Consider the following 55,922-nt stretch of genomic DNA (forward strand, 5'->3'; position numbering starts at 1 on the left):
CGCGTGGTCGCTGGACGAGCTGATCGCCGCCCGGCGCCGGCCGGCGACGATCACGGCCGAGGAGAAGGTCACGGAACCCGCCTGACGACGAGCGGTCACGGCGTCACCGGACCCGCCGGCGCAGGGAGGCGGCGGACGGTGGCGCCGTGAGCCGCCGGCCACGGACAGGAGCGGCCCACTGTCACCGTGGGGGCGGGCAGGGGCCGTGGGGGTGCCGTTCCGGCGGCACCACCCGCGGGACCCGTGCCGGGCTCAGGCGCGCGTCAGCCAGAAGACCAGGCCGATCGACTCGTCGGTGAACTCGCGCGCGTCCGCCCACTCCGGCTCGCCCGCCGCGAAGTCCGTCGCGAGGACCTCGTCGGCGACGAGCTCCCCGTGCTCGGTGAGGGCCAGCGCCGTGTCCTCACCGGCCCGGAACCGCAGCCGGATCCGGTCGGAGACCTCCAGACCGCTGGCCTTGCGGGCCTCCTGGATCTGGCGGATCGCATCGCGGGCCAGGCCGGCGCGGCGCAGCTCCGGCGTCAGGTGCAGGTCGAGCGCCAGGGTCGCGCCCGAGTCGGAGGCGACGGCCCAGCCCTCGCGCGGGGTCTCGGTGATCACGACCTCGTCCGGCGCGAGGGCGATCTGCTCGTCGCCGACCGTCAGGGTGGCGGCTCCCGTCGTACGCAAATCGTGTTTGAGCTCTGCGGCGTCAGCCGCCTGGATGGCCGCCGCGACCTGCTGGACCGCTTTGCCGAACCGCTTGCCCAGCGCCCGGAAGTTCGCCTTGGCGGTGGTGTCGACGAGCGAGCCGGCCAGGGCCTCGACGGCGTTGACGTTCAGCTCGGCGGAGATCTCGGCGAGCAGGTCGGCGGGCAGGTCGGCGCCACCGGAGACGAGCGCCCGGGCGAGCGGCTGGCGGATCTTGAGACCGGACTCGGCACGCGCGGTGCGGCCCAGCTCGACGAGCCGGCGGGTCGTCGCCATCTGCGCGGAGAGCTCGTGGTCGATCAGCGACTCGTCGGCCTGCGGGAACGCGGCGAGGTGCACCGACACCGGGGCCTGCGGGTCGACCGGGACGATCAGGTCCTGCCAGACCCGCTCGGTGACGAACGGGGTGATCGGCGCCATCAGCAGGGTCACGGTGCGCAGCGCCTCGTGCAGCGTCGCGAGGGCCGCCGGGTCGCCACGCCAGAAACGACGGCGGCTGCGGCGGACGTACCAGTTGGAGAGGTCGTCGATGAACGCGGCGATCAGTTTGCCGGTCTCGTGCGGGTCGAACGCGGCCAGGGCGGCGTCGACCTTCGTGATGAGCTGCTGCAACTCGGAGAGCACCCAGCGGTCCAGAGCGGTCCGCTCGACCGGCTCGTCCGACGGGACCCACCCGGCGGTACGGCCGTAGAGGGCCTGGAACGCGACAGTGTTCCAGTAGGTCAGCAGGACCTTGCGGACGACCTCCTGCAACGCGTTGTGACCGACGCGGCGGGCCGACCACGGGGAGCCGACGGCGGCCATGAACCAGCGGACCGCGTCGGCGCCGTGCTGGTCCATCAGCGGGATCGGCTGCAGGATGTTGCCGAAGTGCTTGGACATCTTGCGGCCGTCCTCGGCGAGGATGTGGCCGAGGCAGACGACGTTCTCGTAGGACGACTTGTCGAAGACCAGCGTGCTGACCGCCATCAGCGTGTAGAACCAGCCGCGGGTCTGGTCGATCGCCTCGGAGATGAACTGGGCCGGGAAGCGGCTCTCGAACAGCTCCTTGTTCTTGTACGGGTAGCCGAACTGGGCGAACGGCATGGAGCCGGAGTCGTACCAGGCGTCGATGACCTCGGGGACCCGGCGCGTCGTTTCCGGACATTGCGGGCAGGTGAACGTGACCTCGTCGATGAACGGCCGGTGCGGATCCAGCTCGGACAGGTCACGGTCCGCCAGGCGGCTGAGCTCCTCACGGCTGCCCACGCACGTCAGGTGGTCGTTCGAGCAGCGCCAGATCGGCAGGGGCGTGCCCCAGTAACGGTTGCGGGACAGCGCCCAGTCCACGTTGTTGTTCAGCCAGTCACCGTACCGCCCGTGCTTGATGCTCTCGGGCTGCCAGTTCGTCTTCTCGTTCTCCCGCAGCAGCGCGTCGCGCACCGCGGTCGTCCGCACATACCACGACGGCTGGGCGTAGTAGATCAGCGCGGTGTGGCAGCGCCAGCAGTGCGGGTACTTGTGCTCGTACGGCTCGTGCTTGAAGAGCAGCCCGCTCTCCTTGAGCTCCTCGACCAGCGGGGAGTTCGCCTCGCGGAAGAACATGCCGCCGACCAGGTCGATCTCCGGCTCGAACGTGCCGTCGCGGCGCACCGGGTTGACCATCGGCAGGCCGTAGGCCCGGCAACTGGCCAGGTCGTCCGCGCCGAACGCCGGCGACTGGTGGACCAGGCCGGTGCCGCTGTCAGTGGTCACGTAGGTCGCCAGGATGACGATGTGCGCGTCCGGCACGTCGACCAGCTCGAACGGGCGCTGGTACGTCCAGCGCTCCAGCTCCTTGCCGAGGAAGGACTCACCGGTCGGCGTGAAGCCCTCCGGGATCAGCGGCTCGGCGACGACCAGGCGCTCCCGGCCGTCGGTGACCACGACGTACGTCACGCCGGGGTGCACCGCGACAGCGGTGTTCGACACCAGGGTCCACGGCGTCGTCGTCCAGACCAGCAGCGACGTGGTGCCCGCGAGGGGGCCGGAGGTCAGCGGGAAGCGCACGTAGACCGACGGGTCGACGTCGATCTCGTAGCCCTGGTCGAGCTCGTGGTCCGACAGCGTCGTCTGGTCGCGAGGGCACCACGGGGCCACCCGGAAGTCCTCGACGAGCAGGCCCTTGTCGAAGATCTGCTGCAGCGACCACCACACCGAGTCGATGTACTCCGGGTCCATCGTCCGGTAGGCGTCGTCCATGTCGACCCAGTAGCCCATGCGCTGGGTGAGCTCGGCGAACGCGTCGGTGTGCCGGGTGACCGAGTCGCGGCACCGGGCGTTGAACTCGGCGATCCCGTACGCCTCGATGTCCTGCCGGCCGGAGAAGCCGAGCTCCTTCTCGACGGCCAGCTCGACCGGCAGGCCGTGGCAGTCCCACCCGGCCTTGCGGGCGACGTGGAAGCCCTTCATCGTCCGGTAGCGCGGGAACACGTCCTTGAAGACGCGCGCCTCGATGTGGTGCGCGCCGGGCATGCCGTTCGCGGTCGGCGGACCCTCGTAGAACACCCATTCGGGGCGGCCCGCGGACTGCCGCAAGCTCTGTCCGAAGACGTCACGATCCTCCCAGAAACGCAGGATGTCGTGGTCAAGGGCGGGAAGGTCGACCTGAGCGGGAACCGGGCGATACATGTTCCGAGACTTTACTCAGCCCCGCTCACCCGGCGACGCCGACCGCCCTGGTGGAGCATGCCGGGACCGGCCACGATGCCGATCGGACACGGTAGATGGAGCGTCGGCGATGCGCTTGTCCGGGGGCGATTTCGCCGTACGCGGGAATCGGGCCGGTTTTTGTCGGTGGGTCCCGCTAGTTTGCCGGGCATGACCGCCGATCTGTCGTTCGAGCAGCTCGCCCAGTGGATCGAGCAGGGCCGCGTGCGGCCGATCGCCGACGCCCTGACCACGATGGGCGAGCCGGCCCGCCGCGCGCTGGGCCGGCGGTTACCCGAGTTGACCGCCGTCCGGATGCCCTGCCCGGAAGGGATGGACCAGCACGCCTGGTGGCGCCTGATGGATCGGCGCAACGCCGCGATGCGGGTGGCCGGTGCCGGGTGCCTGACCGGCGCGTCCAAGGTGGTCAGCTGGCTGCGCAACTTCGGGACCGGCGACGACCCCGCGCTGGCCGCGACGGTGATCCAGGTGCTGGGCGCGCCCGGTCGCCCCTCGCTCGCCGCCGTGGCCCGGGGCATGGCTACCCGCCTGCGACCCAACCAGGTCGACCTGCAATGGCGGCTGATCAGCAGGTTGCTCGACGCGGCCGGCGAGCCGGTTCCACCGACCGAGGCGACGCTGCTGGGCTGGCTGCGTGAGACCGGGTGCAGCGCAGAATCCTTGAGAGCCGATTCGCGTACGGCGTATCTGCTCCCCCACGTCTTCACGATCCCGCGGCTCGGCGGCGAGGTGAGCCCGGGCGGCCTGGCCAACCTCACCGAGCAGCGGGCCGTGGTGCTCGACGGCTGCGTGCACCGGCTCGCCGAGGGTGACCGCCCGGGCGCGATCCGCTCGTTCGTACAGCTGCACCGGCTCCTGGCGCCCACCCCCGACGAGCTCGCCGAGCACCGGCAGACCTACCTGGGGATGCTCGACAGCCCGCACAGCACCGTCGTCGACGTCGCCCAGCGGGCGCTGCACGGCGTGGACGACCCCGGGCTGGTCGCCGACGCGTCGCTGTCGGTCCTGCCCCGTACGGAGAAGAAGCTGGTCCGCGCCCAGCTCGCCTGGGCTGACACGGTGCTCGCCGCCAAGCCGGATCCGGTCTTGTTCGAGGCGTTGCTGACCGGCCTCACCAACGAGTCGGTCGACCTCGCCGAGCGCACCGTCCGAGTGATCGCCAAGCACGTGGCGAACTTCGACACCGCCGCGCTGGCGCAGGTCGCGGAGGGGTTGACCGGTGACCTGCGACGCCAGGTGGCCGCGCTGCTGCCCGCCGACCCGGTCAGGGCTGCCGCCGGCACAACCCGCCGCGCCGTCGCCGGCACACCCGGTGGCCCCGCCGGATTCGCCGGCACGCCCGCCGAGCCGATGCCGGCGGCGCTGCGGTCGGTGCCCGAGGTCGTCGCGGTCGTCGGCACGTTGCTCGATCAGGCCGACCGTGACCCGGTGCTGCTGGAGCAGGCCCTCGACGGGCTGGTCCGGTTCGCGCACCAGGATCGGGCCGGGCTCGCCGTCGCCCTGGCGCCGAAGACCCCGCACTGGCCGGACCCGTTCTCCCGGCTGCTCCGGGCTGTCGTGGAAGGCACCTGGACGCCGTGGCGGCCGGACTCCTGGGAGCAGTGGTCGTCGCCGCCGTTCTGGATGCTTGTCGAACGGCTCGGGGAGATCGGCCGCCTGATGACCGGCTCCCCGCCGCCGGCGTTGCTGGCCACACCGGCCACCGTGGACGGGCACGTCGACCCGGCCCGCGTGCTGGATCTGCTCGTCACCGCCGACCAGGACGGCTGGCAGCCGGGGCCGTTCGACCTGTCCCAGGCGGTGCTGCGGCTGCCCCGCACGATCGGCCCGGAAATCCTGGCCGGCGCCGAGCGGCTGGTCAGCCCGGCCGGCCGGTTCTTCGCGACCTGGCTTCGCGGTGGTGGGCTGCCCGATCCCACGGTCGTCGTCGGCGAGGCGGTCTGGCACCGCTGTTCCCCGCCGGAGGTGTGCACCTGCCGGCGGCCGCGGCGGGTCCGCTGGATCAGCTCGTTCGAGCCGCCCACCCTGCCCGTGCCGGTGTCACCGGCCGCTCTCCCGCCGCCGGCCGACCCGCCGATGCATGTGGCGCTGACGCCGGATGCGCTCCCGGCGCCGCCGGAACCCACCGGCCTCCGCTGGACCACGCCCGGGCCACCCCGCACCCCTGACGACGCCTCGCGGGAGGAGTGGCCGGCGGCGGCGCTTCCGGCACTCGCCGTGCCGGAAGGGCTGCTCGGCATCCCGGTCGACCGCGGCCGCACGCCGAAGCGGCGGCACAACGAATCGGTGGTCGCCTGGCCCATGGTCCTGCCGGGGCACCCGGAGATCATCGCCGCGCACGCGCTGCCGGAGATCCTCGGGGCGATCGACGGCGATGACCGTTTCCACCTCGGTGTCCTGCCGGTCCTCGCGGCGTCGACCGGGCCGTCCGGGCCGGCGACAGCGCTCTGCGTCGCACTCGGACTCAGCGCGGACCAGGCCCCCGGCCGCGTCTTCGCCACCGACGCGTTCGTCGACCTGGCCGTCCGCGGAAAGCTCGACGCCGCTCTGGTCGGTCGCGAGCTGGCAGACCTTCACCGCGGCGGCCGGGTGACCGTCAAGCGGGTCGCGGCCTGCCTCACCGAAGCCGTGCGCGCGGGCCTGGCCGCCGAGGTGTGGGCCACCGCCCGCGAGATGCTCCCGGCCGTGCTCGCCGATCCGGGCCCCGGCACCCCGGATCTGCTCGCCGTCGCCGAAGCCGCGGCGGCCGTCGAGCACGCCACGGACGACCTCCCGGAGCTGTCCGCCGGCGCCACCCGCCCCGGCCGCAACCGCCTGATCACCGAGGCCGCGCGCCTCGCCCGAACCCTCGCCGACAACCGCTCGCCCGCCCCCGCCTGACATCCGGCCATTTCCGCTGCGCTGCCTCCTCCCGGCCGCCGTGCCCTGCGCCGGGCGCGGAGGGGCGAACTCAGCTGGCACTCAGGGCTGCCCGAACACCCGACAACGACGCCAGCACCAGCCGAACGAGCTCAGCTGGCACTCACGGCTGCAGCGCAGACCCGAAACAACCGCCAGCACCAGCCCAACAAGCTCAGCTGGCACCCACGGCTGCAACGCAGACTCGAAACAACCGCCACCACCAGCCGAACAAGCTCAGCTGGCACCCACGGCTGCAACGCAGACCCGAAACAACCGCCAGCACCAGCCGGCCGATCCGGACGGCGCTCGCGGCCGCGCATGCGGTGGGCGGCTGGTGTGGGTGTTCGCCGGGCTGCCCCGCAGTGGCCCCGGCTGCGGCCATCGCGCCGGCCGGCCAAGAGGCACGCACGACCCACGGTGCAGGGTCGTTGCGGGTGAACCCGTCGTCGAGGCCGGAGGTCATCGGCAGCCAGGGCGACGGGCCAGGAGGGTGGCCGGGTCAGGGCGCGCACGATGGTCGCCGCCGAGCTGCGCAGGCATGGTCGGCTGGGGGTGGAGTTGTGCGCCGGCCCGGAAACGGTCGCGTGCAGAATGGTCGGGTGAGCGCGGCGGCGGGGAACGGAACGGTCCCGGTGAGCGCGGCGTTCGTCCTGCTGAAACCCGACTGCTTGCGTACGGGCCGGGCCCCGTCCGTCGAGGCCGCCGTCACCGCCGAGGGGCTTGTGGTGGCGTACCGCCGGCCGGTGAAGTTGAGCGGGGACGACGTGCGCTTGCTGTGGTCGGAGTACACCGATGATCGGCACGTGCTGATGCGCGCCTTCCTCGACCGTTACCTGTGCGACGGCCCCTCGGAGGTGTGGCTGGTGACCGGGCCGGACGCCTTCGGGGCGGCCCGGCGGGTCAAGCGCGTGATCCGCTCCCGCTACGCGAACGGTCCGTTCGCGAACCTGGTCCACACCGCCGAGCGTCCCGGCGAGCTCGCCCGGCAGGGGAACCATCTGTTCGGCGACCGGTTCCCCGCGGGGAGTCCGGCGGCGAGCGCCCCGCGCCCGGCCGGACGGGACTTCCGCCGGGACGTCGACGTCGCCCGCCTGGTCGACGAGGTGTGGCCGTGGATGCAGCTCGCCGATCCGCCGGCGCCTGCCCCGCACCGGCTGGACGACGAGGCCGGCACCGTGCTGGTCATCGGCGCCGATCCCGCGCACTCGCTGGACTCGGCGGTCACCGCGGTCTGGTCCGCGCTGCCGGGGGTGACCGTGGGCCACGCCGTCATGCTGGTGCTCTTCGCGAGCCGGGCCGGTGGGTGTCCGATCGCGATCGGCGGGCGCCGGGCGGTCGAGCGCGCTCACCGCACGCTGCTCGACCACGGGTTCACCGCCTGCGGCGTAGGCCCGGCCCCGCGCTGAGAAGGGCTGAGAAGAAAGCCGCTACCGCGGCGTCAGGACCGGCGGATGCGCGACCGCGTCTTGTGACGCAGGAGCCGATTGCTGCGCGGGCCGCCACGCGACGGGCGGGCCGGGCGCGCGTTGGCGTGCGGGAAGACGAACCGCTTGAACGCCCACAGCCGGAACACCATGGCGAGCAGGGTGCCGAGGATGTTGCCGCTGATGAAGTCGGCGATCTCCTGCACCGGGCGGGTGACGTCCGGCACCTCGATGTGCAGCACGTAGCGGGAGATGGCGAGCGGGACCAGGTTCAGGCCGACACCGATCGCGCTGACCGCGAAGAAGAGCGCGGCCTCGTGATGCTGTTCACGGCCGCCGCGGCTGCGGAACGACCATTCGCGGTTCAGCACGTACGAGAGGATCGTGGCCACGATGGTGGCGAAGGCCAGTGCCGTGACCGGCTTCTGGTGCAGGACCGTGAGCTTCAGCAGGTAGTTGAGGACAACCGTGGCGACGAAGCAGACGCCCCCCACTATCAGGAATTTCGCCGCTTCGTGATGCTTTTTCCACAACTGCCTCAGCCACATCCGCGGGAGTTTATTAGGTCGACCCGGATCATGCGCAAGTGCAAAGGTGCCCGGCATGGACCTGGTACGCGGCACCCTTGACGAACACGGCTACACCGTGCTCACCCCGGACGGCTGGACCCGCGCGGAACGGTTACCCCTGGTCCTGGTGCTGCACGGGGCGAACTCGTCCGCCGACGCCCTCGTGATGATGCAGCCGATCATCGAGAGCAGCGATCTTCCGCGTACGCTCGTCGCCTGTGTCTCGACACCGACGGCGGGCGGGTTCTACCTGGGCCGGTGGGAGCGCCTGGTCGCCGAGGAGTTCCCGGCGCACCTGGTCACGGAGTTCAACGCCGGCCCGATCGCGCTGCTGGGCAGCTCGATGGGCGGTTACGGAGCGTTGAGGATCGCCTTCGCGGACCCGGGCCGGTTCACCGCCGTCGCCGCGATCTCTCCGGCGCTGCTCACCGCGGACCCGCGGCCGCGGAACACGCTGAGCGTGCTCGGCCAGTTCGCCGCGGAGATGCGGCCGCAGGACACGATCTTCAGCAGGCTGCGCGCCAACGCCGGCGCGGTGCGCGACAGTGGCCTGCCGATCCTGCTGCGCTGCGGCGACCGTGACGTCTTCGCCCTGCACGACGGCGCCGAACGGCTGCATCGCGAGCTGTGGGATCTCGACATCGCCCACGACTACCACCTGGTCCGTGACGCTGATCACCTGGGACCGGAGGCGGTCGACTCCCTCGGCGCGGCGTTCGCGTTCGTCGCGGCCGCCCAGCGCGCCGCCTCGCGGGACCGGGGCCTCGACGAGGCGTGGCTGGCCTGGGAGGCGTCCGGCAGGCGGGGGGATCCGCCCCGGTTCGACGCGTTCGGGCCGTCCGCGCCGACCGCCCTGCGGGTGATGATGGCCGGCGAGCTCGCCGAAGCCGCCCGCCTGGATCCGGACGTCTCGCGCCGCTACGGACGGCTGTCGTGACGCCGGAGCTGGCCCGAGCCCTCGTCGACTCGCAGTTCCCGCAGTGGCGCGGCCTGGCGCTGGAGCGGGTCGGCACGCACGGCACGGTCAACGCCGTCTTCCGCCTCGGCGACCACCTGACCGCGCGCTTCCCGATGCAGGAGCAGGACCTGGCGGCCGAGGCGGCAGCCGCCCGGGAACTGCTCGGGGCCAGCCGATTCGCCACGCCCGCGCCGGTCGCGATGGGCTCCCCCGGGCTCGGCTTTCCCCGCCCCTGGGCCGTGCAGACCTGGCTTCCCGGCGCCATGACCAGCGAGGATTCCCACAGCGACAACCACACTTTCGCGTACGACCTGGCCGAGTTCATCCACGGCGTCCGCGCTCTGGACACGCGCGGGCGGCCGTTCCGGGGCCACGGCCGCGGCGGTCACCTCCCCGACCACGACGCGTGGATCGAGACGTGCTTGCGCGAGAGCGAGGGCCTGCTCGACGTCGCGTCGTTGCGCCGGCTCTGGGCGCGGTTCCGTGAGTTGCCGCGCGAGTCCCCGGACGTGATGACCCACGGCGACCTGATCCCGGGCAACCTGCTGGCCTCGGGTGATCACCTCTCCGGCGTGCTGGACGTGGGCGGTCTCGGGCCGGCCGATCCGGCGCTGGATCTGATCTGCGCCTGGCACCTCTTCGACGCCGGGACCCGGGAGGTCTTCCGTCGCCGGGTCGGGGCGGGCGACCTGGACTGGGAGCGCGGGCGGGCCTGGGCTTTCGAGCAGGTCATGGGGCTGATCTGGTATTACCGCGAGACGAACCCGTTGATGGCGCGTCTCGGGCGCAGCACCCTGCACCGCATCACGACCGGCAGCTGAGCGGCACCGGAAGCACCGGCTACCGCATCGAGGCGGGCAGGCGGACCGTGAACGTCGAACCCAGCCCCGGCTCGCTGGTCGCGTTCACGCTGCCGCCGTGGTCCTCGACGATCCGGCGCGTGATCGTCAGGCCCAGGCCGGATCCGCCGGTGGCGCGCTGGCGGGCCGGATCGGCGCGCCAGAACCGGTCGAAGACGCGGGACACCTCCGCGGCGGTCATCCCGACGCCGGTGTCGGTCACGCTGAGGATCGCGGTGAGCGGGTCACGTGACACGCGCACCTCGATGCGCCCGCCCGCGTCGGTGTAGCGGATGGCGTTGCTGAGCAGGTTGCCGAGCACCTGCCGGATCCGGCCCGGGTCGGCGTGCACCTCGATCGGCTCGGGGGCGTCGATGACCAGGTCCAGACCGGCGTTGGCGGCGTTGGCGCGGTGCGCGGTGACGGCGGTGTCGGCCAGCTCGGAGAGGTCCAGCGGCTCCGGGTGGTACGCGAGGTCACCGGCCTCGGCGAGGGCCAGGTACTGCAGGTCGTCGAGGATCCGGCCGGTCAGCAGCGTCTCCTCGTGCAGGGAGGCGAACAACTCCGGGGCCGGCTCGATCACGCCGTCGGCGAGCCCCTCCAGGTAGCCGCGCAGATTGGACAGCGGCGTCCGCAACTCGTGGGCGACGTCGGCCACGAGCCGGCGCTGGCGTTCCTCGCTGCGCTGGATCGCCTCGGCCATCGCGTTGAACGACGACGACAGGAACGCCAGCTCGTCCTTGCCGCGGGTCTGCACCCGCACGTCGAGCTTCCCCGCGGCCAGCTGCAGCGACGCGCCGGTCAGGGCACGGACCGGGCGGCTGATCCGCCGGGCGATCCAGGCCGTGCCGATCGCGGCGGCCAGCAGCAGCCCGGCCGCGCCGATCACGGCCGGCTGGCGCAGGACGCCGCGGTCGAGCTGGCCGGCGCCGAAGAACACCCGCACCGGCACCGCCCCGGTGCTGGACATCGCCTGGGCGACCTCGTACGGCAGGCACTCCTTGAAGAGCACCATCGGCTGGACCCGGCAGCGCGCGATCGATTCCCACCACTGGTTGAGCCAGCCGAGGTCGGCGTAGACCTTCGCGCGGCCGGCCTCGGCGCACTCCTGGGCCGCCGTGAGCTGCGGGGGTGTCAGGTAGGGCGAGGTCACGGAACCCATCGCGGGTTGCGGCAACAGGTGTCGCTGGAACCCGCAGCGCACCGCGACCAGGGCCGCCCGGTACTGCGCGACCTGCAGGAACGCGGCGGCCTCCGGGGTGGTCAGCCCCGCGGTCGCCGCACTGACCGCGAACAGGTTCGCCGGCAGCCTCGGCCGGGGCGGCACGGGTCCCGACGGCAGGGTCCCCTTGGGAGTCTTGCGGTACAGGTCGGCGAGCCGCCGGCCGTCCGGGTCCTGCGCGGCGGTCGACGTCAGGGCGCTCGCCTGGCGGGCGATCTCCGGATCGAGCTCGGGGTACGGGTCGACCGTCGTGTAACTGGTCTGGATCGGCCCGACCGCCTGCTCGCGCAGCCGGTCCGAGTCGGTCAGCACCTCCTCGTCGGTCTCCACCCGGATGTGCAGGCCGGTGCGCTCGGACAGGTCCGCGACGACCCGGTTGATGCCGTTCCACCGGCCGTTGGTGAGGCCGAACTGCCGTATCTCGTCGGTGATCTCCGCTTCGTGCTGCTGCCGGGCGTCGTTGAGCCGGTCCACCTCGCGGGAGGTCAGGCTCAGCGTCAGCCAGGCCGTGGCGCCGATCGCCGTGCCGGCCACGATCAGGACCAGCAGGAAGATCCGCAGCCGGAAGCTCATCGCTCGCCCATCCGGTATCCGCGGCCGTAGACGGTCTGCACGTACCGCGGCTCGGCCGGGTTCTTCTCGATCTTGCGGCGCAGGTTGACGACGTGCGCGTCGACGGTGCGCTCGGAGACGTCGTTCTCGAAGCCGAACGTCTTGTCGATGATCTGCCCGCGGGTGAACACCCGGCCGGGCTCACGGGCGAGCAGCTCCAGGATCGCGAACTCCTTCGCGGTCAGCCGCACCGGATCACCGGCGACGCGCACCTCGAAGCGCGGCGCGTCCACCTCGAGCTCACCGACGCGCAGCACCTCACGGCTCTCCGTGCCGACGACCCGGCGCAGCAGCGCCCGGACGCGGGCGGTCAGCTCCCGCGGGCTGACCGGCTTGCTCAGGTAGTCGTCGGCGCCGATGTCGAGCCCGAGCAGCATGTCGCTCTCCGCCGACCGGGCGGTGACCAGCAGGATCGCCACGCCGGCCAGGCCCGGGTCCGCGTCGGCGCGCAGGATCCGGCACACGTCCAGGCCGTCGACCAGCGGCATCATCACGTCCAGGACCAGCAGGTCGGGGCGTCGCGCGCGGGTCTGCTCCAGCGCGGCACGGCCGTCGCCCACGGTGAGCACCTGGTGCCCCTCACGCTCCAGGTAGAGCCGGATGAGCTGGGCATGCTTCGGGTCGTCGTCGGCGACAAGGATACGCGCGGTCACGGCTCGCATTCTGGCGCAGGCAATCCAGCGGCCCAAGAATTGTGCGAAACCTATGAAGACCCCGACCCCGACTCCGCCGTACGCCGGGTGCGCCCGCCCGCCGTCACGTCACCGCGCTGACGAGGCTCTCCAGCTCGGGGATCTGCGCGGCCTGGGACAGTGACGCCTCCAGGACCCGGTCGTGCGCCGGCCGCGCCTCGGCGAGCAACCGCTGCCCTGCCGCGGTGAGCTCGGTGTAGATGCCGCGGCGGTCGTCGGCGCACAGGATCCGGGTGAGCAAGCCACGGTCCTCGAGGCGGGTGACGAGCCGGGTGGTGGCGCTGCTGGAGAGCGCTGCGGCGCGGGCCAGCTGCTGCATCCGCATGTGCCAGCCGTCCTGCCGGCTGAGCGCGTCGAGCACGGTGAACTCGACCACCGACAGCTGGTGGGCCGCCTGCAGCTCCTTCTCCAGCGCCGTCTCGATCAGGCCGTGCAGCGCGGCGAGGCGGCGCCAGCCCTGTGCGCGGATCTCCACCGCGTCGTTGCCGATCCCCATGTGGCTCACTCTACACTGCCTTGCGCCTATATAGCGCGCCTGCAACTATTGCACTCGCTTGATATTGCAAACGCTGGAGGATTTCCGTGCCCATCGCTCTGTACGCGCTGGCGATCGGCGGTTTCGGCATCGGCCTGACCGAGTTCGTCATCGCCGGCCTGCTGCCCGAGGTCGCCGCCGACTTCCACGTCACCGAGGCCGTCGCCGGCGGGCTGATCTCCGGGTACGCCCTGGCGGTCGCCGTCGGCGCGATCGCCCTCACCGCGGCCCTGACCCGGGTCGACCGGCGCACGGCGCTGCTCGCCCTGATGATCCTGTTCATCGCCGGGAACGTGCTGTCCGCGCTCGCCCCGGACTACGGGCTGATGCTGCTCGGCCGGATCCTCGCCGCGCTGTGCCACGGCGCGTTCTTCGGCATCGGCTCGGTCGTGGCGACCGACCTGGTCCCCGCCGAGAAGAAGGCCGCCGCCATCTCCGTCATGTTCACCGGCCTGACCGTGGCCAACGTCCTGGGCGTCCCGCTCGGCACATTCCTGGGGCAGGCCGCCGGGTGGCGCTCGACGTTCTGGGCCATCGCGGCCGTGGGCGTGCTCGCGTTCGCGGGCATCGCCGCGCTGACCCCGGCGACCCCGGCGGCCGCGGACGCGAGCCCGCTGCGCGAGTTCCGGGTCTTCGCCAGCGTGCAGGTGTGGCTGTCGATCCTGGTCACGATCCTCGGCTTCGGCGGGATGTTCGGGGCGTTCAGCTACCTGGCCTACACCCTCACCGGGGTCAGTGGGTTCCCGGCCGCCGCCGTGCCGTGGCTGCTGATCGTCTTCGGCGCCGGCCTGTTCGCCGGCAACATCCTCGGTGGCCGGGCCGCCGACCGGAACCTGCCGCGCACGCTGACCGTCCTGCTCGCGGCGCTGACCGTGGTCCTCGCACTGTTCGCGCTGACAGCCGGCAACCGATTCGCGGCCGTCGCCGGGCTGCTGCTCATGGGCGGGTTCGGGTTCGGCACGGTCCCCGGTCTGCAGATGCGCATCCTCGGTCACGCCCAGCAGGCGCCGACCCTGGCCTCGGGGGCGAACATCGCCGCGTTCAACGTGGGCAACGCCTTCGGGGCCTACCTGGGCGGGCTGACCATCAGCGCCGGGCTCGGCTACCGGTCGCCGCTGTGGGCCGGCGCCGCCGTGACCCTCGCCGCCCTGCTCGTCTACGTGCTGGCCACGCGCCTGCCGGCCGGCGAACACGCCCGCCCCGACCTCGCCACCACCACCCCCTGACCGCTCATGCTTCCCTGACATCCCAGCCCACTCACCGACCGGTCACGCTCGCCGCGCACACCCACCACCGGCCCACTCGCCCACCGCCGGCCGGTCACGCTCGCCGGCTGGTCCTCATGGGCGTTATGAGGCACGAATAACGCCCATGAGGACCAGCCGGGACCGGGCGCGCGGCACCACCGCAACCAGCAGCGGCCTCGCGCCACGACCTCACAGCACCACCGCAACCGGCAGCGGCCTCGCGCCACGACCTCACAGCACCACTCACCAACCAGCCCCGCCCACCACGACCCGATCCCGGCCCGGTCGGTGGTCGCTGGGCGGTCGCGCTTGGGGGCGTACGCGCGAATCGGGAACAGCGGGTGAAGCGGACCTGGCGCCGGGCGGCGTGGCGGGAGCACGGCAGCGCGGGGAAAGTCGGCCGGTAGGCCGGTGCGGGGCGGCGGGACGGCATGGAACAGTGAGCGCGTGAAGATCGAGCTGGGTCATGCTGTCGTGGCCGCGGACCTGGGGCGCTGACCGCGTGCGGGCCGGACGTGTGGTGAGTGTGGAGGCGCCCGGGCGCCAGGTCTCCGGCGCGTCGATCGCCGGGCGGCTGGTGCTGACCACGGCCGGCGCGGAGCAGGAGCCGGGCGGCGCGGTGACGGTGCGCCCGGCGGTGTCCGGGCGGCCGTTCGCCGGGGTGGTGACCTGGCGCGGGCCGGGCGGCGCGGCGCTGGTCCGGGTGGACGATCCGGCGTGGGTCGAGGTGGACGGGCCGGCCACGAGGTTCGGGCGGATCGTCACCGGGCGGCCGGGGTCGACGGTCGAGGTGTGCGCGTCCGGGGAGCCGGAGATCTGGCAGGCGACCGGCCCGGTGAGCGCCGACGGTGACCGGCTGCGGCTCGACGTCGGGGGTGAGCCGCCCGAGGGCGCCGTCGTTTCCCGCGATGACCTGCTGATCGGGATCGTCGCGCAGGACGGCGCGGTGATCACCGTCGCCGAGCTGTGCCGGGCGCCGGGCTTCCTCGCGGCGGTCGCTGTCCCGGCGTTGTGGCCGGTCGAGCTCGCCGAGGCGCACCTGACCGAACCGGATCAGCCGCGGTCGCCGGTGGCGCTGCTGCGGGCCGGCGCCCGGGTGGTCGGCTTCCGCGGGCGGCACGAGCTGATGGACGAGCTCGGCGCGTGGTGCTCCGGCGCCGGGTTCGCGGCGTTGCTGCTGCACGGGCCGGCCGGCGAGGGCAAGTCCCGGGCCGGTCACGAGCTCGCCGCCCGGCTGACCGCCGGCGGCTGGGCCACGCTGTGGCTGGACGAGACCGCGCCGGACGTGGTGGTCGCCGCGGTCGCCGACGTCGTGGCGCCGCTGCTGATCGTGGCCGACGCCGCGGAGAGCCGGCCGGAGCAGCTGCGCGCGCTGCTGCAGGCGTGTGCCCGGCACGACGGCGCCCGGCCGCTGCGGCTGCTGATGCTGGCCCGGACGGCCGGTGACTGGTGGCGGCTGCTGCGCGGCGACGCGCTCGCGGGGCCGCTGCTCGACGGCGCGTCGGTGGTGGCGTTGCCGCCGCTCGACGACGACGGCCTCTACCCGGCGGCGGTGCACGCGCTGGCCGCGGCGCTGCCGGGCGTGCCGGGTCATGCGGTGCATCACTGGCCGTCGATCGCCGCCCGGCTGACCGCCGAGCCGCGGGAGACCGCCGGCCGTGCGCTGACCGTGCAGACCCTGGCGCTGGCCGACCTGCTCGACGCGATGTGGCCGGGCCCGGCCGTGACCGCCGGCAAGACTCCCGAGGACCGGGTGCTGGCGCACGAGCAGCGCTACTGGTCGTTCACCGCGGCCTGGCACGGCCTGACCCTGGACGACGAGGTGCTGCAGGACGTGCTGGCGGTCGCCGCGCTGTTCGGCCCGACCGGCCCGGATCAGGCGGACCGGCTGCTCAGCGGTGTCCCGGCGCTCGCCGGAGCGCCACGGGAGCTGCGCGACGCGGTCCGGGCGTGGCTGGCCGACCTCTACCCCGGCACGGGCGGCCGGCCGTGGGGCACCCTGCAGCCGGAACGTCTCGCGGAGCGGTTCGCCGGTCGCCGCCTGGCCGGGTCACCGGTGCTGCCGGAGCCGTTGATAGCGGTGGTGACGGAGAGCCAGCGGCGCCGCATGCTGACCGTTTATGCCCGGGCCGCAGGGCACGCCGCGTCGCTGACCGACCTGTCGCTGACCGACCTCTGTGTCCGGCACGCCGACCGCCTCACCCAGGCCTGCGTCGAGACCGCGATCAGCGTCGCCGAGCCGGAGCCGCTGCTCACCGCGCTGCAGCGGATCAGCGCCGACCCGGACGTCCCGGTGGAACGCCTCACGTTGATCGCCGACCGCCTGCCCCGGCTCAGCCCGCTGGCGGTCCAGGTCGCGCAGCGGATCGCCGACCAGCATCGGCGCGCCGGGCGGATGCCGGAGCTGGCCACCGCGCTGCACAACCTGTCGATCCGCCTCGGCGACCTGGGACGCCGCGGCCCAGCGCTGGCCGCGATCGAGGAGGCGGTGCTGATCCACCGGCGGCTCGCCGGGGCGGCGCCGGAGACGTTCGAGGCCGACCTCGCCCGTTCCCTGGGCAGCCTGTCGGTCCGGCTCGGCGAGCTGGAGCAGCCCGAGCCGGCACTGGTGGCCGCCGACGAGTCGACAGCCCTCTACCGCCGGCTGGCCGAGCGGCAGCCCGGCACGTACCTGCCGGAGCTGGGGAAGTCCCTGATGAACCTGTCGCTGGGGCGGGGCGCGCTGGAACAGTTCCCGCTCGCGCTCGCCGCGATCGAGGAGTCGGTGGCGATCTTCGGGCATCTCGCCGGGCAGCGGCCGGAGACGTTCCTGCCCGACCTGGCCGCGTCGCTGAGCGTGCTCGGCATCAGTCTGGGCAGCCTCGACCGGGACGAGCAGAGCCGGGCCGCGGCGCAGGAGGCGACGGCGATCCGCCGGCAGCTCGCGGCGCAGCGCCCGGACGCGCACCTGCCCGGGCTCGCGGCGGCGCTGACCGACCTGGCGGTCCGGCACGCGGTGCTCGGCGAGAAGCCGGCGGCGGTGGAGGCGATCGCGGAGGCGCTCACGATCCGTCATCAACTGGCGGAGAAGTCACCGGCCGCGTTCGCCGCGGATCTGGAGTGGTCGCTGCACGTTCACAAGGTCGTACACGAAATGGGGTCATGACGCTGCGTCATCTCGGGCCCTCGCATCATGCGGAACCTGTGAAGAACTCGCACGCAATGCCGTGGCTGGGCGGAACCCCGCAGGATCCGCACAGGTTCTTCACGAGCTGACCCTACGGTCGCCTCCTCGAACAGGAAACGAGGAGGCCCGCGATGTGTGGTCTGAGTGCGTACTTCAGCAGCCGGTCCGACGCCGGACCGGTGGACGAGCCGACGGCGGCCGCGTTCGCCGCGGCGCTGGAGAGCATGCGGCACCGTGGACCGGACGACACCCGGATCGAGTACGGCGACGGTTACGTGCTCGGCTTCAACCGGCTCGCGATCATCGACCGTGACCACTCGGTCCAGCCGCTGCGCTACGGCGACCGCTGGTCGGTGGTGTTCAACGGCGAGATCTACAACTACCGTGAGCTGCGCGCCGAGCTGATCCGCGAGCACCACGCGAGCTTCGCCACCGAGGGCGACTCCGAGGTCCTCGCGGCCGCGTTCCACTACTGGGGTGAGGCGGCGCTGCCCCGGCTGCGCGGCATGTTCGCGTTCGTGGCCTACGACCACCGCACCGGCACCGTGCACGCCGCGCGCGACGCGTTCGGGATCAAGCCGCTCTACCTGCTGGAGACCGCGGACGGGCTGTGGCTGGCCAGCGAGCGCAAGGCCCTCGATCCGTTCGCCGCGCCGGCCGGCACCGCGCTGGACCGGGACGCGATCGGGCACTACCTGACCTTCCAGTACGTGCCGGACCCGATCACCCTGCACCGGCACATCCGCCGGCTCCCGCCGGGCCACCGGATGACCTGGACGCCGGGCGGCGGGGTCCGCGAGCACCGCTGGTTCCGCCCGTCGCTGCGGCCGCTGCGCCTGCAGCCGGAGGTCGCCCACCGGGCCATTCGGGACGCGTTGCGGGCCAGCGTCCGGACGCACCTGCACGCCGACGTCCCGGTCGGCACGTTCCTGTCCAGCGGCGTCGACTCGTCGGCGGTCGCGGCCCTGGCCGCCGAGGCACGCCCGGGCATCCACGCGTTCACCGCCGGGTTCGCCGCCGACGGCTACTCCGAGATCGACATCGCGCAGGACACCGCGAACCAGCTCGGCATCCCGCTGACCCCGACCGTGGTCAGCGACGAGCAGGTGCTCGCCGAGCTGCCACGGATCGTGCAGCTGCTCGACGACCCGGTGGCCGACCCGTCGCTGATCCCGCTCTACTTCCTGGCCCGCACCGCGTCGCAGTTCGTGACCGTGGTGCTTTCCGGGGAGGGCGCGGACGAGCTGTTCGGCGGGTACACGATCTACCGGGAGCCGCTGTCGCTGGCCGGTGTCGAGCGCCTGCCCGGCGGTGTCAAGCGTGGCCTCCGGCAGCTCGCGCACGTGCTGCCCGAGGGGGTGCGGGGCCGCTCGTTCCTGGAGCGCGGCACCACCCCGATCGAGCAGCGCTACTACGGCAACGCGCGGATCTTCGACCCGGACGAGAAGGCGCGCCTGATGCGGTTCACCTCCGAGCCGCACACGGCGATCACCGCGCACCTGTACGCCGAGACCGCCGACGTGGACGAGGTGGCCTCCATGCAGTACGTGGACCTGCACACGTGGCTGACCGGCGACATCCTGGTCAAGGCGGACCGGATGTCGATGGCGCACAGCCTGGAGCTGCGAGTGCCCTTCCTCGACCAGCAGGTCTACGCGGCCGCCGCGGGCCTGGCCACCGAGCTGAAACTGCCGCACGGCACGAAGTCCACCAAGGTGGCGCTGCGCGAGGCGATGCGCGGGATCGTCCCCGAGTCGGTGCGCGACCGCGCCAAGCTGGGCTTCCCCACCCCGACCCGGCTGTGGCTGCGCGGCGTGATCGGCGACTGGGTGGACCATCTGCTCGCCACCTCGCAGACCGGTCATCTCCTCGACCTGGAGTATGCGCGCGGCCTGCTCGCCGAGCACCGCGCGGGGACGGCCGACCGGTCCCGCAAGGTGTGGACCGTGGCGATGTTCTGCCTGTGGCACGCGATCACCGTGGAGCGCACGATCACGGTGCCGCGCACGGTCACGGTGCCGCCGCCGGCTCCGGCTTCGCCGGCGAACGAGCGCCTGCTGATGCCGTACGCCCGCTGAAGTCGCCCGGGAAGTCGCGGTCCCCGGATCGCGCCTCTGGACCGCGGCGCCGCCCGACCTCTCCCCGTGACGGCGGCGCCGCTCCCCCCGAGGACGTCAGCTCACGTACTCGCGCAGGTGCTGGGCGGTGAGCGTGTCGGACTTCGCGACCAGCTCGTGCGGCGTACCGGTGAAGACGATCCGGCCGCCGTCCTGCCCGGCGCCCGGGCCGAGGTCGACGATCCAGTCGGCGTGGGCCATCACCGCGAGGTGATGCTCGATCACGATCACCGTGTTGCCGGTGTCGACCAGCCTGTCCAGCAGGGCCAGCAGTTGGTCGACGTCGGCCAGGTGCAGGCCGCTGGTCGGCTCGTCGAGCAGGTACGTCGCCGGGGCCCCGCCCATGTGCACGGCCAGTTTGAGGCGCTGCCGCTCCCCGCCGGAGAGGGTGTTGAGCGGCTGGCCCAGCGTCAGGTAGCCGAGGCCGACCGCGGCGAGGCGCTCCAGGATCGTCCGCGCGGTCCTCTCGGTGAAGAACTCGAGCGCCTCACCGACCGGCATCGCCAGGACCTCGCTGATGTCCCGGCCGCGCAGCTTGTATTCCAGGACGCGGGCGGTGAAGCGGCGACCCTCGCACTCCTCGCAGACGCTCGCGACGCCGGCCATCATCGCCAGGTCCGTGTAGACCAGGCCGATGCCTTTGCAGTTCGGGCAGGCGCCCTCGGAGTTCGCGCTGAACAGGGCGGCCTTGACCTTGTTGGCCTTGGCGAACGCGGTGCGGACCGCGTCGAGCAGGCCGGTGTAGGTGGCCGGGTTGCTGCGCCGGGAGCCGCGGATCGCCGACTGGTCGACGACGATGACGCCGTCCTTCCTCGGCAGGGAGCCGTAGATCAGCGAGCTCTTGCCGGAGCCGGCCACCCCCGTGACCACGGTGAGGACACCGAGCGGGAGGTCGACGTCGACGTCTCGCAGGTTGTGGGTGCCGGCGCCACGGATGGCCAGCACACCGGACCTCTCCCGGCATTCGCCTTTGAGCCCGATCCGGTGGCTCAGGTAACGGCCGGTCAGCGTCGCCGCCGCCCGCAACTCCCGCACCGAACCCTGGAACTGGATGACGCCGCCGTGCGGGCCCGCGCCCGGACCGAGATCGACCACGTGGTCGGCGATCGCGATGGTCTCCGGCTTGTGCTCGACGACCAGGACCGTGTTGCCCTTGTCCCGCAGGCGCAGCAGCAGCCGGTTCATCCGCTGGATGTCGTGCGGATGCAGGCCGACGGTGGGTTCGTCGAAGACGTACGTGATGTCGGTCAGCGACGACCCGAGGTGCCGCACCATCTTGACGCGCTGCGCCTCGCCGCCCGACAGGGTGGCCGACTCGCGATCCAGCGACAGGTAGCCGAGTCCGATCTCGACCAGCGAGTCGAGCGTGTGCCGCAGGGTGCGCACGACCGGCGCGACCGACTCCTGCGTGATCGCGCCGAGGAAGCCGGCGAGATCGCTGACCTGCATGGCCGCGCACTCGGCGATGTTCTTCCCGGCGATGCGGGACTTCAGGACCGCGGGTTTCAGGCGGGCGCCACCGCACTCGGGGCAGGTGGTGAACGTGGCGACCCGATCGATGAACGCGCGGATGTGCGGCTGCGCCGACTCCCGCTCCTTCGCCAGGTACATCCTCTGGACCTTGAGGACCAGACCCTCGTACGTCGTGTTGACGCCCGCGATCCGCATCTTGACCGCGGGCTTGTGCAGGAAGTCGTCCCACTCCCGCTCGGTGAAGTCGCGCAGCGGCTTGTCCGGGTCGACGAGCCCGGAGTCGGCGTAGCCGCGCACGTACCAGCCGCCGAGGGTGAAGTTCGGGACCGTGATCGCGCCCTGGTTGATCGACTTCTCCCGGTCCACCAGGCCGTCGACGTCGATGCTGGACACCCGGCCGAGGCCCTCGCACCCCGGGCACATGCCCTCGGCGTTGAACGAGTAGGCCAGCGCGCTGCCGGCGCCCGGCTCGCCGAGCCGCGAGAAGAGAATCCGCAGCATGGTGTACGCGTCGGTGACCGTCCCGAGCGTCGACCGGGCATTGGCGCCCATCCGTTCCTGGTCCACCACGATCGCGGCGCTCAGATGGTGCAGCGCGTCCACGTCCGGCCGGGCCGGACTGCCCATGAACGACTGGACGAACGCCGGGTACGTCTCGTTGATCAGCCGCTGGGACTCGGCCGCGATCGTGCCGAAGACCAGCGACGACTTGCCCGACCCGGAGACCCCGGTGAAGACGGTGAGCTGATGTTTCGGGATGTCGAGCGAGACGTTGCGGAGATTGTTCTCGCGTGCCCCGCGGACCTGGATCAGCCGGTGGCCCTCCGGGTCAGCCAGCACGCCGGCGTGCCCTCCGCGCCGCCAGCTCGTCGCCCGCCGCGGGCTCCTCGGGGTGCTCGGCCGCCGGCTGCGGCGCGGCCGGCTCGGCCGGCAGGTGCGACAGCGAGCCCTGGATCTCCTTGAACGCGCCGCCGATCGCGATGCCGAACACGCCCTGACCACCCTGCAGCAGGTCGACGACCTCCTCCGGGGAGCGGCACTCGTAGACCGTGGTGCCGTCCGAGATCAGGGTGATGCCGGCCAGGTCCTCCACGCCGTGCGAACGCAGCGTGTCGATCGCGCGACGGATGTTCTGCAGGGAGACCCCGGCGTCCAGCAGGCGCTTGACGACCTTGAGGACCACCAGGTCACGGAAGGAGTAGAGACGCGACGTGCCGGAGCCGGAGGCGTCCCGCACGCTGGGGACCACGAGCGTGGTGCGTGCCCAGTAGTCGAGCTGGCGGTAGCTGATGCCCACCGCCTGGCAAGCCGTCACTCCGCGATAGCCGACCGAGCCGTCCTCGCCGACGAGTGGGCCTTCAAGAGGCTGCTCGTGCACGCGACTACCTCCCCGCTGCCCATGATCAACTGATCTGGGCGGTGCCGGTTCACCTGGACTTCACGAGCGTATATCTCAGTCACGGGTGAAACATGGAGGTAACGGCACGACACGCCGCGTTAGGACGAGCGACACGCCGACATGCCGTTACTCTCCGGCGCGTCCGGGGGTTTTCCGCCTGTTTCGACGCTTCTGCCGCACCGCCGGTCGGCGGTCTGCGCGCACCGGCACGGCTTCCGCGCGCCGAGACGCGCGTGGACGGCAGCGCGCGTCACCGCGGGCCTCCCCCGGAAACTCCTCAGCCCGCGAAATCCTCGGGACGCACCTGGTCGAGGAACTCACGGAACTTCTCGACCTCGTCCTCCTGCTCGTCCGGGATGACGATGCCGGCCTCGGTCAGCACCTGCTCGGCGCACCGGATCGGCGCGCCCACCCGCAGCGCCAGGGCGATCGAGTCGCTCGGCCGCGCGGACACCCGCAGGTTGTCGCCGATCAGCAGGTCGGCGTAGAACACATTGTCCTTCAGCTCGGTGATCTCGACAGCCTTCAGCGGCTGCTGCAGAGCCGCCAGGATGTCGCGCAGCAGATCATGGGTGAGCGGCCGGGCCGGTTTCACACCCTGCTGCTCGTAGGCGATCGCGGTCGCCTCCACCGCACCGATCCAGATCGGTAGGTAACGGTCGCCGTCGACCTCTCGCAGCAACACGATCGGCTGGTTACTGGGCAGCTCCACCCGGACCCCGACCACGCTCAGCTCGCGCACCGCCGCCTCCGTGTTCGTTGTTGTCGCCGCCCCCAGACGGCCCGCCCCTTACCCTGCACGGTACACGCACTCCCTGCCGATCCGCCCCGCGCGGGATACCCCGCACAGGGTAGGCCGAACACGGATCAACGGCCGAGTTCGCCGCGCAGTCCGGTGCGCACCAGCGCCGCGTGCAGCCGCTGCGACAGTGCCTGCAGCTCACGCGCGGTGTCGGTGGCCCGCGCCCGGGCCGCCGGGTCCTGCTGGCGCACCATCGGCGCGAGGAGCTGGCCGAACAGGCCCACCTCCCGGTCCGACGCGTTCTTGAAAGCGCGCAGGTGACGCACCTCGAGACCGAACCGGGTGAGACCCACCACGGCTTCGACGATGATCACTGCGTCCGGGTCGTACCACCCCGGCGGGCGCGCCACGACCAGGCCGATCTGCTCCAGCTCGGCCAGCAGCGCCTCGTCGATGCCGGTCCGCTCGACCAGATCGTCCTTCGGGATGCGGGCGTCGGCCGGGTCGGCGGCCCGCTGCGAGCCGACCGCCACCAGCGTCGGCCGCTGCGGGACCACCGGCTCCTGCTCCATCCGGTCCAGCTGCTCCCGGATCACCCGCAAGGGCAGGTACTGATCACGCTGGGCGGTCAGCACGAACCGCAGCCGGGCCACGTCGTTCCACGAATACTTGCGGTACCCGGAGGCGGTGCGTTGCGGGTCGACCAGACCCTCCGCCTCCAGGAACCGCAACTTCGAGATCGTGGTGTCGGGGAACTCGGAGCGCAGGTGGGCCAGCACCTCCCCGATGCTCATCAGCGCACCCTCGCGCCCGGCCTGGGGACGCGAAGCCCCCGGGTCGTGTGCGGCCGCCCCCGACGGGTTCACGCCCGGCCGCCCTCGCCCTCCGGCCGCGGACCGGCGATGAACACCAGACGGAACTTGCCGATCTGGACCTCGTCGCCGTTGCTCAGCGTCGCCGCCTCGACCCGCTCGCGGTTCACGTACGTCCCGTTGAGCGAGCCCACGTCGCGAACGGTGAACATGCCCCCGTCACGGTGGAACTCGGCGTGGCGGCGCGAAACCGTCACGTCGTCCAGGAAGATGTCACTGTCCGGGTGCCGACCGCTGGTCGTCACGTCGTGGTCCAGCAGGAACCGGGCGCCGGCGTTGGGCCCGCGACGGACCACCAGCAGCGCCATGCCGGGTGGCAGCGAACCGGACATCCGGGTCGGCACCACGTCGGTCTCGGGACCCTCGAGCACCTCGTCGAGGGCGCCAAGGTTCAGCGTGGACGTGACGTCGAGCGGGGGGAACTCGTCGTCTGGGCGCGTCATCGGACCACCTCACGGATCAGTTGGTCGTCGCCTCGACCGGCAAGGTCATGATGTTGCGACCTCACCGAGGCCGTCAGGCCCGGCGCGCGACTATCTCGGTTGGGACGGTTTCAAAGGAATAACGGTTCTACATGTGCCCCGCGAGCCTAGTCAGCGCCAATATCGCAGGGCAACCAGACTCGCGGGGCTTGCCGGAAGATCCGGGTCGATGCGCTCAGCTCTCGGTGAGCGCCTGGTACGCCGCGGCGTCCAGAAGACCCTCGAGGGCCGCCGGGTCCGCCGGGGCGATCTCCACCAGCCAACCGGCCGCGTACGGCTCGGCGTTGATCAGCTCGGGCTCGTCGCCCAGCGTGTCGTTGCGGGCCACCACGGTGCCGGCGATCGGCGCGTAGATCTCCGAGACACTCTTGGTCGACTCGACCTCGCCCATCGAGTCACCGGCGGCGAGCTCGGTCCCCTCCTCGGGGAGCTGGACGTAGACGATGTCGCCGAGCGCGTCCTGCGCGAAGTGGGTGATCCCCACCCGCACGGGGCCGGTGCCGTCGCCGGCCACCCACTCGTGCTCCGCGGTGTACCGCAGATCCTCAGGAATCAACACTTCCTCCGTAGTCACGAAACCGGACGTGCGTACTGCAACGCAGTCGCGCTGCGCACCGCGGTCACCTCGACCACGGCTCGCGAGTCCATGGTCACGCTACCGCCGTCGCTCTTCACCGACGCCACCACCCCGCCCGGGATCTGCAGCGCCGGCCTCATCGTCTCCGGAGAACCGATCACGAGCAGGCGGAACGGCCCGGACAACCGGTCACCGTCGGCGATGATGCCACCACCGGCCGCATCGACGAAGTAGGTGGACGCGACGATCCGCACGGACCCGCCGGCCGACCCGCTGATCTGCATCACCTCACCGCCCGAGCCGCGCAGCTCCTGCACCGTGTTCAGCACGTCGGACGCCTTCACCCGGTCCAGCACGATGTCGAGCCCGGGGCCACGGCCGGGAATCGTCCCGGCCAGCAGGCCCAGCTCCCGGCTGCGCTTGTTCGCCTCCTCCAGGGCCGCCTGGCGGCCTTCGACACCCGAGGTGAGCTGCTGACGCGTACGCTCCAGGGTCTCGATGTCGGTGTTGAGGCGGCTGTCCCGGGCCTCCAGGTCACTCAGGATCTGGACCAGATCCTCCTGACGCATGGTCGACAGGCCGCTGTCCGCGTCGTTGCTGCGCAGCTGCACCACGAGCGTGAACCCGAGCAGCGCCAGCAGCACCCAGATCAGCGTCCCGGCCGGTGCCGGACGTTTCAGGACCGCTTTCCGTTGCCTCGCCCCGCTGTTTTCAAGATCACTTCCGGCGCTAGCAGGCTCGGGCGTGTCGGACAACGACGAATCGGGTGACGTGGGCGAAATCTCCTCCACGACCAGGTCACCCGGCCGGGTGTCAGGACCGTCAGGATCAACGTCATCACTTCCCGGTACGGCGGCGGCAGGCGCGCCGGCATCGCCCGTGCTCGCCGGCACGTCGACGGCGGGCGCGCCGCGATCCCCCGCGCTCTCCGGCACGCCGATGGCAGGCGGCTTGCGGCCCGCCGTGGGCAGCTCGAAGTCCGCCGGCGTCCGGTCGCGGCCGTCATCCTCACGGTCGGTCATCGAGCCCCCACGTAGTCACACACACCCGGCGGTCGGAACGGACGGTCACGCGCGGAACAGGTGCCGGCGGATCGCCGCGACGTTACCGAAGATCCGGACGCCGAGCACGACCACGACACCGACGGAGAGCTGACTGCCGACGCCGAGCTGATCGCCCACGTAGACGATCAGCGCCGACACCAGCACGTTCGAGATGAACGACACCACGAACTGCTTGTCGTCGAAGATGCCGTCGAGCTTGGCGCGCAGCCCGCCGAACACCGCGTCCAGCGCCGCGATCACCGCGATCGGCAGGTACGGCACCAGCTCCAGCGGCACCGACGGATGGAACACGATGCCCAGCAGGACACCGGCGATCAGGGCGAGAACGGCGATCATCGGCCGCCTTCCGACGGTGAGAGGGTCGACGCCGGCCCCGCGGGGACGCCGGAACCGGCCACGGACGAGGCGCCCGACGGAGCGGGCGCAGGGGTGCTCGGCGACGCCGACCGCAACTTCAGCTCCGGCGCCGCGTCCAGGGTGACGTTGCGGACCTTGGCGGCCTCGAACGAGATCCCGTACGACTGCGCGAGGCTGTCGAAGAACTTGCCGGCATACCCGTCGCGGAAGTCGTCGGCCAGGCGATCGGGGCCGAGGGCGATCACCTCGTACGGCGTCGTCACCGGCCGCGTGTCGACCAGGATCGCCTCGCCGGCCTGCCGGATCGTCGAGGTCGCGGTCAGGCGCTGCCCGTTGATCGCGATCGCCTCCGCGCCGGCCGCCCACAACGCGTTCGCCGCGAGCTGCAGGTCGGTGTCCTTGACCCGGTTGGCGGTGCTGCGCTCACCGGTCACCGCGTCCACCGACGCCGGGCCGTCCATCAGCCGGACCCTCGCGCCGGAGCCACGCACCGCGGCCAGCCCGGCGGCCGCCTCCAGGTTGTCGAGCCGCGCCGTCGTGGCGCCGCCCAGCTCCTGCTCGCGCAGTTTCTCCACCTGGTCGGCGAGCGCGTCCGCCCGGACCTGCAACTGCTCGGTCTGGTCCCGGCGGCTCTCGACCTGCTTGATCAGGGCGTCCTTCGCCTGGGTGCGGCCCGGCTCGTCGGCCACCGTCTGCTGGTAGCCGATCACCAGCAGGAAGCCGATCGCGACCATCGTCACCGAGGCGACGGCCTTGGTGGTCGCCCGGCGCGCCCCGGTGCGGTGGTGACCGGCCGCCCGGCGGGCGGCGGCATCCGCGTACCCCGGATCCAGGGGGTTCTGGAAGAGCGCGGTGAGGAAGTCGGGGCCGTAGGTGCGCTTGCCCGCCGCGGTCCCGTCCGGGTCCGGGGTCGACGCCCGACGGGCCGCCGTGCCCCCGTCGGCTGCCTGCTCGGGCGTCGCCGCCCTCCGGGGCGCCGCGCCCCCGCCGGCTGGCTCCTCGGGCGTCGCCGGACGGGTCACGGCGCGACCGCCCGGGACGGGCCCGGGCCGGCCCGATCGGCACGCAGCAGGCGCGCGGCCTGGATCAGGTAGAGCGCGCCGGCCGCCCAGTAGAGCCCCAGCGCCCACCAGGCCAGACCCCAGCCGATCGGCTGCGCCCAGTTGTCGATGGACGGCACCGCCTTGGCGAGCAGGATCACCGGGAACGCCGCGAGCAGCACGAACGTGCCCGTCTTGCCGACGTAGTGCACCGGGGGCGGGCCGTAGCCGTGCCGGCGCAGGACCAGCAGCGCGACGCCGAGCACGGCCTCACGCAACAGCAGCGCGGCGGTCAGCCACCACGGCACGACGTCGCGGATCGTGAAGCCGACCAGCGTCGCCAGGATGTAGAGCCGGTCCGCGAACGGGTCGAGCAGCTCGCCGAGGCGGGACACCGAGTTCATCCGGCGGGCGACGTAACCGTCCACCCAGTCCGTCGAGCCGCCGACCGCCAGGACGATCACCGCGGCCACGTCGTGGTGCGGGCCGAGCAACAGGTACAGGAAGAGCGGGACACCGAGCAGCCGGAAGAAGCTGATCACGTTCGGAATCGTGAAGATGCGATCGGAGGTCTCGATGGACGACGCAGGCTGCTGCGGCATCTTCCTCTCCCCCTCTAGTGCGACATGCCTGTCGCACACGCTCGCCGAGCACTATAACCACCTGCCTACCGCGTGCCGTCGCGCAGTCACACTCGCCACACCCTCTAGAGTGTCCTAGGAGGCTAGGCAAGCGACCAGCGGCCGGTGTCAGGAGTTCTGGAACAGCGGCCACAGCGGCGCCGTCATCGGCAGCTCCAGCCAGGTCGTGGTGTTGATCACCCGGTTGTCCACGATGTCGAGCATCATCAGCGCGAACGGCACGTGGCCGCCCTCGCCGTCCGGCCGCAACTGCCAGAACGCCGGCTGCCCCGACGCCGCCACCGGCACCAGCCGGTGCCCGGCACACGCCGCCTCCGGCGCGCCCATCGCCAGCCCGATCTGCTCCCGCCCGAGCAACCCCCAGGTGAACGGCGGCATCGACGTCGTGGCGTCCTCGTGCAGCAACGACACCAGACCGGCGATGTCGTGACTCTCGAACGCCGCGCAGTACCGCGCCAGCAACTCCCGCTGCGCCCCGTCAGACGGGTCGAGCACGTCACCGGGCCGGGGCGCGACCGTCCGCAGCGTCGCCCGGGCCCGCTGCAACGCGCTGGTCACCGAGGCCGCCGACGTCTCCAGCAGCGTCGCGACCTCGGCCGCCGGCCAGCACAGCACGTCCCGCAGGATCAGCACCGACCGCTGCCGCGCCGGCAGATGCTGCAGCGCCGCCACGAACGCCAGCCGGACACTCTCGCGCCGCACCACCAGCGTCGCCGGATCCTGCGTCAGGTCCAGCACCAGCCGATCCGGGACCGGCCGCACCTCCGCCCCGGCCGCCAGCAACGCCCCGAACGGCTCCCCCGCCTTGCCCGGAACGCTCAGATCGATCGGCAACGCCCGCCGCGCCGACCCGCGCAGCAGATCCACGCAGATGTTGGTGGCGATCCGGTACACCCAGGTGCGCACCGAGCCACGCGCCGCGTCATACCGATCCGCGGCCCGCAGCACCCGCTCGAACGTCTCCTGCACGGCGTCCTCGGCGTCGTTCCCGGAGCCGAGCATGCGATAGCAGTACCCGGTCAGCTCGGTCCGCAGCCCCGCGAGCGCCTCCTCCACACCGGCGACCTTAACCAATCCCCATTCCCGACCCCTTTTCCCGTACGTCGTGAGCCCGGCCCCGCCGCGCGCGCCCGCAAGGCCGCCCGGGGCCGAGCTCGCCACGCGCCCCCTCCCCTCGGCTGGTCCTCACGGTGGTTATCCATCCCGACAACCACCGTGAGGACCAGCCAGAAAGCGCGACACGCCGGGTCAGCCGGGGCGGGCCGGGGGCGCGGCGGGCCATGGCGCGGCGGGCCATGGCGCGGCGGGCCGGGGGTGCGCCGCAGAGGGTCGCGGCGGACGGACGGGGCCGGGCCGCTGCGGTCGCGGCGGGACGGACCGAACGGGCCGGGGTCGTGGCGGGACGGACGGGCCGAGGGTCCCGGCGGGACGCACGGGGCGGGCTCACGACGTACCGACGCCGGCGCAGCGATTAATCGGCGATGCCGCCGCCGTATCTCTTCCGGAGAGCGAAGCGGCGAAGCGCGCCGCGGGCGCCTGAGGAGGTACGGACCATGCAGACCGACGTGCGAAGTGAGATCGCCGCCCAGCGGACCGAGCTGGCGGACCTGCTCGCCGGGTTGAGCGAGCAGCAGTGGGACGCGCCCACGCTGTGTGCGGGCTGGCGGGTGCGGGAGGTGGTCGCGCACGTGACGTATCCGTTCCGGACGCGCGCGCCGCGATTCTTCCTCGACCTGGCGCGGGCGGGCGGGAGGTTCGACCGGATGGCGGATCGGGTGGCGCGGCGCGACGCGACGGCCATGAGCGCCGCGCGGCTGCTGGCGCAGGTGCGCGACAACGTGGAGCACCCGTGGTCGCCGCCGGGTGGCGGGGCGGCCGGGGCGCTGTCGCACGACGTGATCCACGGGCTCGACATCACTCTTGCGCTGTTCCCGGAACGGCCGGTTCCGTCCGGCCGGATGGCGGTGGTGCTCGGCGGCATGTCCCCTCGCAGCATCGGCTGGTTCGGCACCGACCTGTCCGGCGTCCGGTTGGTCGCCACCGACCTGGAGTGGACGTTCGGCGCGGGCGAGCCGGTCCGGGGCAGGGCTCAGGACCTGCTGATGGTCGTCTGCGGGCGACGGCTGCCGACGGGGCTGCTGACCGGTACGGCGGCGGCGCGGTACACCGGATGACCGAGGAGGAATCGCCCGATCGGGCAGGGGCCGACACGTCCGGCACGGTTGGCGGAGTGTCAACTGAAGGGTCAAGCTGTGTGGTGTGCGGTCTTCGACTTTTCATCTCACCGACGTGGACGAGGCGCGGGACATCCTGCGCCGGACCTTCTACACGATGGATGTGGAGGTGCTACGCCCGGTTCCGGACTGGACGGGACGGTTCGCGGTGGGCGGGGGCAAGACGATCACCCTGGGTGACCTGACGTTCGGGGTGGACGTGCGGGTCCGGGCCGGCGAACTCGGGGCCTACCACGTGAATCTGCCGCTGACCGGGGCGATGGCCTGGCACCAGGGCTCGCACGCGCCGCTGCGGGCCCGGGCCGGGCACAGCGCCGCCGTGTTCCAGCCGATCGGCGACACGGTCGTGGACAGCTGGGACGGCGACTGCCGGATCCTAGCCGTCAAGATCGGCCGCACCGAGCTGGAGACCCAGCTGGAGCGGATGCTGGACCGGCCGGTGCGCGGCCCGGTCGACCTCGGGCCGGAGCTGGACATCTCGGGTGGGCCCGGGGCGAGCTGGGCCCGTCTGGCCGAGGCGATCACCGCCGACGTCAGCGGGCCGGACGGGCTGACCGAGCACCCGGTGATCGGCGCCCGGATGAAGGAGGCGCTGATCACCGGGCTGCTGCTGGCCACCGATCATCGCTACCGCGGTCCGCTGGACAGGCAGAGCCCGGCGCTCGCGGCGCCGGGGGCGATCCGCCGGGTCGTCGAGGCGATGCGCGCGCAGCCGGGCCGCCCGTTCACCGTGGCCGATCTCGCCGGCATCGCCGGGGTGGGCTCCCGGGCACTGCAACAGAGCTTCGCGCGGTACGTCGGGATGCCGCCCATGACCTATCTGCGTCAGATCCGGCTGGCGCTGGTCCACGACAACCTGCGGGCCGCGGAACCGGGCACGACGACGGTGGCCCAGGTGGCGTACCGCTACGGGTTCACGCACCTGGGCCGTTTCGCCGCCGCCTACCGGGAGCGGTACAGCGTCTCCCCCTCGGAGACGCTGCGCGAGTGACCGGTCATCGACGGCCGCGCCGCGCCCGCACGTAGTCGTCGATGACGTAACGCCCCAGCTCGGCGGCGTCCGGGCTGAACACCCGGCCGCCGTTGCGCCGGGCGACCGCGTCCATGAACCGCTGCAGGCCCGGGTCGTCACCGAGCATGAACACGTTCATCGTGGCGCCGTACCGCGTGAGCAGGTCGACTTCGCGGACCGTGGCCTGGACCGTCTCCGGCAGCGGCGGCCACCAGAACATCGCCTCGCCGTCGTCCTCCAGGTGAGCGGTCGGCTCACCGTCGGTGACGACCAGGACGACCGGCTCGGCGCCGGGGTGCCGCCGCAGATGCCGGCCGGCCAGTTTCAGGGCATGCTGCAGGTTCGTGCCCTTCTCCATGGTCGGCTCGATCGCGGCGAGCTCGCCCTGCGACAGCGACATCGCATACTTCCCGAAGCCGATGATCTGCAGCGCGTCCTGCGGATACTTCGTGGCGACCAGATGCGACAGGGCCAGGGCCGTCTGCTTCATCGGGCCCCAGCGCCCGTCGGCGAACATCGAGTAGGACAGGTCGACGCAGAGCGCGACGACCGCCGACGCGCGCCGCTCGGTCTCGGCGACCTCGAAGTCCTCCGGCTCCAGCCGCACCGGGAGGGTGGCCGTGCCCCGCGAGCCGGCTCGGCGGCGGACCGCATTGCCGAGTGTGCGGACCACGTCGAGCGGCTGGTCGTCGCCGAACTCCCAGCGCCGGGACGAGCCGATCAGGTCACCGGCGGCGCCGGCGTCCCGCATGTCGTGCTCACCGCGTTTGCCGGCGAGGTCGTGGAAGATCTTCGACAGCGCCGACTGGCCGAGCCGGCGCAACGCCTTCGGCGACAGGGTGAGCCCGTCGTCGTCGCGCTGCACCCAGCCCTGCCGGCGCAGCTCCCGCTCCAGCTCGCGCAGCCGGCGCAGGTCGTCGGCGGCGGACCGGCCGAGCTGACGCTCCACCGCCTCCACGTCCACGTCGTCGAGCGTGGCGCCGGGATGTTCCTGGCCGAGCTGGTCGATCAGCTCGTCCAGGTCGCCGATCTCGCCGAGGGCCGCGGCGGCGTCGCCGTAGCCGAGGTCCTCGCCGCCGCGCATCCGCTCGCCACGACCCCAGTTCATGCCGGGCCGCAGCGCCTTGAGGTTGTCGGTCAGCTCGGACAACTGGCCGCGCAGCGGGCCGTCACCGAGCGCCTGGTCCATCAGGCTCTGCAGCTCCTCGCGCTGCTGCGGGCTCAGGGACCGCATCAGGCGCTCGGCCGCGGCGGCCTGGCGGGCCAGGGAGTCGATCAGCTCGTCGATGTTCTGCGGGTTGTCCGGGAAGAACTTCCCGTGCTTGTCCATGAAGTCGCGGAAGGCGTCGTCGGTGTCCTCGCCGCGGGCGTGTTTCTCCAGCAGCTGGTTGAGGTCGCCGACCATGGCCGACACCTCCGAGAAGTCACCGTTGCGCAGCGCGTCGCGCATGCCCGCGAAGCGCTGCTCGACGACCTCGCGTTTCAACCCGTCGAGAATCTGCTGGTAGAGGTCGCGCGCTTCCGGTGAGGCCCAGTTGTACTCGGACAGCTCCGAGATGGCCTGCGAGGTGGACCGGGGCAGGTTGTCCAGGACCGCCTCGTTGAACCGGGCGTCCAGGTCGTCGCGGGCGCGCAGCGTGTCCCGCTCGGTCGCCAGGGCCTGGTCGAGCATCTGCCGGGCCCGGGTGACGGCGCCGTCCAGGTTGCCCCGGCGCAGCGCCTCCTTGCGCAGCCGGCGGGCCCGGTCGCGCAGATTGTCGAGCCCGCGCCCGTCCCGCGGCCCGCGGCGGATCAGGTCACGCAGCGCGTCGCGCAGGCTGTCGCCCTGCATGACGCGCTCGCCCATCTCGTCGACGGCGGCGCGCACGTCGAACGGCGGGGCGAGCGGGTCGGGCCCGTCCCGCCACGCCCCGTACCGAAACACATGGCGTGCCATCGTCAGCTCCCGTAGAGGGTGCGGCCGTCGTCGGTCAGCTCCTTCGCCAGCCGGCGGGTCAGGTGCAGACCCTCCAGGACGAACTCGATGCCGGAGGCGGCCTGGCCCGGGCTGGGCGCGTCGCCGAGGCCGAGCCGTTCGAGGACCTTGGCCAGGCCGGGGACCGTGCCGATCTGGTTCAGCAGCTCCTCCGCGCTGACCAGGTCGCCGGTCTCGATGATCGCGCCCTCGGCGACCAGGTCGGTGAAGCCGGACAGGTCGAGGCCGGCGAGCCGGGCCCGGAACGTCTCGGCGGTCGCGACGCGCAGCAGGTGGCCGAGGATCTCGGTCTCGCGACCCTCCTCGCCGCTCTCGAACTCGACCTTGCCCCGCAGGGTGGACGTGACCGAGACGGTGTCGCAGATCCGGGCGACCGCCTCCCGCTCGCCGCGCAGGCCGGCCCGGCGCAGCGCGGACCCGGCCACGGTCTCGGCCGCGGCGATCGAGAAGCGCGCGGAGACGCCGGAGCGCGAGTCCACCGACGAGGACTCGCGGACCCCCCGCGTGTAGCGGGCGATCACGTCGATCAGGTGCTCCGGCACGGCCGCGACGAGCGCCGCCTCCTGCCGGACCAGGGCGGTCTCCAGCTCCAGGTCGACCGGGTAGTGGGTGCGGATCTCCGCGCCGAACCGGTCCTTGAGCGGGGTGATGATCCGGCCGCGGTTGGTGTAGTCCTCCGGGTTCGCCGAGGCGACCAGCAGGACGTCGAGCGGCAGCCGCAGCTGGTAGCCGCGGACCTGGATGTCGCGCTCCTCCAGCACGTTGAGCAGCGACACCTGGATGCGCTCGGCCAGGTCGGGCAGCTCGTTGACGGCGAAGATGCCCCGGTTGGTGCGCGGGACCAGACCGAAGTGGATCGTCTCCGGGTCGCCCAGGGCGCGGCCCTCGGCCACCTTGATCGGGTCGACGTCGCCGATCAGATCGCCGACGCTGGTGTCGGGGGTGGCGAGCTTCTCGCCATACCGCTCCGAGCGGTGCAGCCAGGAGATCGGCAGCAGATCGCCGGTCTCGGCGGCCAGCCGGCGGATCGCCGGGGTGAGCGGATGATAGGGGTGTTCGTGCAGCTCGGAGCCGGTGATGTAGGGCGTCCACTCGTCCAGCAGCCCGGTCAGGGCGCGGATCAGGCGGGTCTTGCCCTGGCCGCGCTCACCGAGCAGGACCATGTCGTGGCCGGCGAGCAGCGCCCGCTCGACCTCGGGCAGCACGGTGTCGTCGTAGCCGACGATCCCGGGGAAGCGGGGCTCGCCGCTGCGTAACTTGTGGAGCAGGTTGTCGCGCAGCTCCTCCTTGACGGTGCGGAACTCGTGCCCGGAGGCACGCAGCTCGCCCAGGGTGCGCGGCAGGTCGGCGGGGGTTTCGAGAATGATCGCGGTAGGACCCTCTGTCACCGCTGGAACGCTACTCCGCGGAGATGACAACCGGCGACTGTGATCGGGAACGCGGCCAGAGCCGCGGGATTGGCTTTTGCCCACTGTCGCGGCCGCGCGGCAGGCTTCGCTCATGACGACAACCACGATCCAGCGGTACGCGGCATTCACCGACTCGCCGGCCGGAGGCAACCCCGCCGGCGTGGTCCTCGACGCTTCCGCCCTGACCGACGCCCGCATGCTCGAGATCGCAGCTGAGCTGGGCTATTCCGAGACCGCGTTCCTGACCGAGCGGGACGGCGACCGGTACCGCGTGCGCTACTTCAGCCCGCTCACCGAGATCCCGTTCTGCGGTCACGCGACGGTCGCCACGGCGGTCGCGCTCGGCCCGGGCGAGCACCTGTTCGTCACGAACGCGGGCGAGGTTCCCGTGACGGTCGACACGCAGGGGACGGCCACGCTGACGAGCGTCCCGCCGGTGGTGTCCGCGCTGGGCGAGCCCGAGCTGGGCGCCCTGCTCGCGGCGCTGCGCTGGGATGCCGCCGAGCTGGACCCGGAGCTTCCGCCGCGGGTCGCGTACGCCGGTGCGTACCATCCGATCCTGGCCGTGACGAGCCGCGAGCGGCTGGCGGACCTGGACTACGACGTGCCCGCGCTGAAGGCGCTGATGACCGGGCGCGGCTGGACGACGGTCCAGCTGGTGTTCCGCGACAGCGCTGACACGTTCGACGTGCGGGACCCGTTCCCGATCGGCGGCGTCTACGAGGACCCGGCGACCGGTGCGGCGGCCGCGGCGTTCGGTGGCTACCTGCGCGAGCTGGGCCTGGTCGCCGACGACGCGACGCTGCACCTGCGGCAGGGCGACGACCTGGGCCGGCCGAGCCGGATCACGGTCCGCCTGGTCGCCAGTGAGCCCGGCGTGCGGGTCAGCGGGACGGCTGTGCCGATCCTCTGAGGACCGTCCCGTCCTGGGAGCGGCTCCAGGTGCCCTTGCCCTGGTGCTTGGCGGCGTACATCGCCATGTCCGCGTCGTGGAGCAGCGTGCGTACGTCGTCGCGCTCCTCGGCGCAGGCGATGCCGATGCTGGCGTTCGCGCAGACCGCGAGGTCACCGACGTCGACCGGCTCCCGCAACGACCGCAGGATGCGCTGCGCGGTCTGCTCGGCGTCGCGGACCGTGCAGTCGCGCAGCAGCACCGCGAACTCGTCACCGCCGAGCCGCGCCACCAGGTCGCCGGAGCGCACCGACTGGCGCAGCTTCTCCGCGACCCCGGCGAGCAGCAGGTCACCGGCCTGGTGACCGTGGGTGTCGTTGACCGCCTTGAAACCGTCCAGGTCGACGAGCAGCAGGGCGACGCTGCCGGGCCGGGCCCGCGCGGCGGCCAGCGCGGTGGTGGTCTCCTCGCGGAAGTGCGCCCGATTGGCCAGCCCGGTCAGCTCGTCGTGCAGCGCCTGGTGGCGGAGCCGCTGCTCGTGCTCGCGCAGCTCGGTGAGCGTGGTGTCGAGCTGGTCGATCAGGCGGGTGTTGTCGTGGAACGCGGCCAGCTGCCGGGCCACCACCAGCGCGATGATCGCCCCGAAGCCGGCCACCACACCCCAGAGCTGCGCGTTCGTGCGCCCCTGGCTGTGCGGCAGCACGTACAGCAGCGTCACGAAGACGACCAGGATCGAGCCGTACGGCAACAGGCTGTACGGCCTGCGCCGCCGCGACCCGAAGGCGGTCTCGTCGAAGCGGGCGATGATCTCCTGGGTGCGCGGCCCCATCGCGATCAGCAGCGACGGCATCAGGCGGACCACGTAGACGTACGCCGGCAGCGAACCGCCGGAGGCGGAGGGGGCCACGAACAGGCCCACGCTGTTGACCACCGCGGAGACGATCATCGGGATCGCGGCCGCCTTGTTCATCGGCGCGTTCCCGGACAGGACCAGTTTCACCGCGGCGAACGACGAGGTGAGCACGACCGCGCCGGCCGCGAGCGAGCCGACCAGGCCGGCGTTGGAGTCCTGGTGCGCCGGGTCGACCGCGAAGCACCAGGCCACCACCACGCCACCGACCAGGACCGTCGCCGAGTCGAGCCAGAAGGCCAGCGACTCGCGGCGGGTCCGGTGCGGGTGCGGATGGATCAGCATCCCGACGATGATCAGCGCGAGGCCGACCGCGAAGCAGGTGGACTGGACGGTGCCACCGGCCGTGGACCACTGGTTGCCGCGGGTCACCGCGAGCACGGTCTGCACGAGGTCGCCGGTCAGGAACAGGGTGGCACCGATGCCCATCAGCCGCCAGAAGCGGCGGATCGGGTGCCTGGCGACCCGGAACACCCGCCACGACGACCAGACCAGCAGCAGGTCCAGCGGCGGCTGGAAGATCCAGAACAGCCGGACCTGGGTGTTCGGGCCGTCGACGGTGAACAGCAGCACCGCGCCGAGCACGGTCCACGCGAGCGCGGCCAGCATCGCCGGGTCACGGCGCCACGCATGCCACGCTTCCCGCCCGACCGCCAGCCTTGTCACGGCCTGGTCATCGGCCGGTGACCGCCCGTCATGAGGGTTAAGGTCCGATCCTTGCGTAGGATGTCACCCCGATGAGCGCCACATTGATCGCCCGGGAACTCGCCGCTGGGCACGGCGACCGCAGCCTCTTCACCGGCCTGGACCTGGTGGTCGCGCCCGGGGACGTGATCGGCTTGGTCGGCGTGAACGGCGCGGGCAAGACCACCCTCCTGCGTACGCTGGCCGGGGTGCTGTCCGCGGAGAGCGGAAGCGTCTCGCTCAGCCCGCCCACCGCGAACATCGGCTACCTGCCGCAGGAGCGCGAGCGGCGCGCCGGGGAGACCGTGCGGGAGTTCCTGGCCCGGCGCACCGGGGTCGGCGACGCGCAGACCGCGATGGACGCGGCCGCCGAGGAGCTCGCCGCGGGCACGGCCGGCGCCGACGACCGGTACGCGGTGGCGCTGGAACGCTGGCTCGACCTCGGCGGTGCGGACCTCGACGAGCGCGCCGAGCCCCTCGCCGCCGAGTTCGCGATCGACCTGGACCTGCCCATGACGGCGCTCTCCGGTGGTCAGGCGGCCCGCGCGGGCATGGCGTCGCTGCTGCTCAGCCGCTATGACGTGTACCTGCTCGACGAGCCGACCAACGACCTCGACCTGGACGGGCTGGCGCGGCTGGAGAGCTTCGTGGCGGGCCTGCGCGCCGGCGTGGTGGTGGTCAGCCACGACCGGGAGTTCCTCACCCGTACCGTCACCAAGGTCCTTGAACTGGATCTTCACCAGCAACAGACCCGGCTGTACGGCGGTGGCTACGGCTCCTACCTCGAGGAGCGCGAGCGGGCGCGGGCCCACGCGCGCGAGCAGTACGAGGAGTACTCCGACAAGAAGGAGGACCTGCTCGACCGCGCCCGCATGCAGCGCGCCTGGATGGACAAGGGTGTGCGCAACGCCCGCCGCAAAGCCCCCGACAACGACAAGATCGCCAAGGCGCAGCGGGGCGAGACCAGCGAGAAGCAGGCCGCCAAGGCGCGGCAGACCGAGAAGATGATCGAGCGTCTCGACGTGGTCGACGAGCCCCGCAAGGAGTGGGATCTCCGGATGGAGATCGCCGTGGCGCCGCGCGCCGGCGCGGTGGTCGCCACGCTGCGTGACGCCGTCGTCCGGCGCGGGACGTTCGCGCTGGGCCCGGTCACGCTGCAGATCGACTGGGGCGACCGGGTGGCGATCACCGGGGCGAACGGCGCCGGGAAGTCGACGCTGCTCGCGGCGCTGCTCGGGCGGCTGCCACTGGACGAGGGCGTGCAGCACCTCGGGCCGGGCGTGGTGGTCGGCGAGGTCGACCAGGCGCGCGGACTGTTCCTCGGCCCGGTGCCGCTGGTCCGCGCGTTCGGTGACGCCGTGCCCACCTGGCCGGACGCGGAGGTGCGCACGCTGCTGGCCAAGTTCGGCCTCAAGTCGGCGCACGTGACGCGGCCCGCCGAGTCGCTCTCCCCCGGCGAACGCACCCGGGCCGCGCTCGCCCTGCTCCAGGCACGTGGGGTGAACCTGCTCGTGCTCGACGAGCCGACGAACCACCTGGACCTCGCGGCGATCGAGCAACTGGAGTCGGCGCTGGCGTCGTACACCGGTACCCTGCTCCTGGTCACCCACGACCGCCGGATGCTCTCCGCGGTCGCCACGAACCGCCACCTCGAGGTGGCCGACGGCAAGGTCACCGGCTGAACATGAGCACGATCATCACCTTCTACACCGCCGCCAACGACGACGCGGCGGAGGACCAGGGCCCCGGCCGGGACAAGGTCGTCCTCGGGAACTTCGACGTCTTCGCCAGCCTGGAGGAATGGGAGAGCCTGCTGCTCGACCGCTCGATCGACGACGTCGACGGGCCGGAGCAGGTCAACGACGAGGAGTCGCCGATCATCCTCGGCTTCCTGCCGGCCCTGACCAAGGCCCTCGCGGCGGCGAACCCGGCGACGCTGGCCGACCTGACCCAGCGCTGGGTGACGGCCCGCAAGCAGGACGGCGAAACCCTCGACCCGGCCCAGGCCCGCACGATCGTCGACGCGGTGGCGGCGCTGGCCCGGTCCCGGCGCAAGCTCTACTGCCAGGTCGCCTGAGCGGGATGCGGGCGCGGCTGGCCACCCTCCCGGCGTCGCCGCACCGCCCCAACGAGGACTTCGCGGCGGTCACCCCGGACGCGGCGGTCCTGCTCGACGGCGCCGGCGCGGCGGAGATGGACAACGGCTGCCGCCACGGCGTCGCCTGGTTCACCCGCCGCCTCGGCGCCGCCATCCTCGCCCGGGTCGGCGACGGCCCGCTGCGGTCGGTGCTCGCGTCGGCCGTCTCGGCGACAGCCGACGCCCACCGGGACACCTGCGACCTGGCGCACCCCGGCTCACCGAGCGCCACGGTGATCATCGTGCGGTTCACCGGTCCCGCCGTGGAATACCTGGTCCTGGCCGATTCGGTGCTCCTGCTGAGTACGGCGTCAGAACGCCCCGAGGTCATCACCGACCCCCGCGTCGAAGCCGTCGGCAACCGCTACCGCGCCCCGATGGACAGTCTGCGCAACGGCACCCCCGAACACGCCGAGGCGCGGCGCGCGTTCGTCCGGGCCACTCTCGGGCACCGCAACCGCCCCGGCGGGTACTGGGTGGCGTCGGCCGACCCGTCGGTGGCCGCCGAGGCGATCACCGGCTCGGCCGCGGTCACGTCACTCGCCCTGCTCAGCGACGGCGCCACCCGCCTGGTCGACACCTTCGCCCTGGAAACCTGGGAAGGTCTCCTGGCGTCCCTCACCTCGGCCGGCCCGGAGGAGCTCCTGCGCCGCACCCGTGCCGCCGAACTGTCCGACCCGGCCGGGTCGCGCTGGCCCCGGGCCAAACCCCACGACGACGCCACCGCGGTCCACCTGAGCGTCGAAGCCGAGCTCCGACCCCCTGCATGACGCTGCTCCGGGTCACGCCCGCGTCCTGCCGCTGCTGATCATGACCGGCGGTGACAGCCGCCCGCGCCGCCGAAGCACCCCATCCCGCCCGGACCAGTTTCCGCCGAATAGTCGCGCGCCAGGTTCCGCGCGGCGGACTGATCGACGGCGGGCGCGAGCGGTTCGTCGTTCAGCGAACGGCGTTGCGCAGGGTCCGGAAGAGTTGGCCCAGGCGCTGGCGATGGTGCAGGGCTATCGCGGTGGAGGCTTCGCCGACGAGGTGCCGGCGCGCGTTGTCGACCAGCACGGTGGTGTAACCGGCGATGAAGAACGCGGCGAGCAGCGTGCTGTCGCCGTCGAAACCCGGGTCGCGGTCGAGTTCGTCGGCCAGCACCTGCTGCAGTTCAGCGGCGAGCTCCCGGGCCCGCGCGATGAGCGGGGTGGAGCGGGCCACGGTGCGGAAGAACGGGACGGACTCGACGGAGGTGCCCGACAGCCCGTGACCGTCCTCGGCCAGCCGCAGCACCATGGCCTCCAGCGAGTCCAGCACGCCGGTGCCGGCGGGACGGTCGCGGACCGCCGAGCGCAGCAGCTGCACGGCGTCGTCGGCCCGGTCCAGCAGGAGATCTTCCTTGCGCGGGAAGTGCTTGAACACGGTGACGGTGGAGACTCCGGCCTCGCGTGCGACGTCGGCCACGGTGACGGCGTCGAACCCCTGGTCGAGGAAGAGCCGGGTGGCGATCTGCGAGATCCGAGCGCGTGTCTGCGGTCCCCCGCGAGCATCGGTGCGTGGCATGCGGCCCCCTCCTGAGTGCCGTCAGCATAGTGGTTGTGTCACTAGCTTTAGTCAGTTAACGTAGTGGTATGTCCACTCCTGAGGCGAGCCCCGCCGCTACGGCTCGATCCGAGTCGCTCGGTGCCAGATGGATCGCCCTTACCGGGTTGTCCGCGGTGTTCCTGTTCGAGATGCTCGACAACTCCATCCTCAACGTCGCGCTGCCGACGATCGGCCGTGAGCTGCAGGCGACGACGACCACGCTGCAGTGGGTGACAGGCGCGTACTCGGTCGTTTTCGGCGGGCTGATGCTGCTGTTCGGGGCGATCGCCGACCGATTCGGGCGACGCCGGGTCATGCTGGCCGGTCTGGTCCTGCTGGGCGCCGCGAGTCTCACGACCATGGTCGTGTCGACCACCTGGCAGCTCATCGCGGTCCGGGCGTGCATGGGAGTCGCGGCGGCGATGACGACCCCGGGCTCGATGGCGCTGGCCTTCCGGTTGTTCCAGGCCGACGACCTGCGCGTGCGGGCCATCACGGTGATCTCGACCGCCGGGCTGGTGGGTCTGGCGATCGGCCCGACGGCAGGCGGGTTCGTGCTCGCCGTCGCCCCGTGGCAGGTCCTGCTCCTCGTCAATGTGCCGATCGCGGCGCTCGCGTTCGCCGGGATCCGCCTCGGCGTCGCCGCGGACGAGCCGAGCGGCCTGCATGCCGATCCGCTGGACATTCCGGGCGCGGTGCTGGGCACAGCGACGATCATCCTGGCCCTGGTCACGCCGACGTTGTTCGTGGACGAGGGCGCCGGCTCGTGGGCGCCCTGGACGGCCGTGGCGGCAACGATCGCCGCGGCGGCGGCCTTCGTCCGGCGCGAGCGAACGGCACGTCATCCCCTGCTCGACCTGCGGCTGCTGGCATTGCCGCTGGTGTCGAGCGGCCTGGCCTACAAGGCCGCCGCCGGCCTCGCCGTCGCAGGCCTCGGCTACCTGGTGACGCTGCTGCTGCAGTTCGCCTGGGGCTGGTCGCCCGCGATGGCGGCCGTCGGCATGCTGCCGCAGGTCATCGTGCTGCTCGCCGGCGGTCGTTTCGTCGCCCCCTTCGTCCGGCGCGTCGGCCTGCAACGGGCGGCCTGGCTCAGCGCCGCGGCCGTCGTCACCGGTCTCGCCGCCTTCGCCGCACTGAGCAGGTTCGGCTACCCCGGGGTGGTCGTCGCGCTCGTGCTCGTCGCCGCCGGCATGCGCGTCGTCGGGGTGGCGGCCGGCACCAACGTGCTGCGCGGCCTGCCGGAAAACCGCACCTCGATCGGCGCGGCCCTCGTCGACACCTCCAGCGAGCTCGCCACCGGCGTCGGGATCGCCACCACCGGCACCATCCTGGCCGCCCTGTTCACCGGCAGCCTCACCGCCTCGACCTGGAGCCCCGCACAGGCCGGGCAGTTCCAGCAGGCGCTGACGATCGCGGCTCTCACCCTCACCGCTGTCGCGGCCGCGCTCGTCGCCTACGGCCTCATCCGCTCGCACACCACCATTGCGGCCAAGGAGCCCCACCATGTCTGACGTCCTGCCGCGCCCGCCGTTCGACCCCGAGCTCGACGTGTTCCTCACCGCCATGCACGAACGCGGCCCCTTCACCCTGACCACCGAGATGCTGCCGCGCATGCGGATGCTGGACACCACCGAACAGGCCCTCGACGAGCGGCTGCGGGCTCAGGGTCTGCAACGCCGCACCCGCACCGTTCCCGGTTACCAGGGCGCCCCCATCAACCTGGCCGTCATCAGCCGGATCGGGCACACCGGCCCGGCGACGTGCTTCTACACCATGCACGGCGGCGGCATGATGTTCGGCCACTACCTGGGCAACCTCGACTCCTACGACGAATGGCTGCTCACCCACGACGACGTGGTCCTCATCAGCGTCGACTACCGCCTCGCGCCGGAGTATCCCGATCCCTACCCGGTCGAGGACTGCTACGCCGGCCTTCTGTGGACCGTCGCCCACGCCGGCGAGCTGGGCATCGACCCCGCGCGCATCGTGCTGGTCGGGCAGAGCGCCGGCGGCGGACTCGCCGCGGGCACCGCGCTCCTGGCCCGCGACCGGCACGGACCACCACTGTTCGGGCAGATCCTGATCTCGCCGATGCTCGACGACAGCGACTCGACCGTCTCGACCCACCAGATCGATGGCGTCGGCGTCGCCGACCGCGCCATGACCCGCTTCGGCTGGACCGCCTACCTCGGCGACCGGCGCGGCAGTGACGACGTCTCGATCTACGCCGCCCCCGCCAGGGCCACCGACCTGACCGGCATGCCACCGACCTACATCGACTGCGCCAGCGCCGAAGTGTTCCGCGACGAAACAGTTGCCTACGCCAGCAGACTGTGGCACGCCGGAATCAACACCGAGTTACACGTCTGGCCGGGCGGATTCCACGGCTTCACCAGCATGATGCCCCAAGCAGCACTGTCACGGACCGCTACCACAGCGCTGACGACGTGGACCAGCCGACTACTCGCTGCATGACGTCGGCGACGCGCCATCACACCATGCCGCCCTGCACAGATGGCTGACCATTCGGGCCATGCCCCATCGGCTGAGTCGGCGGGGCGAGGCCGATGCGGAAACGACGCCCGAAAAGCGATGGTGCAGTGAAGTTCTCAACCACGAGGGGAGCGACTTCATGAACACGCTGACATGGGTAGCGGCCGCGGCGGCAGGTCTGGTCGCCGGTACAGCGATCGGGACGCACCCGGCGTCGGCCGCCGACACCGGCTGCCCGCCCTGGGACGTGGCCTGCCACGCCGCGCAGGGGGCGAAAGACCTGGGAGGCGACCTTTCCGACGCGGCGAAGAAAAGCAATCCGTTCGTGTGCAACGACGGGCGCGGCTGCGACAACGTCACCACCTTCGACGGTCCGCCCTCCGGCCCGACCCGGATTGTCAATGCCGGCGCCGTCCTCCATGGATTCCGCTCTCGCAACGCACCGACGATGTCGTGCGAACAGCGGGGCTCGCGGAGCTTCGACACCTTCGGAATCCCTTTGACGGTGACGAACGACAACGTCGCCACGATCAAGCTGTATTGGCGGAACTCGGGGGGAAGCCGGGTGTTCAAGCGGATTCTTCAGTCCGGCGACAGTGTTCGGTACACCACTTACGGAGGCAGTGTCTGGGAAGTCGCCAACTACAACGGGATGTGCCAACAGCAATTCGCCGTCAAGCCCGGCGCCAGCAGCGCCGAATTCACCGTCAAACCTTGAGGGCTCGACCGTGGCCTGGGCGGCCGCTGCCGCGGCCAGGTCGGCGGCGCAGGTGACCCGGGCCGCCGATCAGGCCGCCGGCGGGGTCAGCGCCGGGCTGAGCGGGCTCTCGTCGCCGCTGCGGTCGACGGCGCTCAGGCAGTAGGTGCTGTTCGCGGCCGGGTGCGGGTCGGCGATCTCGCTGCCGGCGCGGCCGGTCGCGACCAGGTCGGCCGGGCCGCCGCTGGTGCGGTAAAGCGCCCAGTTCGTCGTCGCCACCCCGCTCTGCGTGAAGATCAGCTTGCCGGACGCGTCCTTACGGGCCGCGGTCAGCTGCGGGGTCGCCGGAGTGGTGGCGTTCAGCCGGGCGAGGCGGGGCAGCAGCGCGGGCGCCGCGTAGTGCGCCTTCCGGTACCGGGTGACGGCGCCCAGCTTGTCGTCACGGACCTGGGCGGCGCTGAAATGGATCTCGCCCTGCACGCCGTACTGCCGATTCAGGGTCATCTCCCGGTCGAGCATGGCGGGTTTGCTCCAGTCGCCCTTCTCGCCCACCCGATAGTCGGCCATGCCGATGTAGAGCTGGACGTTCGTGCCCTTCATCAGCGCCGACCACCATTTCAGCAGCGTGGTGTAATCGGCCTTGTCGAATCCGATCGTCCAGTAGAGCTGCGGGACGATGTAGTCGAGCCAGCCGTTCTGCACCCAGGTGCGGGTGTCGGCGTAGATGGTGTCGTAGCTTTCCAGGCCGCTCGTGGCCGAGCCCTTCGGATCGGTCGCCTTGTTGCGCCAGATGCCGAACGGGCTGATCCCGAAACTGACCCACGGCTTCGTCTGCGCGAGCCGCTCGTGCATCTCGCGGACCAGCGTGTTCACGTTCTCGCGGCGCCAGTCGGCCTTGGACTTGCCGGCGCCGTACTTCGCGAACGAGGCGGCGTCCGGGAAGTCCTCCCCGCTGCCCTCCGGGTAGGGGTAGAAGAAGTCGTCGAAGTGCACGCCGTCGACGTCGTACTTCTGCACGGCCTCGAGCATCGAGTCCTCGACGAACTTGCGGGCCTCGGGGATTCCCGGGTCGAAGTAGAAACGGCCGGTCGTGCCGGACGGGTAGGCGACCCGCCATTCCGGGTGCAGGCGCAGCGGGTGGTTCGGCGCGAGTTTCGCGGCGTCGACGCCGACCCCACCGCCGGGGGCCGGCTGAGTTCCGCGGTACGGGTTGAACCACGCATGGAATTGCAGGCCGCGCGCATGTGCCTCGGCGACCATGAACGCCATCGGATCCCACCCGGGCGACTTCCCGTCGAAGCGGCCGGTGAGCCAGTTCGACCAGGGCGCGTAGTCGGACGGCCAGAACGCGTCCCCGCTGGGCCGTACGTGCACGAAGATGGCGTTGTGGTTCTGCGCGACCGCGAGGTCGAGCCACCCCTCGTACTCCGCCTTGACCTGGGCCTCGCTCAGGCCCGGCTTGCTCGGGAAGTCCAGGTTGTAGACAGTGGTCAGCCACATGCCGCGCAGCTCGCGGGTCGCCCGGGTGGGCTGCCCGGCGCACTGGCCGGTCGTTCCGGCGGGGGCGGCGGGCGCGGCGAACGTGCCGCCGCGGATCACCGGCGCCGCGGAGGCCTGGTAGAACGCCGCCCGGGCCAGCCCCGCGCCGATCGCCAGCGCGGCGATCAGCACGACCGACAGGATCAGCCCGAGGCGGAGACGTTGGACCCCGGTCACAGCACCGACCGGTAGACGTCGAGCGTGTCCTCGGCGATGCGCGCCCAGCTGAAGTGCTCCACGGCGCGTCGGCGACCGGCTTTGCCCAGCCGCTCGGCGAGCTGCGGGTCGTTCAGCACCCGGGTGAGGGTGGCGGCCAGGTCGGTGACGAACTTCTCCGGGTGCAGGGGGGTGCCGGTGCCGTCCTCCGCCTGCTCGATCGGGACGAGCAGACCGGTCTCACCGTCCGCGACGACCTCCGGGATGCCGCCGGTCGCCGTGGCGACGACAGCGGTCTCGCAGGCCATCGCCTCCAGGTTGACGATGCCCATCGGCTCGTAGATCGACGGGCAGACGAAGACGGTGGCGTGCGTGAGGACCTGGATGACCTCCTGCTTGGGCAGCATCTCCTGCACCCAGACGACACCGCCGGCATCGCGCGCCGCGCGCAGCTCGTCGGCCAGGGCGGTGACCTCCGCGGCGATCTCCGGAGTGTCCGGGGCGCCGGCCAGCAGGATGATCTGCGCCTCGGCAGGCAGCTCCTTGCAGGCCCGCATCAGGTAGGGCAGGCCCTTCTGCCGGGTGATGCGGCCGACGAAGACGACACTGGGCCGGTTGCGGTCGATGCCGAGGCGGTCGACGACGTCGGTGCCGGAATCCGGCTGGTAGAGGTCGGTGTCGATCCCGTTGTAGACCACCTTGATCTTGTCGGGATTCACCGTGGGGTACGCCTTCAGCACGTCCCGCCGCATCCCCGCGCTGACCGCGATGACCGCGTCGGCGTGCTCGATGGCCGTCCGCTCGCAGTAGGAGGAGAGTGCGTATCCCCCGCCGAGCTGCTCGGCCTTCCACGGGCGCAGCGGTTCCAGGCTGTGTGTGGTCATCACGTGCGGGATGCCGTGCAGCAGCTTCGCGGTGTGCCCGGCGAAGTTCGCATACCAGGTGTGGCTGTGCACGATGTTCGAACCGGCGCAGCCGTCGGCCATCGCCAGGTTCACCCCCATGGTGCGCAGCGCGGCGTTGGCGCCCGCCAGCTCGGCGGGCTCCGGGTACGCCGTCACGCCCTCTTCGGTTCGGGGTGCGCCGAAGCAGTGCACCCGCACGTCGGCGAGCCGCCGCAGGTCCCTGGTCAGGTATTCCAGGTGCACGCCGGCGCCGCCGTACACCTCCGGCGGGTATTCACGGGTCAGAAGGTCCACACGGAGAGCCACGCCCCGCAGGATAGCCCGCGCCCGGGCCGGCGGCATCGGGGAGACACCGCTGGAGAGAGCACCTTCACCAAAGTTCGCCGTGCTTTCCGGTGGCGAACGGAAGGCCGGGATATTAGCGTCCTTGCCATGGCTGTCAAGGTGCTTGCGATCGTTCTGGCCGGTGGAGAAGGCAAGCGCCTGATGCCCCTTACTGCGGACCGGGCCAAGCCCGGTGTCCCGTTCGGCGGCATCTATCGCATGATCGACTTCGTTCTCTCCAACCTCGCGAACGCCGGTTATCTCAAGATCGTCGTTCTCACGCAGTACAAGTCCCACTCGCTCGACCGGCACATCTCCAAGACGTGGCGGATGTCCACGCTGCTCGGCAACTACGTCACCCCGGTGCCGGCCCAGCAGCGGCTCGGCCCGCGGTGGTTCGCCGGCTCGGCCGACGCGATCTACCAGAGCCTCAACCTGATCAACGACGAGTCGCCGGACTACGTGATCGTCTTCGGCGCCGACCACATCTACCGCATGGACCCGAAGCAGATGGTCAACGACCACATCGCCTCGGGTGCCGCGGTCACCGTCGCCGGCATCCGGCAGCCGCTGTCGCTGGCCGACCAGTTCGGCGTGATCGACGTCGGGCCGGACGGGAAGAAGATCCAGGCGTTCCGGGAGAAGCCGCGCGACGCGAAGGGTCTCGCCGACTCCCCCGACGAGGTCTACGCGTCGATGGGCAACTACGTGTTCACCACCCGGGCGCTCTGCGAGGCGGTCTCCCGCGACGCGCAGAACCCGGACAGCAAGCACGACATGGGTGGCAACATCATCCCGATGCTGGTCGAGCGCGGCGAGGCGAACGTCTACGACTTCCGCGACAACGACGTGCCCGGGGCGACCGATCGCGACCGCGGTTACTGGCGGGACGTGGGCACGCTCGACTCGTTCTACGAGGCCCACATGGACCTGATCGCCACCCTGCCGATCTTCAACCTCTACAACCACGACTGGCCGATCTTCACCAACTACGGCTCGTGGCCGCCGGCCAAGTTCGTCCACGGCTACGACGACCGGCAGGGCCGCGCCATCGAGTCGATGATCTCCCCCGGCGTGGTGGTCTCCGGCGCCCTCGTCGAGCGCTCGATCATCTCGCCGAACGTGCGGGTCAACTCGTGGGCGCACGTGGAGGGCTCGGTGCTGATGGAGGGCGTCTCGGTCGGCCGCCGCTCGGTCATCCGCAACGCCATCATCGACAAGAACGTGACGATCCCGGAGGGCGCGCAGATCGGCGTCGATCTCGATCGGGATCGCAAGCTCTACACGGTCAGCGACAACGGCGTGGTGGTCATCGGCAAGGGCCAGCGAGTCGAGCTGTAACGCCCGGCCGCGCTCCGCTCGACCCCTCGACCAGGTCGAAGCTTGACCCTCGACCAGGTCGAGGCGGCACGCTCCTCCCCATGACAGAGCTCACCCTGGAGATGCTGGCGCCGATCCTGCGAGCGGCGTGGAGCCGGGACACCTGCGACCCGCACGACCTGCCCGTCTGGACACCGGCGAACCCGTCCCGCGGGCAGTGCGGGGTGACCGCGCTGGTGGTGCAGGAGTTGCTCGGCGGTGAGCTGCTGCTCGGCGAGGTCCTGGTCGGCGGGGTCAAGGTCGGGCACCACTGGTGGAATCGTCTGCCCGTTGGCCGGGACGTCGACCTCACCGCCGGCCAGTTCCGGCCGGAGGAGATCGTCACGGGGGCGGTGCCGTACCCGGCGCCGACAGCTGGACCGCGGCGGATCACGGCGCAATGGCAGCTGTTCCGGGGCCGCGTGATGGCCGCCCTCGCCGATCAGGAACGGTCAGGGACGCTGATCAGCGAGCGCGGCCGCTGATCAGGAACGGTCGGGGACGCTGACCAGCGAGCGCGGCCGCTGATCAGGAACGGTCGGGGACGCTGACCAGCGAGGCCCCTGATCAGGAACGGTCAGGAACGGTCGCGCAGGGTCGCGGACGGGGAGACGCCGAAACGGGCGCGATAGGCCCCGGCGAAGCGACCCAGATGCGTGAAGCCCCAGTGGTACGCGACCTCGCTGACACTCGCGGTGCCCGGGTCCGCGCGGGTCAGCTCGGCGTGCACGCCGTCCAGGCGCAGGCGCCGCAGGTACGTCATCGGGGACATGCCGACGTGCTGACGGAACGCGTCCTGCAGGACCCGGACCCCGACCCCGGCGATCGCCGCCAGTTCCCGCGACGTGTACGCCCGGGCCGGCGCGGCGTGCATGGCGTCCAGCGCGCGCTTGACGGTCCGCGGACGGTACGGCCCCTGCAGCCCGGCCGGCTCCTCGCCGTACGGGTGCTCGACCGTCAGCGCCAGCCCGCTGACCACCAGATCGCGCCAGCGGGCCGCCATCCGTGGCTGGCTGGCCAGGCCGTCCGCACCGCGCAACTCGGCGAGCAGCAGGCGGACCAGCGCCACCCACGTGCGCCCGGGCCCGTCGATCAGGTCGAAACTCGCGCCGAGCAGCAGCGGTGAGACCACCTGCTGGTCGAGCGCGGCGTCGAGCTCGCGTTCCAGGGCGGCACGGTCGACCTTCACGCTGAGCAGCCGGCACGAGCCGGGCCACTCCAGCTCGATGTGCCCGATGGGCCGGAAGACGGCGGCCCGGGTCGGGTCGGCGAGCACCATCGCGCCGTGGTGCCGGGAGCGGAGCACCCCGGTCAGCGGGACCAGCACGTGGTACGCCGTCTCCAGGTCCCCGATCGAGACCCTGATGTCGGTGCCGTAGCCGACCTCGCCGACCGTGATCGGCCCGAGCTCCACCACGTCGGCGCTGAAGTCGAACCGGCCGGGGTCACCGACCGGTTCGATCCGCAGTGGCGCGTAGTAGAGCTTGCGGCAGAAGGCGCGGGCCTCCTCCACGTCGGTGGTGTGCAGCGCGACGTGGACCGGGACATCGACCGGGAGGCCCGCCATCGTCCCACCCTAGACCGTCAGGAGCGTCCTTCCGGGTACGGCGTTCTCGGGCCAGGTGAACTGGGCGACCGCGCCACCGCGCACGTCCAGCTCGGTCAGCGGCTCGTCGCCGTCGCCCCAGACCGCGTACCGGCCCTCGGCGAGATTGTCGATGACCACGCAGTACGTGACGCCGCCGCGCACGTAGCGGGCCCGGACGGCGGCGTGCTGCCGCTGATCGGGGGCGCCGGCCGGGCTGATCTCGATCTCGTGGCCGTGGAACCGGGCCGGGGTGTCGATGATCAGCGCGCCGATCGTGCCGCCGATGTTCAGCATCACCGTCCCCTGCCCCGAGGGCGCGAGAGTGTGGTGGTGATGCGGATGCCCGTGGTCGTGAGAGTGCGTCATGCCGGCACCGAGAATCCGTCGAACGGCGTACCCAGGTAGGGGAACTTCTTCAGCAGGCCGGAGCTGACGTTCTTGATGCTCAGTCCCTGCTCGACGAGCGCGGCCGCGGCGTCCGGCTTGAAGTCCTTGTTCACCAGCGGCACGGTGACGCCGGCGATCGCCCGCAGCGAGATGGAGACCACGTCGTCGGCGATCCGGCGCCCGTTCGGGAAGCCGGCCACGTCCCCGCCGACCACGCCGAACGCGTTCTCCTTCTTCGCCGGCGGGATCGCCGTGTTCAGCCGCAGCATGTCGGCCTGCAGCTCGCCGGTGTTGTTCTGGAAGCCGTCGATCAGGCCGCTCGGGATGCCGGTGAGCAGGATCGCGAGCAGGTCCGCCCGGTCCTTCTTCTCCTTGTTGAGCGCGGCCAGGTTGTCGAACAGGCCCGGGTAGAGCACCGGCAGCAGCCCGCCCAGTTCCGGGGTGGCCACGAACTCGGCGAACTTCTTGTCCTCGCTCGGCGGCAGGCTGTTCCACTTGTCCTTCTGCGCCATCGGGACGATGACCTCGTTGAACAGCGGGTTGCCGAGCCGCGACACCTGGACCTGCGGGCCCACGTACACGTCGGCGTTCTTGTTGTCGCCGTTGCGGACCTGCACCTGCCGGCGGCTGGCCGACGTCCACACGCCGATCACCGCGCCGGCGTCACTGGCCTTGACCCGCTTCTTGCCGTCCCGGCGGACCATGTCCAGCGGGATCTTGATCGCGATGCTGTGCACGTTGGTCTGGTCGGTCGCGTTGACCGCCTTGCCGGCGTAGTTGAACAGCTTCTGGCCGACCAGGTGCTTGTCCTGGAACGGGCGCAGCGTGGCCAGGTCGAAGATCGCGCCGAGGTCGACGAAGAACGCGTCGGCGCGCTGGCCGGCGAAGACCGTCTCGCGGCTCTTCAGCTTGTGCACCGCGTCGGCGGCGAGCTTCTCGTAGTTCGGGATGGAGACCTTGCCGACGTTGCACGGCGGGCAGGGCAGCTTCTTGGCGAGCACGGTCTGCTTGCCGTGGCTGTCGACCTTGGTCACCGAGAAGAACTGCCGCCGGTTCCAGTTCTCGCTGTCCAGCGATTCGATCTGGCCGGTGTTGTAGAGGAACGTCCGGTCGTTGCGCAGCTCGGTCACGAAGCGGAACTGGTAGGTGACGTCCGGGCGGGCGTCGCCGTTCGCGTCGATGTGAATCTCGTAGAGCACGTCGTCGCCGAACTCGAAGAAGTTCGGGCCGCTCGCCGGAATCTGCAACGGGACGTAATTCGCGATGATGGTGACCGTGTCCGGATCGTCGGGGCTGACGAACGCGTACAGGTCGGAACTGTCGGCAACCGGGTCCTTGCTGATTTCCGGCGCTTCGCGGTGAGAAGACATTGTTGGTGTTCCTCCGGATCAGCGAGCGGCCTTGAGCAGCTGGGCAACGAGTTTCTTGTCGGTCACGGTCTTCTTCGAGCCGCCGGAGAAGACGTCGATCTCGCCCTTCTTGGCGTCCCGGACCGAGATGACCAGGGGGGATCCGTCCGAGGACGACGTGGTCTCGTTCTCCGAGGCGAGGCTGAGCCCGGCAACCGAGGCGGCCGACACGCCGACACCTGCGGCGGTCAGCGCGAGCATCCTCCGGCGATTGAACCGCGGGAACGCCTGGGCACGGTAGCGACTACGACTCATGCTGGGCCTTTCGTCTGTTGGGGGGCCGGACGGGCGTTGCATTGTCGACGCCGGTGATTACGTGATTGGAGATCCAGGAGTTCAAAACTTTTTCCAGGTACCTCTCAGGACCCCGAGATAGGGGCGTTATTGGCTGCTCAGAGCCCTGAACGCCGGCGACGGCCGACGAGCGCGACCAGAAGCGCGACCACCCCCGCACCTAGCGCTGCGCCGATCATCCAGTGACCCGCAGTGATCGAGGACTTCTCCTCCGGTGAGGTGGCCGCGGCGAGAACCGGGTCGGCGGTGGACTCCGCGGCCGGCTCGGCGGCAGGCGCGGCCATGGACGCCTCCGGCGCCGGGGAACTGGTCCGCACCGGCGCGGTCCGCACCGGCGCGGCCTTCTTGGTGGCCGCCGCCGACGGGGCCGCGGGCGCCGACGAGGCCACGGGCGCGGCCGGGAAGACCAGATCGGAGCAGGAGTAATAGGTGTCCGGGGTGCTGGAGGTCTCCCACACCACGTAGAGCAGCTGCCGCCCGGTCCGCTGCGGCAGCGTCACCGACATCCGGTACGACCCACCGGTCAGCGGCGGGTCGGTGAACGTCCCGATCGGCTTGCTCCCCAGGTCGTCCCAGGTCAGGCGCTTCGACGGGTCGTAGCCCGGCCGGGTCAGGAAGACCCGGAACTGACCCTGGTGCGGGATCGTTCCCTCGTACGAGATCGGAAGCTTCTGCCCTGACTTCACGCTCGTCGACGGGAAGTCGTCGCGGGGCAGGTCGAGTCCCTTGTAGTTGTCGAGACCGCCGCTGCACAGCTTGCCGTCCGGCACGGCCTTCCGATCGTTGCCGTTCACGTTCGCGATCCGCAGGTTGTCGAACGCCCCGATGAACCCGTTCGTGGCGACCTTGGCCGCCTTGCACGCCGCCGCCGACGTCTTGATCCCGTTGCCCGCGCAGGCGGCCGACCTGCTGATCGGCGTGATCGGGGCGCCGTGCGCCGAGGCGGGCGGGGACGGCAGGGCGACAGTGGCCGCCGCGGTGAGCAGAGCGGCGGCACAGAGGCGGCGGACGGACACGGGACACTCCCAGGCATGTCACACGACCGGGACGTTCCCGGTCACCCGGGGATACGCAGATCCGGCACCGCTCGTTCAGTGACGGCTGGGCTGTGATTGCATGGCTAGGCCAGTATCACCATCCTGGAGGATTCATGAACAAGCCCGACGTCGGTCACATCCCCGACGAAGCGCCCGCCGATCTCGTGATCGAGGACATCGTCGAGGGCACCGGCCCGGAGGCCAAGCCCGGCGAGTTCGTCAGCGTTCACTACGTGGGCGTCGCCCAGTCCACGGGCAAGGAGTTCGACGCCTCCTACAACCGCGGTGAGGCACTCGGCTTCCGCGTCGGTGGCCAGCAGGTCATCGCCGGGTGGGACCAGGGCGTCGCCGGGATGAAGGTCGGCGGCCGTCGCAAGCTCACCATCCCGCCGCACCTGGGGTACGGCGCGGCCGGCGCGGGCGGCGTGATCAAGCCGAACGAGACCCTGATCTTCGTGGTGGACCTGGTCGAGGTCCACTGACGCGGCAGTAGGTTCCGGCCCGTGGATCGCGACGCGTGATCCACGGGCCGTGAGCCTACGGCCGGGGGTCGTCCCCGGGCCCCTGCAACAACCCGGACAGTCCCTCGGCCGCCTCGGCCTCCAGCCGCGCGACGGCGGCCTCCTCCTCGGCGATCCGGGCCTCCTCGGCCAGGACCTCGGCGGCCACCTCGGCCACGTGCGCGTTGCGCCGCTCCGCGACCGCCTCGAGCAGCGACTCCTCGTAACGCCGCTTGGCCTCAGCGATCTCCCGGTCCATCCGCTCGACCTCGGACTCGTCCGGCCGGGTGTGCTGCCAGATCCGGTTCAGCTGATCCACCGAGAGATCACCCCGGCGGTACGCCTCCAGAGCCGCCCGTTCGACGAGCGTGCGGCTCTCGTCCTTCGGGCCGGTCCACGCGTCCCACCGCGCCTGCTGGTAGTGCTCCTCGGCCTCGTCGCGCACATCGTTCGCCTCGGTGGCCCGCTCCCGCGCCGCGTCCGCGGCCTGCACCGCGCGCTGTGCCGCAGCCCACACCTCGCCGGCGCCGCTCTCCAACTCCACCACCTCCGGAGCCGGCTCGGGCGCCGCGGGTGCGGCCGAGCGACGGCCGGCGACGATCGCCATCCCGCCCAGCGCTAGCACGGCGAACAGCAGCAGCGCCACCGAGATCTGCGCTGCCTCGATCCCCGTTCCACTCACGCCCCTCGACGCTAGTAGAAATGCGAATCAACCGCACATCGAAGGCGCACCCGTGAACTCCCGCGGCACGGGCCGGGCAGAGCCCCGGAACTCGTCCCGGGGCTCGGGTTCCGGGGCGGGCGGCCACGGCTCGTCGATCGGGATCACCGGGCCCCCTTCAGCGCGGCGCACCCGCCGGTCTCCTCCGGGAGCAGCGGACGGAACGTGACCCGCCACTGCTTGCCGCCGGAGGTCCACGGGGTGAGCTGGTTCGCCTTCTCGGCGGCCGCCTGCACGAGGTCCTTCGCGGCGCCGGTGACCGCGACGCAGTGCAGCCCGGTGCCGGGGTTCAGCTCCTCACCCGGCAGCGCCGGGCCGGGCCAGGCCCTCTCCTCCTGCTTCGCGTCGCCCGGCACATACTGTTCGACCAGGGCCACCAGGGTCACCGGCCGGTAGGCAGCCGGCGCGGGCGAACCGGTCTCGGCGGCGAACCCGGTCAGCGCGTCGGCGTAGGCGACGAGCTTCTTCCGGGCGGCACGCTGATCGGCGGTCAGGTTCGGGTCGTCGGGCCGCGCCTGGCGCAGGGCGTTGACCCGTACCGTCTCGGTCCGGCCCTGAGACGTGGCGGTGATCACCGTGTCCGGGATGTCGGTGATGCCGGGCGTCCCGAGATCGGCACCGGACTTCACGCCGGCCTTCAGGGCGTCGTCGGCCCACTGCTGAGCCCGTGCCGGAGTGATCTGCGCGACCAGCACGTTGGGCAGCGCCGGGCCCGGATGGATCATCGGCACCGGACCGTTGCTGATCACCCGCCCGTCCGCGTAGACGGTGATGTCGGGCAACCGGCCGTAGGCATAGTTGGCGGGGACGAAGCCGCCCTCCTGCGCGATGCGGACCAGGACGGCAGGGGTGGCGGCGGCACTCTCGGTGACCGGTTCGGCGGCGGAACCGGCTTCGCCCGGGCGGGCACACCCGGCCATCAGGATCAGGGGGACGGCGGCGGTCAGAAGGCCGCGGGTTCGGGTCATAACGGGTTCGACGAGACGATCCGCCCACCGGTTCCGCCCCGGCGCGACAAACCCGCCGAAAGGATGGATCTTGCGGCCCGGCTCATCCCCTGGAGAACCCGATCACGGTACGACGCGCGCACTCCTGCCGAGCACCGACACCACGTCGCCGGGGTGCAGCTGGCGTCCCCGCCGGGTGTCCACCTCACCGTTCACCGTGACATCGCCGGACGCGATCAGGATCTTGCCCTCGCCCCCGGTGTCGATGAGGTCGGCCAGCTTGAGGAACTGGCCCAGCCGGATCATGTCGCCGTCGATCGGCACGTCGCGCATCCGGACATCATCCGGCACCGCGGCCCGTGCTCCGACGGCAGGGCGGCGACCGTGTCCCCGGCCACGCGGCGGCAGTCCGGGCCCCACGGTCGTGCCCCGGCGACACG

50 protein-coding genes (1 of these 50 only partly in view) are annotated in these 55,922 nt (G+C 71.7%); 20 read left to right on the forward strand and 30 right to left on the reverse strand.

Translation table 11 applies throughout. The features are described 5' to 3' along the window. Positions 1–85, forward strand: the 3' portion of a protein-coding gene (locus Acy02nite_RS01985; RefSeq protein WP_203738001.1) for a DoxX family protein. Its footprint begins 362 nt before the window's first position; 85 of the gene's 447 nt are visible here — the last part of the coding sequence; the start codon falls outside the window, past its left edge; it ends in the stop codon at positions 83–85. Between the two features lie 167 nt (positions 86–252). On the opposite strand, the gene ileS is transcribed toward Acy02nite_RS01985, so the two are convergent. Further along, the gene (ileS, locus tag Acy02nite_RS01990; RefSeq protein WP_203738002.1) at positions 253–3,339 is read right to left on the reverse strand and encodes an isoleucine--tRNA ligase; all 3,087 of its coding nucleotides are present in this window, start codon (positions 3,337–3,339) and stop codon (positions 253–255) included. A gap of 189 nt (positions 3,340–3,528) precedes the next feature. Between ileS and Acy02nite_RS01995 the strand changes: the two genes are divergently transcribed. Together Acy02nite_RS01995 and Acy02nite_RS02000 are read left to right on the forward strand one after the other, a co-directional pair. Then, positions 3,529–6,258: a hypothetical protein gene (locus Acy02nite_RS01995; RefSeq protein ID WP_203738003.1), complete on the forward strand. Its 2,730-nt coding sequence runs from the start codon at positions 3,529–3,531 to the stop codon at positions 6,256–6,258. 620 nt (positions 6,259–6,878) lie between these two features. Beyond that, entirely contained in the window at positions 6,879–7,685 is an 807-nt protein-coding gene (locus Acy02nite_RS02000; RefSeq protein WP_203738004.1) for a hypothetical protein, read from the forward strand. 32 nt (positions 7,686–7,717) lie between these two features. On the opposite strand, the gene Acy02nite_RS02005 is transcribed toward Acy02nite_RS02000, so the two are convergent. Then, the gene (locus Acy02nite_RS02005) at positions 7,718–8,197 is read right to left on the reverse strand and encodes a GtrA family protein (protein ID WP_239174079.1); all 480 of its coding nucleotides are present in this window, start codon (positions 8,195–8,197) and stop codon (positions 7,718–7,720) included. Between the two features lie 109 nt (positions 8,198–8,306). Between Acy02nite_RS02005 and Acy02nite_RS02010 the strand changes: the two genes are divergently transcribed. Both Acy02nite_RS02010 and Acy02nite_RS02015 read left to right on the forward strand, forming a co-directional pair. After that, positions 8,307–9,209: an alpha/beta hydrolase-fold protein gene (locus Acy02nite_RS02010; protein WP_203738006.1), complete on the forward strand. Its 903-nt coding sequence runs from the start codon at positions 8,307–8,309 to the stop codon at positions 9,207–9,209. Continuing rightward, positions 9,206–10,051: an aminoglycoside phosphotransferase family protein gene (locus tag Acy02nite_RS02015; protein ID WP_203738007.1), complete on the forward strand. Its 846-nt coding sequence runs from the start codon at positions 9,206–9,208 to the stop codon at positions 10,049–10,051. The genes Acy02nite_RS02010 and Acy02nite_RS02015 overlap by 4 nt, the downstream gene beginning before the upstream one ends. 19 nt (positions 10,052–10,070) lie before the next feature. Here Acy02nite_RS02015 and Acy02nite_RS02020 read toward each other — a convergent pair whose 3' ends face one another. The 3 genes from Acy02nite_RS02020 to Acy02nite_RS02030 all read right to left on the reverse strand — a co-directional run bounded on the left by Acy02nite_RS02020 (position 10,071) and on the right by Acy02nite_RS02030 (position 13,091). Further along, positions 10,071–11,864, reverse strand: coding sequence for a HAMP domain-containing sensor histidine kinase (locus tag Acy02nite_RS02020; protein ID WP_203738008.1), 1,794 nt, complete (start codon positions 11,862–11,864; stop codon positions 10,071–10,073). Next, complete coding sequence (locus Acy02nite_RS02025; protein ID WP_203738009.1) at positions 11,861–12,565, reverse strand: response regulator transcription factor; 705 nt, start codon at positions 12,563–12,565, stop codon at positions 11,861–11,863. Before Acy02nite_RS02025 ends, Acy02nite_RS02020 begins: the two co-directional genes overlap by 4 nt. Positions 12,566–12,659: 94 nt before the next feature. Next, the gene (locus Acy02nite_RS02030; RefSeq protein WP_203738010.1) at positions 12,660–13,091 is read right to left on the reverse strand and encodes a MarR family winged helix-turn-helix transcriptional regulator; all 432 of its coding nucleotides are present in this window, start codon (positions 13,089–13,091) and stop codon (positions 12,660–12,662) included. 86 nt (positions 13,092–13,177) lie between these two features. Between Acy02nite_RS02030 and Acy02nite_RS02035 the strand changes: the two genes are divergently transcribed. The 3 genes from Acy02nite_RS02035 to asnB all read left to right on the forward strand — a co-directional run bounded on the left by Acy02nite_RS02035 (position 13,178) and on the right by asnB (position 19,621). Continuing rightward, entirely contained in the window at positions 13,178–14,356 is a 1,179-nt protein-coding gene (locus Acy02nite_RS02035; RefSeq protein WP_203738011.1) for an MFS transporter, read from the forward strand. A gap of 487 nt (positions 14,357–14,843) precedes the next feature. Continuing rightward, complete coding sequence (locus Acy02nite_RS02040) at positions 14,844–17,522, forward strand: tetratricopeptide repeat protein (protein ID WP_203738012.1); 2,679 nt, start codon at positions 14,844–14,846, stop codon at positions 17,520–17,522. 152 nt (positions 17,523–17,674) lie between these two features. After that, positions 17,675–19,621 carry an asparagine synthase (glutamine-hydrolyzing) gene (asnB, locus tag Acy02nite_RS02045; protein WP_203738013.1) on the forward strand — a complete coding sequence of 649 codons (1,947 nt, stop codon included), beginning with the start codon at positions 17,675–17,677 and terminating at the stop codon, positions 19,619–19,621. A 96-nt stretch (positions 19,622–19,717) separates the two neighbouring features. On the opposite strand, the gene Acy02nite_RS02050 is transcribed toward asnB, so the two are convergent. From Acy02nite_RS02050 to Acy02nite_RS02100, 11 genes are all read right to left on the reverse strand, one after another. After that, the gene (locus Acy02nite_RS02050; protein WP_203738014.1) at positions 19,718–21,973 is read right to left on the reverse strand and encodes an ATP-binding cassette domain-containing protein; all 2,256 of its coding nucleotides are present in this window, start codon (positions 21,971–21,973) and stop codon (positions 19,718–19,720) included. Beyond that, complete coding sequence (locus Acy02nite_RS02055) at positions 21,963–22,511, reverse strand: MerR family transcriptional regulator (RefSeq protein WP_203738015.1); 549 nt, start codon at positions 22,509–22,511, stop codon at positions 21,963–21,965. Before Acy02nite_RS02055 ends, Acy02nite_RS02050 begins: the two co-directional genes overlap by 11 nt. Before the next feature lie 298 nt (positions 22,512–22,809). After that, on the reverse strand, positions 22,810–23,274 hold the full coding sequence (locus Acy02nite_RS02060; RefSeq protein WP_203738016.1) for a bifunctional nuclease family protein: 465 nt from the start codon (positions 23,272–23,274) through the stop codon (positions 22,810–22,812). Positions 23,275–23,399: 125 nt separating this feature from the next. Further along, entirely contained in the window at positions 23,400–24,068 is a 669-nt protein-coding gene (ftsR, locus tag Acy02nite_RS02065) for a transcriptional regulator FtsR (RefSeq protein ID WP_239174081.1), read from the reverse strand. Positions 24,069–24,136: 68 nt separating this feature from the next. Continuing rightward, positions 24,137–24,589 carry an oxoglutarate dehydrogenase inhibitor Odhl gene (gene odhI, locus Acy02nite_RS02070; RefSeq protein ID WP_203738018.1) on the reverse strand — a complete coding sequence of 151 codons (453 nt, stop codon included), beginning with the start codon at positions 24,587–24,589 and terminating at the stop codon, positions 24,137–24,139. Between the two features lie 214 nt (positions 24,590–24,803). Further along, positions 24,804–25,184: a glycine cleavage system protein GcvH gene (gcvH, locus tag Acy02nite_RS02075; RefSeq protein WP_203738019.1), complete on the reverse strand. Its 381-nt coding sequence runs from the start codon at positions 25,182–25,184 to the stop codon at positions 24,804–24,806. 14 nt (positions 25,185–25,198) lie between these two features. Further along, positions 25,199–26,227, reverse strand: coding sequence for a DUF881 domain-containing protein (locus tag Acy02nite_RS02080; RefSeq protein ID WP_239174083.1), 1,029 nt, complete (start codon positions 26,225–26,227; stop codon positions 25,199–25,201). Between the two features lie 45 nt (positions 26,228–26,272). Continuing rightward, entirely contained in the window at positions 26,273–26,605 is a 333-nt protein-coding gene (locus Acy02nite_RS02085; RefSeq protein WP_203738020.1) for a small basic family protein, read from the reverse strand. Further along, complete coding sequence (locus Acy02nite_RS02090) at positions 26,602–27,648, reverse strand: DUF881 domain-containing protein (RefSeq protein WP_203738021.1); 1,047 nt, start codon at positions 27,646–27,648, stop codon at positions 26,602–26,604. Before Acy02nite_RS02090 ends, Acy02nite_RS02085 begins: the two co-directional genes overlap by 4 nt. Then, entirely contained in the window at positions 27,645–28,268 is a 624-nt protein-coding gene (gene clsA / locus Acy02nite_RS02095) for a cardiolipin synthase ClsA (RefSeq protein ID WP_203738022.1), read from the reverse strand. The genes Acy02nite_RS02090 and clsA overlap by 4 nt, the downstream gene beginning before the upstream one ends. 147 nt (positions 28,269–28,415) lie before the next feature. Further along, positions 28,416–29,363 carry an RNA polymerase subunit sigma-70 gene (locus Acy02nite_RS02100; protein WP_203738023.1) on the reverse strand — a complete coding sequence of 316 codons (948 nt, stop codon included), beginning with the start codon at positions 29,361–29,363 and terminating at the stop codon, positions 28,416–28,418. 497 nt (positions 29,364–29,860) lie between these two features. Between Acy02nite_RS02100 and Acy02nite_RS02105 the strand changes: the two genes are divergently transcribed. Both Acy02nite_RS02105 and Acy02nite_RS02110 read left to right on the forward strand, forming a co-directional pair. Continuing rightward, positions 29,861–30,481, forward strand: a complete 621-nt coding sequence (locus Acy02nite_RS02105) for a maleylpyruvate isomerase family mycothiol-dependent enzyme (RefSeq protein WP_239174085.1) — start codon at positions 29,861–29,863, stop codon at positions 30,479–30,481. An 85-nt stretch (positions 30,482–30,566) separates the two neighbouring features. Further along, the gene (locus tag Acy02nite_RS02110; protein ID WP_239174087.1) at positions 30,567–31,532 is read left to right on the forward strand and encodes an AraC family transcriptional regulator; all 966 of its coding nucleotides are present in this window, start codon (positions 30,567–30,569) and stop codon (positions 31,530–31,532) included. Between the two features lie 4 nt (positions 31,533–31,536). On the opposite strand, the gene Acy02nite_RS02115 is transcribed toward Acy02nite_RS02110, so the two are convergent. Together Acy02nite_RS02115 and Acy02nite_RS02120 are read right to left on the reverse strand one after the other, a co-directional pair. After that, the gene (locus tag Acy02nite_RS02115; protein ID WP_203738025.1) at positions 31,537–33,489 is read right to left on the reverse strand and encodes a vWA domain-containing protein; all 1,953 of its coding nucleotides are present in this window, start codon (positions 33,487–33,489) and stop codon (positions 31,537–31,539) included. Positions 33,490–33,491: 2 nt separating this feature from the next. Continuing rightward, the gene (locus Acy02nite_RS02120) at positions 33,492–34,916 is read right to left on the reverse strand and encodes a sigma 54-interacting transcriptional regulator (protein WP_203738026.1); all 1,425 of its coding nucleotides are present in this window, start codon (positions 34,914–34,916) and stop codon (positions 33,492–33,494) included. Between the two features lie 112 nt (positions 34,917–35,028). On the opposite strand from Acy02nite_RS02120, the gene Acy02nite_RS02125 reads away from it, so the two are divergent. After that, complete coding sequence (locus Acy02nite_RS02125) at positions 35,029–35,850, forward strand: PhzF family phenazine biosynthesis protein (protein ID WP_203738027.1); 822 nt, start codon at positions 35,029–35,031, stop codon at positions 35,848–35,850. Here the strand turns inward: Acy02nite_RS02125 and Acy02nite_RS02130 are convergent. Further along, positions 35,822–37,405 carry a GGDEF domain-containing protein gene (locus tag Acy02nite_RS02130; protein WP_239174089.1) on the reverse strand — a complete coding sequence of 528 codons (1,584 nt, stop codon included), beginning with the start codon at positions 37,403–37,405 and terminating at the stop codon, positions 35,822–35,824. The two genes, Acy02nite_RS02125 and Acy02nite_RS02130, sit on opposite strands and share 29 nt — an antisense overlap. Positions 37,406–37,476: 71 nt before the next feature. Here Acy02nite_RS02130 and Acy02nite_RS02135 point away from each other — a divergent pair, with 71 nt between their 5' ends. Genes Acy02nite_RS02135 through Acy02nite_RS02145 form a run of 3 tightly spaced genes read left to right on the forward strand, consistent with a single transcriptional unit; the run spans position 37,477 to position 40,330 of the window. After that, positions 37,477–39,105 carry an ABC-F family ATP-binding cassette domain-containing protein gene (locus tag Acy02nite_RS02135; RefSeq protein WP_203738028.1) on the forward strand — a complete coding sequence of 543 codons (1,629 nt, stop codon included), beginning with the start codon at positions 37,477–37,479 and terminating at the stop codon, positions 39,103–39,105. 2 nt (positions 39,106–39,107) lie between these two features. Beyond that, complete coding sequence (locus tag Acy02nite_RS02140; protein ID WP_203738029.1) at positions 39,108–39,500, forward strand: hypothetical protein; 393 nt, start codon at positions 39,108–39,110, stop codon at positions 39,498–39,500. 5 nt (positions 39,501–39,505) lie between these two features. Then, positions 39,506–40,330: a protein phosphatase 2C domain-containing protein gene (locus tag Acy02nite_RS02145; protein WP_203738030.1), complete on the forward strand. Its 825-nt coding sequence runs from the start codon at positions 39,506–39,508 to the stop codon at positions 40,328–40,330. Between the two features lie 169 nt (positions 40,331–40,499). Here the strand turns inward: Acy02nite_RS02145 and Acy02nite_RS02150 are convergent, their stop codons facing one another. Then, on the reverse strand, positions 40,500–41,105 hold the full coding sequence (locus tag Acy02nite_RS02150) for a TetR/AcrR family transcriptional regulator (RefSeq protein ID WP_203738031.1): 606 nt from the start codon (positions 41,103–41,105) through the stop codon (positions 40,500–40,502). A gap of 68 nt (positions 41,106–41,173) precedes the next feature. Between Acy02nite_RS02150 and Acy02nite_RS02155 the strand changes: the two genes are divergently transcribed. The 3 genes from Acy02nite_RS02155 to Acy02nite_RS02165 are packed head-to-tail and all read left to right on the forward strand — an operon-like array spanning position 41,174 to position 44,337. Continuing rightward, positions 41,174–42,637 (forward strand): MFS transporter, encoded by a 1,464-nt coding sequence (locus tag Acy02nite_RS02155; protein ID WP_203738032.1) that lies wholly within the window; start codon positions 41,174–41,176, stop codon positions 42,635–42,637. Further along, the gene (locus Acy02nite_RS02160) at positions 42,630–43,601 is read left to right on the forward strand and encodes an alpha/beta hydrolase (protein ID WP_203738033.1); all 972 of its coding nucleotides are present in this window, start codon (positions 42,630–42,632) and stop codon (positions 43,599–43,601) included. The genes Acy02nite_RS02155 and Acy02nite_RS02160 overlap by 8 nt, the downstream gene beginning before the upstream one ends. A gap of 58 nt (positions 43,602–43,659) precedes the next feature. Then, positions 43,660–44,337 carry a hypothetical protein gene (locus Acy02nite_RS02165; RefSeq protein WP_203738034.1) on the forward strand — a complete coding sequence of 226 codons (678 nt, stop codon included), beginning with the start codon at positions 43,660–43,662 and terminating at the stop codon, positions 44,335–44,337. Between the two features lie 69 nt (positions 44,338–44,406). Here Acy02nite_RS02165 and Acy02nite_RS02170 read toward each other — a convergent pair whose 3' ends face one another. Next, entirely contained in the window at positions 44,407–46,032 is a 1,626-nt protein-coding gene (locus Acy02nite_RS02170; protein WP_203738035.1) for a glycoside hydrolase family 10-like protein, read from the reverse strand. After that, positions 46,029–47,222 (reverse strand): glycogen synthase, encoded by a 1,194-nt coding sequence (glgA, locus tag Acy02nite_RS02175; protein WP_239174091.1) that lies wholly within the window; start codon positions 47,220–47,222, stop codon positions 46,029–46,031. The genes Acy02nite_RS02170 and glgA overlap by 4 nt, the downstream gene beginning before the upstream one ends. A 126-nt stretch (positions 47,223–47,348) precedes the next feature. On the opposite strand from glgA, the gene glgC reads away from it, so the two are divergent. Beyond that, the gene (glgC, locus tag Acy02nite_RS02180) at positions 47,349–48,581 is read left to right on the forward strand and encodes a glucose-1-phosphate adenylyltransferase (RefSeq protein ID WP_203738037.1); all 1,233 of its coding nucleotides are present in this window, start codon (positions 47,349–47,351) and stop codon (positions 48,579–48,581) included. 80 nt (positions 48,582–48,661) lie between these two features. Continuing rightward, positions 48,662–49,084 (forward strand): YunG family protein, encoded by a 423-nt coding sequence (locus Acy02nite_RS02185; protein WP_203738038.1) that lies wholly within the window; start codon positions 48,662–48,664, stop codon positions 49,082–49,084. 92 nt (positions 49,085–49,176) lie between these two features. On the opposite strand, the gene Acy02nite_RS02190 is transcribed toward Acy02nite_RS02185, so the two are convergent. The 5 genes from Acy02nite_RS02190 to Acy02nite_RS02210 all read right to left on the reverse strand — a co-directional run bounded on the left by Acy02nite_RS02190 (position 49,177) and on the right by Acy02nite_RS02210 (position 53,293). Beyond that, on the reverse strand, positions 49,177–50,166 hold the full coding sequence (locus Acy02nite_RS02190; protein WP_203738039.1) for an AraC family transcriptional regulator: 990 nt from the start codon (positions 50,164–50,166) through the stop codon (positions 49,177–49,179). 9 nt (positions 50,167–50,175) lie between these two features. Continuing rightward, positions 50,176–50,553, reverse strand: a complete 378-nt coding sequence (locus Acy02nite_RS02195) for a phospholipase (RefSeq protein ID WP_203738040.1) — start codon at positions 50,551–50,553, stop codon at positions 50,176–50,178. Further along, the gene (locus Acy02nite_RS02200; RefSeq protein WP_203738041.1) at positions 50,550–51,944 is read right to left on the reverse strand and encodes a DUF4331 domain-containing protein; all 1,395 of its coding nucleotides are present in this window, start codon (positions 51,942–51,944) and stop codon (positions 50,550–50,552) included. Before Acy02nite_RS02200 ends, Acy02nite_RS02195 begins: the two co-directional genes overlap by 4 nt. Before the next feature lie 18 nt (positions 51,945–51,962). Beyond that, positions 51,963–52,238 carry a hypothetical protein gene (locus tag Acy02nite_RS02205; RefSeq protein ID WP_203738042.1) on the reverse strand — a complete coding sequence of 92 codons (276 nt, stop codon included), beginning with the start codon at positions 52,236–52,238 and terminating at the stop codon, positions 51,963–51,965. 137 nt (positions 52,239–52,375) lie between these two features. Further along, on the reverse strand, positions 52,376–53,293 hold the full coding sequence (locus tag Acy02nite_RS02210; RefSeq protein WP_203738043.1) for a lytic polysaccharide monooxygenase: 918 nt from the start codon (positions 53,291–53,293) through the stop codon (positions 52,376–52,378). Positions 53,294–53,427: 134 nt separating this feature from the next. On the opposite strand from Acy02nite_RS02210, the gene Acy02nite_RS02215 reads away from it, so the two are divergent. Continuing rightward, on the forward strand, positions 53,428–53,796 hold the full coding sequence (locus Acy02nite_RS02215; RefSeq protein ID WP_203738044.1) for an FKBP-type peptidyl-prolyl cis-trans isomerase: 369 nt from the start codon (positions 53,428–53,430) through the stop codon (positions 53,794–53,796). A 55-nt stretch (positions 53,797–53,851) separates the two neighbouring features. On the opposite strand, the gene Acy02nite_RS02220 is transcribed toward Acy02nite_RS02215, so the two are convergent. The 3 genes from Acy02nite_RS02220 to Acy02nite_RS02230 form a co-directional block, all read right to left on the reverse strand. After that, a complete protein-coding gene (locus Acy02nite_RS02220; protein WP_203738045.1) occupies positions 53,852–54,496 on the reverse strand; it encodes a hypothetical protein in 645 nt (214 codons plus the stop codon). Between the two features lie 143 nt (positions 54,497–54,639). Next, a complete protein-coding gene (locus Acy02nite_RS02225) occupies positions 54,640–55,503 on the reverse strand; it encodes a hypothetical protein (RefSeq protein ID WP_203738046.1) in 864 nt (287 codons plus the stop codon). Positions 55,504–55,605: 102 nt separating this feature from the next. Beyond that, the gene (locus tag Acy02nite_RS02230; RefSeq protein WP_203738047.1) at positions 55,606–55,815 is read right to left on the reverse strand and encodes an RNA-binding S4 domain-containing protein; all 210 of its coding nucleotides are present in this window, start codon (positions 55,813–55,815) and stop codon (positions 55,606–55,608) included. Positions 55,816–55,922: the final 107 nt, after the last annotated feature.

The organism is Actinoplanes cyaneus (genome assembly GCF_016862095.1).
Taxonomy (GTDB): Bacteria; Actinomycetota; Actinomycetes; order Mycobacteriales; family Micromonosporaceae; genus Actinoplanes; species Actinoplanes cyaneus.

What these genes read in the sequence shown, in the direction of transcription:
- ileS (WP_203738002.1), bottom strand. Translation starts at nt 3,339, where the DNA reads ATGTATCGCCCGGTTCCCGCTCAGGTCGACCTTCCCGCCCTTGACCAC.
- Acy02nite_RS01995 (WP_203738003.1), top strand. Translation starts at nt 3,529, where the DNA reads ATGACCGCCGATCTGTCGTTCGAGCAGCTCGCCCAGTGGATCGAGCAG.
- Acy02nite_RS02010 (WP_203738006.1), top strand. Translation starts at nt 8,307, where the DNA reads ATGGACCTGGTACGCGGCACCCTTGACGAACACGGCTACACCGTGCTC.
- Acy02nite_RS02020 (WP_203738008.1), bottom strand. Translation starts at nt 11,864, where the DNA reads ATGAGCTTCCGGCTGCGGATCTTCCTGCTGGTCCTGATCGTGGCCGGC.
- Acy02nite_RS02025 (WP_203738009.1), bottom strand. Translation starts at nt 12,565, where the DNA reads ATGCGAGCCGTGACCGCGCGTATCCTTGTCGCCGACGACGACCCGAAG.
- Acy02nite_RS02030 (WP_203738010.1), bottom strand. Translation starts at nt 13,091, where the DNA reads ATGGGGATCGGCAACGACGCGGTGGAGATCCGCGCACAGGGCTGGCGC.
- Acy02nite_RS02040 (WP_203738012.1), top strand. Translation starts at nt 14,844, where the DNA reads ATGCTGTCGTGGCCGCGGACCTGGGGCGCTGACCGCGTGCGGGCCGGA.
- asnB (WP_203738013.1), top strand. Translation starts at nt 17,675, where the DNA reads ATGTGTGGTCTGAGTGCGTACTTCAGCAGCCGGTCCGACGCCGGACCG.
- ftsR (WP_239174081.1), bottom strand. Translation starts at nt 24,068, where the DNA reads ATGAGCATCGGGGAGGTGCTGGCCCACCTGCGCTCCGAGTTCCCCGAC.
- odhI (WP_203738018.1), bottom strand. Translation starts at nt 24,589, where the DNA reads ATGACGCGCCCAGACGACGAGTTCCCCCCGCTCGACGTCACGTCCACG.
- Acy02nite_RS02080 (WP_239174083.1), bottom strand. Translation starts at nt 26,227, where the DNA reads ATGACCGACCGTGAGGATGACGGCCGCGACCGGACGCCGGCGGACTTC.
- Acy02nite_RS02085 (WP_203738020.1), bottom strand. Translation starts at nt 26,605, where the DNA reads ATGATCGCCGTTCTCGCCCTGATCGCCGGTGTCCTGCTGGGCATCGTG.
- clsA (WP_203738022.1), bottom strand. Translation starts at nt 28,268, where the DNA reads ATGCCGCAGCAGCCTGCGTCGTCCATCGAGACCTCCGATCGCATCTTC.
- Acy02nite_RS02105 (WP_239174085.1), top strand. Translation starts at nt 29,861, where the DNA reads ATGCAGACCGACGTGCGAAGTGAGATCGCCGCCCAGCGGACCGAGCTG.
- Acy02nite_RS02115 (WP_203738025.1), bottom strand. Translation starts at nt 33,489, where the DNA reads ATGGCACGCCATGTGTTTCGGTACGGGGCGTGGCGGGACGGGCCCGAC.
- Acy02nite_RS02125 (WP_203738027.1), top strand. Translation starts at nt 35,029, where the DNA reads ATGACGACAACCACGATCCAGCGGTACGCGGCATTCACCGACTCGCCG.
- Acy02nite_RS02135 (WP_203738028.1), top strand. Translation starts at nt 37,477, where the DNA reads ATGAGCGCCACATTGATCGCCCGGGAACTCGCCGCTGGGCACGGCGAC.
- Acy02nite_RS02140 (WP_203738029.1), top strand. Translation starts at nt 39,108, where the DNA reads ATGAGCACGATCATCACCTTCTACACCGCCGCCAACGACGACGCGGCG.
- Acy02nite_RS02145 (WP_203738030.1), top strand. Translation starts at nt 39,506, where the DNA reads ATGCGGGCGCGGCTGGCCACCCTCCCGGCGTCGCCGCACCGCCCCAAC.
- Acy02nite_RS02150 (WP_203738031.1), bottom strand. Translation starts at nt 41,105, where the DNA reads ATGCCACGCACCGATGCTCGCGGGGGACCGCAGACACGCGCTCGGATC.
- Acy02nite_RS02155 (WP_203738032.1), top strand. Translation starts at nt 41,174, where the DNA reads ATGTCCACTCCTGAGGCGAGCCCCGCCGCTACGGCTCGATCCGAGTCG.
- Acy02nite_RS02160 (WP_203738033.1), top strand. Translation starts at nt 42,630, where the DNA reads ATGTCTGACGTCCTGCCGCGCCCGCCGTTCGACCCCGAGCTCGACGTG.
- Acy02nite_RS02165 (WP_203738034.1), top strand. Translation starts at nt 43,660, where the DNA reads ATGCCCCATCGGCTGAGTCGGCGGGGCGAGGCCGATGCGGAAACGACG.
- glgC (WP_203738037.1), top strand. Translation starts at nt 47,349, where the DNA reads ATGGCTGTCAAGGTGCTTGCGATCGTTCTGGCCGGTGGAGAAGGCAAG.
- Acy02nite_RS02185 (WP_203738038.1), top strand. Translation starts at nt 48,662, where the DNA reads ATGACAGAGCTCACCCTGGAGATGCTGGCGCCGATCCTGCGAGCGGCG.
- Acy02nite_RS02190 (WP_203738039.1), bottom strand. Translation starts at nt 50,166, where the DNA reads ATGGCGGGCCTCCCGGTCGATGTCCCGGTCCACGTCGCGCTGCACACC.
- Acy02nite_RS02195 (WP_203738040.1), bottom strand. Translation starts at nt 50,553, where the DNA reads ATGACGCACTCTCACGACCACGGGCATCCGCATCACCACCACACTCTC.
- Acy02nite_RS02200 (WP_203738041.1), bottom strand. Translation starts at nt 51,944, where the DNA reads ATGTCTTCTCACCGCGAAGCGCCGGAAATCAGCAAGGACCCGGTTGCC.
- Acy02nite_RS02205 (WP_203738042.1), bottom strand. Translation starts at nt 52,238, where the DNA reads ATGAGTCGTAGTCGCTACCGTGCCCAGGCGTTCCCGCGGTTCAATCGC.
- Acy02nite_RS02215 (WP_203738044.1), top strand. Translation starts at nt 53,428, where the DNA reads ATGAACAAGCCCGACGTCGGTCACATCCCCGACGAAGCGCCCGCCGAT.
- Acy02nite_RS02225 (WP_203738046.1), bottom strand. Translation starts at nt 55,503, where the DNA reads ATGACCCGAACCCGCGGCCTTCTGACCGCCGCCGTCCCCCTGATCCTG.
- Acy02nite_RS02230 (WP_203738047.1), bottom strand. Translation starts at nt 55,815, where the DNA reads ATGCGCGACGTGCCGATCGACGGCGACATGATCCGGCTGGGCCAGTTC.